The following is a 57671-nucleotide window of genomic DNA, read 5'->3' as shown; positions in this document are numbered from 1 at the left end:
ATTATGAAGGGAGGAAATCAAGAAGCTTTCAGAAAATCTGCTTACAAAACATTAACCAATTGGAGTTATCGAGATATGTGGTGGATTACTCATAATGAGCATAACGCTTTTGCAGCAAGAGGCGTTCATGGACAAACAATCTATATTGATCCAAAAGCAGAAATGGTATTAGTTAGATTCTCATCTCATCCTGAAGCCAAAAATGCAAAAATAGACCCTACTTCTCTACCCGCTTATCATGCTGTAGCTAAATATTTGTTAGAAAAATGAAAAACTCATTAGGTAGATATAAACATATTTCTAATTTAGTCTGTAGCTTTATTCTATTTATAACAATATCGACCACGTCGCAAGAAAAATCTGATCTACTATTCTATAGTAAAAATGGCATTACGATTGAAGGTCAGTTACAAGCTGGCGCAAATGTAGTAGGAGAAACCAATTTATTTTGGAATTTAGCAGATGTCCCTGAATTAGACTTTGATTCAGATACAGAATGGTTAGAACTTTATGTAAAACCAGGATTAAATTTTTATCATAATTTTAAATCCAATTCCCGTATCTATGCCAAAATATCGGGTGTTGGATCTTACACTTGGGGTGTAGACGCTTTTGATGCAAAAAATACTGGGCGGATAACCTTAGAAGATGCTTATATAGGGTATCGTTTCAGAATAAAAGACAGTGTTTTAGTAGAGCTATCTATAGGATCTCAACCACTCAAATTAGGCACAGGAATGTTAATCTCTAACGGAGCTTCTAGTGGGTTTGAGCGTGGTGCACTGAAATTTGGACCTAGAAAAGCTTGGCAAAAAACTATATTAGGAAAAGTAAGTAAAAATAAATTCAATAGTACATTCTTTTATTTAGCACCAAATGAGTTACCTTCTAATGATACTGATAATGAATTAGCTGGTCTAGACATCAATTATCTTATTTCCAAAGAAAGATATCTAGGATTATCATACATACGAGTAATAAATTCTAATGCTCCTTATCCTCAGGCTGCACCAAATGGAGAAGGTCCTCCAACTATTACTGAAGGAGATAGGAAAAATCTAAATGCTCTAAATCTATATTCAAAAATAAATCTCTTTGGTAAAAGTTTACATAAGTTATCCTTAGGAATGGATGTTGCGTATCAATTCAATCCTACGATAGATCTTTCTTCATTAGGAGGTCGATTGCAACTGGTCTATCTATTTCCAAAGGTATCCTGGAAACCAACATTAATGTATTCTTATCAATTCTTTTCTGGAGATAATCCAGACACTAATAATCAAGAACGATTTGATCCACTATACTTTGAAGGCTCTCCAAGTTCATGGTCCACAGGATCCAAATCCTCAATGGTATTTATTAATTCTAATGTACAGTCACAAGGCCTAACGTTTCAGGTAAGACCTTCGTCTAATGATATTATTACGCTGAGATATGCTCATATTGCTGCTCAACAATTACGAAGTCCTATACAATTTGGACAAGCTGCGCGAGTGGAGTTTTCTAATGAAATTCCTACCGTGATTGCTGGAGTAACCAATTCTCATTTAGCAGATGATGTATTTATAGAGTATAATAAAATTATTGGCAAACATTTATTCTTCAATGCAGGATTTAGTATTTCTTTTCCTGGTAAAGGAATTCGAAATATAACGAATTCAACGTCTAATTGGACAGGAGGATTTCTTAATTTTGTAGTAAACTATTAATTCGATTAAGTGAATTTTTTTAGAAACATATTTAAAAAGCGAACTAAAAAAATCATTCCTACGCTTCTTTTTTCTGGAATTGGAGCGTCTGAAATTAATGAGAAAGATATTTGGGTTTACAATTATCCTTTCGAACCTTCCTTTGCATACCCCGAAAAAAGAATTAACGCTAAGGATATTGTCTCTATCTGTACTGCTTTTGGTACTGCAAGAGTTATTCTAAAAGAAGATATCATTTTTATTGCTGCAGAAAAGAAAGAGGATTTAAAAACATTTGCATATAAAAATAATATCCCTTTATCAGCATATAGTTGGAACTGGGATTGGATTCTAGAACCTTATCTAGATACCGAACTAACCGAAGAGTATCAACAACAAGTACAAGTTTTACTTTTAGAAAATGGTTTTAGTATCAATGAAGTACAAATGATCAGAAAAGAAGTCGGAAAACAGATGTATCGGTATAACTTCAGTACCATGTTATGGGAATGGTGTAGCCTATCATTGCCAGATGTTCTATCTGCTATGAACGCTTTATATACTAAAGAAAAGTTTAGAGAATTTTATAAAAAAGCTCTTGAAATAGAAAAGAGAAATAAAACATTATGATTATTTCTCTTTTAATGATATAAATTCTGAATCTTCTGAGTCCCGATTTACATTAATTTTCATTGCATATACCTGTAAAATAGACTCATTCTCTACTCTTACCCAAAATATCTCGAATGATCTTTAGATGATGCTTGGTATGGATTTTTAAAAAATATTTCGCCTGACCTTTATTTAATTGACCAAAAACAGGATGCATAAAATTCGCATTTTCATCTAATTCTTCGAATTTAGAAATGTGTATTCTTGCCTCTTCGAGTTGTGATAAAATGTTCTCTGTCTTAATATCACTTGGAGGCAAAACCGATGCCGGAGATTTTCCTTTTCCTCTTGGTATAAACCTAAATAAAAAAGAAATACTACGCCATACATTAAAACGCTTCTCGTATACTGTGGGATCCGAATTTTGAAGAATCGTATGAATCTTATTTATTACTTTGAGGGTGTGATCCAAATGCCAAGCCACAGCGACCTTAGAAACCTGACTATTATATCGATCTCTAAACTGAATCAAATAAGCAATATCTTGTAACTGGTTTTCCATATAACCCATTTAACGTCCAAACTGCTAACTCGCCATATCCCCAAAAACCAAGTTACAGATATCCCCAAACGTAAATAATGGTTATCTCATTGTGTTCCATATCAATTATTTATGTTAAAATTCAAATCGATATCCAAAATCAGGGAAAAATCCTATCTGATTTACCTCATCTACATTATTGGTTAATCGATTATATCGTCTGGCAAACAAATTCTCATTGGCAGTTACATTCTGAAGATCTACATAAAACTGATGCGAAGTTTTCTTTTTCTTACTATTTATTTTGTAGCCAAACTTTACATCCCAACGAAAATATCCATCATTCTGTTCGCTAAATGCCAGATCTTCTTGTAGCACTTCAAAACCTGCAGCTTGAGAAGCAGCTAAATCAACAGGTGTAAAATAGCGCCCGCCAGAAAAAGTCACTCTTGTATCAAAAAACAATACATCTTTTTTTGTCTTACCCATAGCAAATTCTTTTCCTGCCAGTAAATTCAATACATATCCATTATTGAATGGCGTATTTCGTTCGATACCATCACTTCCTTTATATTTACTTTCAAATAAGGACGTAGTTAATAAACCGTAATATCCATTCTCAAAAAATCGTTCTACGGTCAGTTCAATTCCCTGATTAAATCCGGTTCCCTCATTTACCAGAGAAACTCTATCATTATCAAATCCAAAATCTGCTCCTTCGGTTAATGAAGAATAACTAGACGAAAATGGCTCTACTGCAGCATTATCAATATCCTGATAATACACTTCTAATTTAGCACGCCAACTGCTTCCTAATTTCACATCATATCCTAGTACATAATGATTACTTCTCACAAAATCCAAATCTTTATTAGACTGCACTATGGTTCCGTTTATTTCTTCGTTTAAGAATAATAGCGGTAATGATACGGGTTGATGATGTAATCCATAACCAAAACTCAAACGATGATTTTGTGATACTTTATAATTAAGTCCTGCTCTTGGTTCTAAGACAAATTGCTCATTAAGAGAACTATATTGCCCATGCAATCCGGTATTTAATGTAAGCTTTTCGGTAAGTCGAAACTGTCCTTGGATAAAAGGTTGAAATATGGTTAGGTTTTCATCGATATCACGAAATGTAAATATATCAGGATCACCATCATTATTAAGATCTGGTTGCTCTGTTCTATCTCGAAGTAAGGATGTTACTCCTATATTCTCTGCCAAAACTCCTGTTCGTATCGTGCTTCTACTACTAAGCTTTGAATTAAACAATGTAGAGAAGGTAAATCTATTTTCGGTATTATCCGCTTCTGTAAAAAGAATTGTTCTTTCTTGTGGAGTATTTTTATCAATAAAACGATCAGCTACGAAATCATTTCCTGTAAAAGATCCGGAAAGAATTGTTTTTAGGTACGATTTATCAGTAATATTAATTTGATGTTTTACACCTAAAACTCCGAAACCAGATTCTACAAAGGTATTTTCATCTTCTGCTGCAAACAAATCATCTTCATCAATGTCATCACCCAAAAAGTCAATATTAGAAAAACCTATTATTCCAAATAGAGAGAAATTACCCAACTTACTTTTTCCAAAATCAAGATTAAAAGACACATCACTATAATTAGGTGCTGCAGAGGTTCCTCCTGCTCCTACTCCTAATAATCCTACTAAGGAATATCTTCCTGCTACTAAAAACGAACCGTTATTTTTACCTAACGGTCCTTCTGCCATTGCCTCGATTCCAGTAAAAATTCCAACTTGAGCGGTGTATTCATAATCATCTTTATTTCCTTTTCTAAAACCAAGATCAAATACACCTCCAATAGCATTTCCATATTCGGAAGGAAAAGCAGAGGTAATAAAATCAGAATTCTTTAGCATATTTGGGTTTAATGCTGAAACGGGTCCACCCGTAGTACCTAAAGTACTGTAGTGATTAGGACTAGGAATTGGCACTCCTTCTAATCTCCAAAGCAATCCTGTAGGCGAGTTACCTCTAATAACTACATCATTTCTACTATCATCAGGAGCCGATACACCTGCAAAATTGGCTGCTAGTCTACCTACATCACTCCTACCACCAGAAAAACGCGTTACCTCTTCCAAACTAAATTGCCGAGCAGATACCGAAGTAAGCTTATTGATTGCTCTGGATTTATTAGTATCTGAGGTAATAATCACCTCATCTAACCGATCAAAAGCCTCTGTAAGCGAAACATTCACCACAGCATCTTTTCCAGAAGTTACTACTATATTTGGTAAGGTTATCGATTCAAAACCAATATAACTTACTCTAATTATTTGTCTACCTAATGGTACATTTTCAAGGGTAAAATATCCATCCAAATCTGTAATCACGCCATTGATTTCATCTGTATTTAACAATTCTACGGTAGCACCTACTAAAGGAGTTTCTGATTGTTTATCAATGACCAATCCTTTTATAGTGCCAGTTTGCGCTTTCATAAAGGAAATACATAGTAATGTACATAATAGCATTATTTTTTTCATCTCTTTTATTTTTAGTCAGACAGAGTTTCTCATTAATCATCTTTATAGGTACTTGTAAAATGATTATTGTTTATTTCTTATCTTTTTGATTTTACTCAAATCTGCTAACTACTTCAGGATGAACAAAATTAAATTAGTAGAGTCGTCATTTTTACTTTTGAAGTGTATGAAACGTTCTTTGAAGCTGTTTTAAGGGCATGATCTTAGTCCATTTGCAGATAAAATGACTTTTACTACAATTCAGATCGTTTTTTGACAATTCGCTGAAAACGAATCTTCAATTTGATCCATTCTTACGTATCTTTAACTGTACTATTACATGCAATATGTTCAAAAAGACTACTTTAAAAAAATTAGGAATACGATTTATCATCATTAATGTGGTATACTTTTTAATAAAGCTTACCATAGTACATGATGAGAAAGATTCCATTTTTGATGCACCTGGTGTATTTTATTATAGTAGTGCTTTTTTCTTATTTATGCTTGCTTGGGAAAGCAATGATTGGTTGGTAAGAAGACAACAATCCAAAAATGGTGGTGGTCTTGATATAAAACAAGGCATACAGATATTACTAATTAATCTAGCAATATGTCTTCCGGTTTCTGCATTGATATATTATTTGGCCATTTTTCAATTTGATCAGATCTGTCAAATAGATGCTGCTGATCCTTGGCTACGATTTAGAATTGATTTCTTCAGAGCTGCGATTCTCGGATTTGCCCTCATTATTTTCAATTTGTTTTATCATTCTTTACAACAGAAAAAAGAAATGGAGAATAAGATGAATGATATGCAAAAAGAAATAATGACCTCTAAATATAAATCTTTGAAAAATCAGATCAGTCCTCATTTTTTATTTAATAGTTTAAACACCTTAACATCTTTAATGTATGAAGACAGAGATCTCGCTTCTGATTTTGTTTCCAGATTAGCAACCTGTTACCGATATATTTTAGATAATCGAGAAGAAGATCTGGTAAGTTTAGAAAAGGAACTTAATTTTTTAGATTCTTTTATCTTCATGATGAATGTAAGACACGAAGGCGCTCTTAGCATTACTACACATATATCAGTAAATCCCAAAGATTTTGTTATTCCGACGCTTTCTCTTCAAATGCTGGTAGAAAATGCTTTAAAACATAATTATTATTCTAAAGAAAAACCTCTTGAGATCACTATCATTTCTGTTGAAAACACCAGCTTAGTAGTACAAAACAATTTGCATGTTAGAAAAAGAAAAGAAGAATCCACTAAGTTAGGATTAAAAAACATTGAAAAGAGATATTCTTTTTATACAAACGAAAACATAAAAATAGAAACGGAGAATGGATATTTCAAAGTAACCATTCCTTTACTGCCAAAAAACATGAAAGATGTTTCTATTGTAAAAGTATCCTAAGATGAAAGCAGTAATTGTAGAAGATGAAAACTTTGCCTCTAAAAGATTAGCTTCTTTAATAGAAGAATTGGCTCCTGAAATTAACATCATAGGGCAAATCACATCTGTAGAAAATGGGAGGCAATGGTTCGAAGATAACCCAAAACCTGATTTGATATTTTTGGACATTCAGTTAAATGATGGATATGGTTTTGACATTTTAGATATGCTAGAAGATCATCCTCCTGTTATCTTCACAACTGCGTATAACGAATATGCTATAAGAGGTTTTAAGTATAATGGACTCGATTATTTGCTTAAACCTATTGATAAAAATGACCTAAACAACGCCTTAAATAAATATCGAAAATCTAAGTCTAACAACAATGGGATTTTTGATGAACAAAAACTAGCAAGCATCAAAAAACTATTCAATAAAGAATATAAAAAACGATTTATGATCAAGGTTGGTAATCAGTTTAACACGTTTAGTGTGGATGATATTGCCTATTTTAAATCAAACGAAGGGTTAATTTTTCTACACTCTCACACAGGACAACAATACCCTATCGAGTATTCTATTGATCAACTAGAAGAAATTCTTGATCCTGTTCATTTTTTTAGAATCAACAGAAAATTTATGATCTCTGTAAAGTCTGTTATCGAAATCCATAGTTACTTCAATAGCAGATTACTACTAAAATTAAAACCTCAGGAAGACGAACAAATTATTGTTTCTAGAGAAAGAACCTCAAATTTTAAAAAGTGGTTAGATCTCTGATATCATTAAAAATTATCAAAACATGGACACCAAAAAAGTATTATTAACAGGAGTAACTGGTTTTTTAGGATCACACACTGCAATCCAACTATTAAATAAAGGCTATAAAGTAATTGGTACACTTAGGAATTTAGATCGCGTTTCAGAGATTAAAGAGGTTATAGCCCAAAACACCGAATATATTGATAATTTAGAATTCGCTGAGGCTGATTTATTAGATGAAGAAGTATGGTGTGATCTCGTTAGCGAAGTTCAGGATATTATTCATATCGCTTCTCCTTTTCCTAGAGAACTCCCCAAAAACGAGGATGATCTTATTATACCTGCAAAAAACGGTACATTACATATTTTAAAAGCAGCTTCAAAACATGGATTAAGAAGAGTTGTTCTTACCTCATCATCTGGAGCTATTATCTATGGGAAAGATAAAGACAACAGGAAAAGTACATTCGATGAAAACAACTGGACAGATATTCATAACAGGTTAGATTCCACACCATATTTTAGAAGTAAAACAATTGCAGAAAAAGCTGCTTGGGAATTTATTAAACAGGACACAAGTGGATTAGAATTAACTACTGTATGTCCAGGCGCTATTTTAGGACCGATACTAGAGAAAGATTTTGGGACTTCTGCCAATATTGTGATTAAAGCTTTAGATGGTAGCTCTCCAGCAATTCCAAGAATTGGTTTTGATATGGTGGATGTTAGATCTGTAGCGGATTTACACATAAAAGCTTTGGAAGCTCCAGAAGCTGCAGGAGAACGATTTGTATGCTCAGCAGGATATATGACTTTTAAAGAAGTGGCTAATATTCTAAGAGAAAACTACCCAAACAAAAAGGTTCCTAAATTTACCTTACCAGATTTTGCTGTTCGTCTATTTTCTAATATCGATAAAACTATCAAACCTATTTTAATAGACTTAGGTACTGAACGAAAGGTGAGCAACAATAAAGCTATTAAACTGTTAGATTGGAAACCAATACCTGTAAAAGAAGCTATTTTAGCATGTGCAGAAAGCGCTATAAAACTCAGTTTAGCGTAATATGAAAAAAGGTATTAGAATTCTATTTGTACTATGCTGTATTCTCATTGGTCTATATCCTTCTTCTTATTTTATACTACATCGAGAGTTTGGTCTACTCAGTACTAAAGACCCAAAACTGCTTTTAGATCTCGCTTGGAATATTTCTTTTTATTTTCATATTATACTTGGCGGAATTGCTCTATTAACGGGTTGGATACAGTTCAGTGAAAAAATTCGTATAAGTAAAATCAAATTACATCGCTTTTGTGGAAGAGTCTATGTCATATCTGCATTACTTAGTGGTTTAGCAGGAATCTATATAGGTTTTTTTGCAACAGGTGGTATAATAGCTTCGTTAGGTTTTATTAGTCTTGGAGTACTATGGATCCTATTCACTTTTATTGGATTTAGCCATATTCGACAAGGGTTAATGGACACCCATAAAAAATATATGTATTATAGCTTTGCATGCTGTTTTGCTGCAGTTACTTTAAGAATATGGTTACCTCTACTTACGCTATCATTTGGTGATTTTATAGTTGCGTATAAAATTGTTTCCTGGTTATGTTGGGTTCCTAACTTAGTAATTTCTCACTTCCTAATACGTAATAATGATCTTAGAAATAGTACGATTCGCAAATCTATACACTTATGATCTTCAAATGTTTATAGGATTTTTCCTTCATAATCTTACGGGAAAATCTCACAAAATTATACACATACAAGGCATACAACTTTATAATTAATTTAGTAATTTAGTGATTCACAAATTAAGATGAGTTGTTCATACTCATTTATCTCTCACTCAAACATTTATATAATTACATTTTAGGGCTTAGCATAATAAATTGCTGAATATAAATTAGTATTAATATAAAACGTCCCCTATGAAACTAATTTTACTATCCCTATTTACCAGTGTTTTTGCCATTGGTGAACCTAAAACCAAATTAGTTGCCAATGTAGAAGGAATATTTATTACTTCTACGGATCCTATTTCTGGAAGAACTTTAATGATAGAAGAAGATGAATATTCTGTTTGGGTATACTTACTAAACAAAGATAAACAAGGAATTGATTTTGATGGTTTTCTTTGTTCTGTAGTAGATCCCGAATCTATAACTATAAGTCCGCAAGAGGCTACCAAAAATGGAAATGCTCCGCCATTAACTACAAACTACGCTAATAAATATAGCTATATTAAAAATTTAAAATCAAAGGATATCAAAATCTATTGGAAGCAAAATAGAGTTGAAATCAAATTGAAAAAAGAAATTTATCTTATCATGGATTTACAAGACAAGATAAGTTACTCGAAAGCATTATCCCAGGACTGTTACTACGGAAACAGCTTATAAATACCAAAAACGCCCTCTAGTTTAGAGGGCGTTTTACGTAACATTAACTAACTAACTTAAGTCTCACAACTTATGAAATTTCTATAAAGCGCTTTGGCTGTACTTTTGCTTCTTCTTTTTTAGGAAGTTTTACCGATAATATTCCACTATCATAAGAAGCTATAATCTCCGTAACATTAACAGTATCCGGTAAATTAAATGATCTCTTAAATGTGCTGTAACTAAATTCTTTTCTAGTGTAAGAATCTTTTTCTTCTTTTACTTCATTTTTCTTTTCAGAAGAAATCGTTAACACTTCGTTGTCTAATTCGATATTAAAATCTTCTTTTACTAATCCTGGCGCTGCTAACTCGATAACAAATTCGTTATCATTTTCCTGCACATTAACAGCTGGTGTATTGAATCCTATTTTGTGTTCGTTAACACTGCCTCCAAACCAATCAGTATTAAAAATATCATCGAAAATAAATGGTAATCTGTCTGTTCTTTTTATTAAACTCATTGTATTTTATTTTTTAAGTTATTCTAGATTTAAATTCGATATGTATATAGCAAAATGGATTCCATTACATTTTTTATGTCATTTTGTCATTTATACAATATACAAAACTGACTTTTTGTCAATTTTATATTGTTTTCTGTGACAAAACCGCATAAAAAAACCTTCAGATGATCACTGAAGGTTAGCTATAAGAAGTTTATTTTTCCTCTCTAGTTATAGAATCTCGAAAAAATAGCAATCAATTCATTCGGAGGAATCACCTTATTTGGATACTTATGCATTTCTTTTAAAACGGTATCAATAGCTTCTGCCCTTAATCCCATATGCAATCCCATTTCTCTTATTTTATCTATTTCTGCAGGATTGGTTTCCTGATCAACATTCATTAACAACACCAACCTATGAAACTGAAGTATTCTCTGGGATTCTGGCTGCAAGTTCTTTTTCTCTGCATTGTTTCTTACCAAATACCCTATTTCCTCTTCGGTAACATCCAATTGCGAAGCTACAGCCAATATAAAATTATACTCCTCATCTTTAATTTCTTTATCCGCTTTTGCAAACTCAATCATCTCTGATAACAAACTCAATTTCTCCTCCTTGGTATACATATATTTTCTAAAATTTAAAGAGTACAAATATCTTATAAACATATTTGTTATGAAACATAGAAGGATATCTTTTTTGAAGTCAATTAAAAAAGTACCTTTGTCCTATGGGTTTAACAAACAATGATATTTTTAAGAAATTACGAGTAGCTCACAAACTACGTGATGATGAAATCGTAAAAATTTGTGCTTTGGTTGATTTTAAAGTTTCCAAAAGCGAATTGGGTGCTATTTTTAGAAATGAGAACCACCCAAAATATATGGAATGTGGAGATCAAATTCTACGTAATTTTCTCAATGGACTTATTATTCATTTACGAGGTCCTATGCCCGAAAAAAAACCAAAGCCTCCTTCTTCTCAATAATACAAAGTAATAGCAACTTATGAAATAAATGCTTAATTTGTGTATCTCAATGCTATCAATAAACTCAAACATACACCAATTAAGTATCTATGCTAACAAAACAGGAAAAGCAAACATTCCGAGAAGAATTATTTAGACATTTAGACGGAATAACTATCGCTCCAGTAGCGTATTCTCTTCTAAAAAATGGTCTTACAGATTACATTCTTGATCATTCTAAATTATCAGTAGTAGAAATCTCAGAACATTTTAAAGGCAATTCGGGATATATTAATGTAGCCCTTAGAATGTTATCTTCACAAGGATGGTTAGACTATACTATCATAGATACTATTCCCTTTATTTCTGTAAACGAAAATACCAAAATAGCCTTTGAACATTTCAAATTATACGAAGGTGTTGTCGATCTCCTGGCATATTCAGGAAAGTTTCATCATCGAAAATTCGAATTAGAACCTTTCCGTAAACTCGAGAATCTATTTCAGGAATTTAAAAACTCCTTTAACATTCGACTTTCCGAAGATGAGACTACCAAAACTATACAAAAACAAATCCTAAAACACATCGAAGGAATTCTAGTTGGTCCTACTATTGTTCATTTAGGTATGGGAGGTATGTTTCATAAATACTTTATGGAAGCTTCCTTCAGTGCAGATGAGTACCATAAGTTTCCAGAAAGCTTTGATACGATCCTTACATTTTTAGCGAATTTAGGATGGTTTAGTAAAAATAATGACAATTACACTTTTACCAATAAAGGTTTATTTTTTGCTAAAAGAGCAACTGCCTATGGAGTAACGGTTTCTTATATCCCAATGTTTCGACAAATGGATCAACTGCTATTGGGAGATCCAACTATTTTATGGAATACTGAAAAAGATACCGATGAAACTCATGTAGATCGAGAAATGAACGTCTGGGGAAGCGGCGGTGCCCATTCTACTTATTTTAAAAAGATCGACGAAATTATTATTCGTTTATTTAATAAACCTCTAGATGAACAGCCTAAAGGGATTCTAGATATGGGCTGTGGTAATGGCGCTTTTTTAATTCATCTTTTTGACATTATTGCTACCAAAACCTTAAGAGGGAAACATCTCGATGATCATCCTTTATTTTTAGTAGGTGCAGATTATAATAAAGCCGCGTTAAAAGTCACACGAGCAAACCTCATCCAGGCGGATATCTGGGCCAAGGTAATCTGGGGTGATATTAGTGATCCTGATCTATTAGAAAAAGATCTAAACGAAAATTATAAAATTGCCCTCAAAGACTTACTTTCTGTAAGAACCTTTTTGGATCATAATCGAATTTGGAGCGAACCTCTCGCTCAGTTAGATAATCCAAGTCTATCAACTGGAGCATTTGCTTATAGAGGAAAATTATTATCTAATAACGATGTGGAAAGAAATCTAAAAGATCATTTCAAAAAATGGGAACCTCATATTGCGAAATTTGGGCTTATTGTTATAGAGCTTCATACAATTCCGCCAGAAATAACCTCGAAAAACATAGGACGAACTGCCGCTACTGCTTATGATGCAACTCATGGTTTTTCTGATCAATATATTTTAGAAATAAGTTCTTTTCTAAAAATTATAAATGAAGTTGGTTTGCATAGTCATCAGGATTATTTTTCTAAATTTCCGGATTCAGACCTTGCTACGGTAAGTATTCATTATATTACTGGAAAATAAAAAATCCCGGGTGATGAATCCGGGATTTTAACTTTATACTATTTACTATCTAAGAAGCAACTACTCTCACTGGCATTGTATAGAATTTAACACCCGTTGCAGGTTTAGCTTCTAACTTCTGATAGTTTAATCTGCTCTTAATAAAACCTTCTACAATATTGCTATCAGAATCTACAGATAACACTACAATTTCACCTTTGTTGTTTAAGGTAAAGGTAACGCTAGCTTCGATTTCATCTTCCACCTTGAAAGATGGATTTTCTAACAATTCTTTAATTTCGCTTGTGAAATTAGTTTCTGATTTTGTTGGTTTTGTACTCGCGCTTGCAACACTACTGATTGCGAAAGCCACTGCTAACAGCATAACATTTAATTTTTTCATTCTATTCGTTTTTATTGATTTATGTTTATAAGACGACCAGAAATCAAAGATTGTTACACTACTAAAACATCTTTAACAGCAGATTAACAAACTAACGAATAACAGTTTGCGGAATTTTCAACCTAATAAAGACACATCCTTTACCGATCATAAAGGGTCTGCAATAAAAACCTATGAAACTATTATTTTGCAGCAATTACATTATAAAATAATTGCAAACTTGATTATTTTAAATTTTGATTAACAAAAACAACAAATTGTAAAAAGTATATAAACAAGGAAAGTCGTTTTAAACTCACTTTTTTATAAAATTTACTTTAGAAAAAAATGCATGACTTACATTGAGTGAATAAAATAAACAATTAAGCTGCCTGCTCAAAAGCGATATAATTGATCAATCTACCTTTCTTATCACGTACTGGATATCCTTTAATATGACATAAATAGGTAGATCTATCTTTCTTGTAATTTACAATAGACACCTCGAAAGGTTCTTCATTGTCAATCGCTTGTCTAATAGTTTTAGAAATGGTGTGGTCAGTTTGCTCACCCTGAAACATTTTAGGAGAATTTCCAATCACTTCCTCTGGAGTATAACCACTCATTTTTTCAATATTACGAGTAGCATACACGATTTTAAGTTCTGGATTTGTAATTACAATAACAGATTTATTATGAACTAATTCATTATGGTATACGTTTTCGAAATCCCATTTCTTGGTAATCTTGTTTAGGTTGTCAAGATCGTTTTTAAAGTTTTGTAAAAACCAATTGTGTTCACTATAAAATTCCCAACTCGTAAGTGGCAAAATAAAAGACGGGACAGCATTATAATACTCTGCCATCATATTGTCGTATCCTTCGAACTCCTTCATAATGTTGGTTTTGAGCAAATGTATTGATTTAATTAGGATTAATTAATTGAACAAAAGTTAATTATACAAGTAAACAAACGTTAAATACTATATAAATTACCACTTAAACTGCAAAGTAGCATACCAAGTTAAAGGCTCTGAAGGAATAATTCCTGGTCCTGGATATCCAGTAGCTCTTTGTGTAAAATAACTTTCATCTAACAGATTATTAATACCTGTTTCTAGTTTAAACATTTTATAGGTATATGATAATGAAAGGTCTAAAATTGAATATGCTGGTATTGTTCCTATAATACCATTTCTACTGTCTCCATCTAAGGCTGCAGAAGCATTAGAAACATCTGTAAACTGCTCGGAAACATAAGTATACTGAAGACTAGAAAGAAAATTCTTGTAACCGAATTTCAATCCTGTTTTAAGATTCACCTCTGGTATAAACTCTACTTTATTACCTTCTACACCAGCAAGATCCGATGCAGTATACTCGGATGTGGTTAATGAAGTATTAGCAAACAAACTCAATCTGTAATTCTCATTATCAGCAGAGAACGTATTCCAAATATTCCAATCCACAAAACTCTCCAGTCCATAAATAAAAGCATCTCCAATATTTCCTCTTACGCGCTCTGCTCTATCATTAAACACAATACCAATTCTATCATCATACACTAACCCAAAAACACTTATATCATAAGATAGCATATTGTTTAATCTACCTCTAAACCCAACGTCCGCCGTAAACCCTTCTTCATCTCCAATATTAGGATCTACCCTAAAAGTAGGACTCACCACTCTAATATCACTAAATGTAATAGATCTATAATTCTGTGATACATTTGCATATATTTCTAAAGAGTTATTTAATTTATAACTAGATCCTATTCCAAAAAGAAAAAAAGATCTTTCCAAATCTCTATTATCGGTTTCTTCTGTATTAGAAATTGGATTTCCAGCATTATCAAATATTACGTTATTAAAACTTCCTTCACTTTCTGTTTTAATATATTCAAATCTAAATCCTGGCGTAAGAGACAACTTATCTGAAAATTTAAATATGTTCTCTCCAAAAACCGATGCATTTAAATTTGGAAAATCAAAAGAAGATTGATTTGGGTAATCTGGAAAAGTTTCATCTTGGAAATTAAAATCTGGTCCTGACCCAAGTCCTCCAGATCCTTGTCTGGAATCATTCAAAGCCTGATAATATTTTGATCCTATTAAGAATACAGACTCTGTATCCAATAAACTATACCTAGTTAACAATCTAGCCTCTGCACCCCAATTTTTAAAATTGTCTACGATAAGATCTCTGGAGTTTACAAAATTACCCTCTCCATCTACTTCATCTACGTCTGTAATAGGATTTGTATTTAAACTCCCTGGAATTCCTCTAAAACCAACAGCAGATCTAGACGCATCTAATCCAAATAGATTAATGCTAAAATCCGTCTTATCCGAAAATTGATGCTCTAACTTTAAGGAAAATAACTTCCAATTAACATCAAACCAATTTCTAGTTCTATTACTAAACGTAGGATCTATATTAAACTGGGTATCCGTTAAACCGCCAGGTTGCTGCGCTAAATAATCTAAATACGTAAACTCACCAATTAATTTAGTTCTATCAGAAAATTGATATCCCAAATGCGCATAAACATTTTTAGAATCAAACTCGGAATTAGGTCTAAAACCATCTCCTCTTTTGTAATTAAAATAAGTGTAGTAACTAAACTTACCAACGGTGCCACCTAAACTATTAAAACTAGTAAACAAATTATAAGAGCCTAATGTTTGTCGAGAAATCAATTCGATCTTTTTATTCTGATTTGGTTTCTTCATTTTAAAATTCAACAAACCACCAAACTGCGTACCATATTGAAGCGAAGCAGCCCCACGAACAACCTGTATTTCCTCAATAGCCTCTGCAGGGGGTGTGTAGTAACTTTCTGGATAGCCTAATACATCTGCACTAATATCATATCCATTTTGTCGTGTATTAAAATTAGAAGTACGATTAGGATCCAATCCTCTACCACCAATATTTAGCTGTAATCCACCAACACTATTTTCATAGATATTCAATCCTGCTACTTGTGCATAAATCTGTCTAGTATTATTGGATGCTAAATTACCTTGTACATTACTTAATAAAACTACCTCACTTTTTTTACCTGCGTAAATAGCCGTACCTTCTACTGGTTTTAATTGTTTGAGTCCAAAAACTTTTTCTCTACGTTGCGTAATTACCACTTCTGACAATTCTTCTCCTAATGGTTGTAAAACCAGACTAATTTCAACATTATCAGAAACGGTAATTTGTCTTTCTAAAATTTCATAATCAAAGCTAAAAACAGATAGGTAACAAACCCCTTGTTCTACATCATTAAGTTCAAAACTACCATCGCTTCTAGTAACTGTTTGATCACCGTTGGATCTATTATAAACCTCAGCTCCCTGAACAGGTTGGTTATTTTGATTTTTTACAACCCCTTTAATACTATACTGCCCCGACACAATAGTTGTTATAAGTAAAAAAAAGACAACTACTTTACAATCCTTTAATTTCATCCTTAAATGGAATAATCCATGTTTTATGTTTAAATGACTCTTTTTGTTTTCCCAGATCCACATTAGGATCGATATATTGAGTACTTAACCGACCGTTAAGCGCTACGTAACTTTCTACAAATATTTGCACATTTTGGTGCCCTTGTTTTTCGAAATGTGCTTTTAGATAATGCGCATACTCCAAAATAAAATCAGGCTGGGTTGCCATTTGTTTTTGCTGAAATGCGGTTAAAAAATCATCATTATCCACATAAAATCGTTTGCCTGTTTCAGCATTCACAATTTTAAAATTAGCATATCCTGCTTTTTCCATAAGCATTACTCTCCAAGAAAAACGATACCCTTCTTCGGTCCAAAATAGTTCTCCTGGATATAGTAAAAATCGAAACGGCAAAAGTAATTGAATCACAAAAAACAACCCTAGTATAGTGGTAATTATTTTAGTCTTATTTTGAGTAAAAACCAGAGATATATTACTATCAAAATAGTCTTTATTTATCTTCATTATTTTAGATATCCAACCTAATATTCTATGGTGTACTTGTGCCCCAAAAAAAATGGTAGCTCCAACAATCATAATATAGGGGAACATACCTATCGGAAAAAGTACTCTGGTTAAAACATGAAAAATAACAACTAGACCAAATGCCACAACTCTAGTTTTTCTAAATAGTAAAAGAAATGGAATAGTAAGATCATAGATCGCACCAGAATAACTAAATACATAATGCATCCATTCTTGCTGCATTAAATCTCCAATTAAAGGAATGTCATACTTAGAAGGAAGCCAAATTTTAAGAGGCATCGCACGTACTAACCAGTCCGAATTGAGTTTTGCCAAACCTGCATAGAAATACACAATTCCTATCAGTAATTTTAAGGCATCTATAGTCCAAACGGGTACTTTCTGAAAAGACTTTCCTTTTATTTTAGCATCAAGTGAATAGTATGCATTTGCCGGTAAAAAAATTAGTAAGAAACTAAGAATGCTTATAAAATAGTAGTGATTTAGATAGGTGGTCTTATCCATCAACTCTATATAAGTAAAACTTAAAAAAAAGGTAATAATTGCTACTCTATATTGATATCCTAGCATTACACAAATACTAGCTATAGCACAAACACCAAAAATAAGATATGTATAATTACCGATTGGCTTTATAAAATCCAATCCATAGTATGAAAAGAAAAAAGTAGGCTTGATATACAATTTATCTATCCACCCATAACTCCAAAAACGAATAATACTGATCAACATCATTAACCCAAAAAAAATACGAAAGACTGCAAGTGGTGCAGCCTCTGTATATTTTTTTAAATATTCGTTTCGTCGATATATCATACAATACTGAAGATAAATTTAATCTCCATCGGCATCTACAAAATCAACATTAACCGATATTGCCTGAAGCATATCTACTTTGATCAATACAACGTTCTTTTGTAATTCATCATAAGTATTAAGCATCAAACTATTATTTGTCCTTACTTGTTCAGAGAAATCATTATTTAAATTAGTAGCTGTCGTTCTTGCAACGTTAAACTGATTATTGATCAAAGTACTTAGATCTTCTCCATCTTTAATGGAATTAAGAAAATCTAAATACGTTTTAAGACTTTGTCCTGTTGTACTACTTGTAAAATGCTCTCCGTTAAAAAAGTCCTGAAGGGCATCCAGATTAGCATTGAATAGCATTTTCGAAATATCTCCCTTATAAAACCCTTCTACTCTATCTTCCAGCGGAGATCCAGAAAATACTCCTGCAGGAATACCTACTTTCCCAGCCCTTAGATGCTTTTCATAATGAAAAATAAAATCGTTTACAATTCTATCAACCGAACTAGTAGCAGAAGATCCGCTATTATTCACAAAAGTATCTCTATAATTGGCAGTCCAATCAGTAACCACCTGAGATGTTAATGCATCCATTCTATTTACTAAATTGGTAAGATATTCTTTATAATCAGCACCTGCAGTAGCATCGGTAAAAACTCCAACGATATTAGTATCCGAATCAGAAACACCATTTATTAAATAATCTAAAGCACCAAATCCTTGTTCATCCTGCTGGCTAATAGAAGAAAGATCATAAGAACCAGAGGAGATATTACTTTCTATATTAGCTGTATTTACTGGGTACACATTCATGAAATTTCTGAAAGATATAGCTTCAGCCATTCCAATTTCATACATGCTTACCGATTGCCATGAAGTGTATGCTGTTAACCAAGCTTCTCTTAAAGATACCAGATTAGCTTCATCTGTGGTAGTTACAAAATCTGATGTAGCAGTTTTTAGCGCTGTCATATCAGAGGAAAAATTTTGATATGCAGGAACTATAATATTATCTGCTATATTTTCTAACATCGCTTCTCTATCAAAATTATCAACAGTTCCTCCTTCATCATCACTAGACGAACAGGCAACTACAAAAAGAGCTAACACGAACGCTGACAAAAACAAATACTTCCTCATCTTATTTTTATTTATTCTTAATAAATCTGTGCAAATGTAAAAAAAGAGGTCGAAATGTTATTCACCTTTCGCCTCTTTTTTTCATAATTTATGAATTGTTTAGTTCGTACTACCTGCTTGAGCAACTGTAAAACTAAATTTAGCAGCGATAGTATCTGACAATGAATCCAATGTTGTTGGAGTTACATCCCATAAACCATTAGTCGCTCCCATTAATTGGTTCAACAATACTTCAACCTCTGTTTTACTAAAATAAGGTTGATTAGTAGCAGGATTTTGGGTAAACTGAAGACTATAGATAAAACCAAATCCTTCAGATAAATCGTGGAAAACACTTGCGTAATCAACTGTTCCAGCTTCTAGACCATTTTTACCTTGCTGTAAATAGTATACTGCTCTGATTCCGATAATCTCAGAAACTTTTTCTTTTACAATAGCTGCTTGTGCATCTCTAACTGTATAATTCTTAGCTACGATAGCTGCTCTACCTAATTTAAGTGCATCATAAATCTCTGCTGCGATTCCTGCAAAATCGGGATCCCCTTCTACTCTACCTATATATTTATTAAGGAAACTATCCGCATCCCCAATAGTTGGGTTTGGATTTGCTGGATCTGCAGACGCACCGTATAGATACCCATATGCTTCATCCCATTTATGTTCCATAGTAGTATATACTTGACCATCAGCTACTACTCCATTATCATTATTAGCAATATTATCTGCTTCATCCAAAACAGCAGTACCTAAATAATTATTTAATGCCTGATCTGTCATTAAAGCTCCTATCAAACTTTTTGTAAAAGCTTGATCGTATTCTAAACCTTTCGCATTTACATAACGCTCAGATCCTCCACCAGCTTCTTGCAAAACACCAGCATTTCCAGCAGTTGCTGTTACTGCCCAATTAGGAAACACCTCATCAATCTGTCCTTTGATCCAGGCATCAAAATCCGCTTTAATTTCTGCTGCATCTGTAGCATTAGAAGAAAAATAGTCTCTAGAAGCAGCTGTTTTATTTCTTACGCTCTTATCAGACGCATTTAGCGCAGCATCCTCGAAATCATCCGCATTTTCCTGATGATCAAACATCGCATCCACAATAGCTTCTGTAGTAGTTGTATTTTTAAACTGACCTATAATAGCTTCTGCCATTGCTATTCTGGTAGTTTGTCCGCTAAAGCTTACTGTACTTTGTCCATCACGTTCAAAAACATAGGTTGCAGGCGCTTCTACCTGAACAACAGGGGTATTGTCATCATCGGAAGAACAAGAAGCAAAAACTATCGCTCCTGTTACACATATAACTTTAGTTAGATTTTTAATTTTCATTGCTTTTTATTTAGACTTAATTCAAATAGTTAATGAGGTGCAAATATATCCATACAGAAATATTCTACAAACTTTATTTGTAATAAATCTAAATAAATTTAAAGTTTTAACAATTTCGTAAAACTAGGCAGGAATTTTAATAGTATTTTAAAAGCTAATACTAATCTGTACTATATTTCTTTCGCAGTGCTGTAACCCAATTGATTAGCAACTCTTTTTCTTGATCTTCTAAATTTCCATGAGTCCAAGTATAAGATGGTAAAGGCATTTCACCTTCCTCTACTTCTTCGATCAACTCTTCTAATTTATGATCCTTCTTTTTATCTGAATACGTTTCCCACTCTGAAACATTGAAATGTTCCTTTCCTTCATCTACATGATTCGCTAACCAATATGATACAGGAGCAATGTTAGCATACCAAGGATAAATAGTTTGGTTACTATGACAATCGTAACAATTACTCTTTAAAATCTCTTGTATCTCTGAAGTGGGTTTGGTTTCAATTTCAAAATAAGCAACAGATTCATAGCCAGACTCATTTCTATCAGGGCGAATAAATTGAATAATTACTAATATAACAATTAAAGCTAGCCCTAGTTTTTTTAAGATGTTTTTCATTTCTGTGTGTTAGTTAATGGTATTTAGTAAATATCTTGGTTGCTTCATTATGAGAAGCTTCAAAACTCATTGTTTTTATATTCGTATCAGCTTTGGCTGTTGTAAAATAAGACAACATTCTTTCGGTTGGCATATTTCCTGTTAACTCATCTTTTGCCATTGGACATCCTCCAAATCCTTGAATTGCTCCGTCAAATCTTCGACAACCAGATTTATAAGCCGCATCTACTTTTTCGAACCATGTTGTTGGAGTTGTATGTAAATGAGCCCCAAACTCGATATCCGGATACTTAGGAATTAGATTAGAATACAGATACTCAATAGTCTCTGGATTAGAGGTTCCTACGGTATCAGAAAGCGATAAAATTTTTACCCCCATATGACTTAACTTCTCTGTCCACTCTCCTACTATTTCGACACTCCAGGGATCTCCATAAGGATTTCCAAATCCCATAGACAAATACGCTACTACTTTTTTATTAGCCTGATCCGCAAGATTAAGAATTTCTTGTAATGTTTCTACTGACTGCGCTATTGTTTTATGCGTGTTACGCATTTGAAAATTTTCAGATATAGAAAAAGGATATCCTAGATAATTTATTTCTTTATGCTGCACTGCATCTTTTGCGCCTCGCACATTAGCTATAATAGCCAACAATTTACTTTCAGTTGTTGAAAGATCTAATTTAGAAAGTACTTCTGCAGTATCTACCATCTGGGGGATCGCCTTTGGAGAAACAAAACTTCCAAAATCTATCGTATCAAATCCACATCGTAATAAAGATTGGATGTATTGCACCTTTTTATCTGTTGGAATAAAATCCTTAATGCCTTGCATGGCATCCCTTGGACATTCAATAATTTTTACTTTTTCAGTCATTTAAGAGCTTCTGTCTAAAAGAAATTCAATTAAGAGTATAAAAATATGATTATTTTTCAGAAAACATGATAAAAATTCCAATTCCAACAAAGACTACAATCTGCATCCATTTTAAAAACACTCCAATTTTAGAACTCCCTTTTATATTATTGGAAATATAACCTGCCATAACTGCAATTCCTCCGAAAACAATAAATGACACTAGAATAAACAGAAACCCTAATACATAAAACTGTATTACATTACTTAATTCATCACTGAATAAAAAACCTGGAAAGAAAGCTAAAAAGAAAATTGAAACTTTAGGGTTTAATACGTTCATGATAAATCCCTGTTTAAATAATTGACCTAAACTTTTCTTTTCTATGTTGCTTGAAGAGAATTGCAATGAAGCGTTACTTCTCCAAACTTTATACGCCAAAAAAAACAGATACAATGCTCCCGCCAGTTTAATCACAAAAAATAAGACTTCGCTTTGTTTAATAATCACAGAAACCCCAAAAGCAACTAATGTTGTATGGACTAAACATCCTGTCATTAAACCCATCACAGTTGCAATTCCATATTTTTTGCCATTTACAATACTTTGCATTAATACATAAATATTATCTGGTCCAGGAGAAATAGATAACGCGAATGTCGCTATGATAAATGCATATAAAATTTCAAAATTCATCGAATACTCTGTAAGTTTTTGATTCAAAAAACGACATCTCAAAAATATACATAATCGGTAAAACAAATTAGGGTTATTCTTAATTCAACTGTTTAGCATATATAACACAATCATTTTAACCAATAACCACACAAATGAAAAAGCTTATACTCCAACCTATTTTCTTATTATTTTGTTTTTATTCTTTTGGTCAGACTACAACAGCTACCTATGATATTATTTTTACCAGTAATTGGGAAGCACATGGAACGCTTCCTGGTAGTGCTCACTTTACAGAATTGGTAGGAGCCACCCATAACACCAGTATTACTTTTCTAGAAATGGGAGGTTTGGCTACTCCGGGAATTGAACAAGTCGCAGAAACAGGAGGTTTCAGTATTTTTGAATCTGAAGTTAATGCTGCTATCAATGCAAATAATGCAGATCAATTTATAGAAGGTCCGGATTTATTTTTTAATGGACCAGAAAGAACGATTACAATAAGCGATGTTACAGTAAGTTCTGATTATCCATTAGTAAGTTTAGCATCTATGTTAGCTCCAAGTCCTGATTGGATGATTGCAGTAAATAGTGTTTCTCTAATTGATAATGGAGGACAATGGATTCCTGAAATTACCATGGATTTATTTACTTATGATGCAGGAACAGAAGAAGGAAATGGTTACAGTTTAAATAATAATCCTACCAATCCACACGAACCTATTTCTTTGGTGAATCACACGAATACCCCTTTAATTAACGAAAGAATTGGAACCATTGTTTTTACTCAAAAACAACTCAACGTTCAAGACTTCAATAATCAAAAAGAAGAAATAAAAATCTCTCCTAATCCAAGTGACGGTAATATATCTATACTAACTGGAAAGGTATCTAACATTAAAGAAATTGAGATATACAACGTACTTGGGAAACAAGTGAGGCGTTACGATTTCAAAAACAGCAACAATACTATCAACCTTGATTTAACTAATCTAAACTCTGGAATATATCTTGTACGTTTATTTACTGAAGCTGGACGAATAGAAACCCAGAAAATTATTCTTAAGTAATATTTTATAATCCTTTTGCTATTACAGCTTTATTGATATCTCTTATCAATTTAGGTCCTTCATAAATAAAACCAGTATAGATCTGTACCAAGCTTGCACCTGCTTCCATTTTTTCTATGGCATCGTTAGCGTTATGGATTCCTCCTACTCCAATAATCGGAAATGATCTATTACTTTTATCTGATAAATATTTGATTACAGCAGTACTTTTATCTTTAATAGGTTGTCCACTTAAACCTCCGTTCCCTATTTCCTCCAGTCTTGTTTGAGAAACTTTTAATCCTTCTCTAGAAACAGAAGTATTACTTGCAATAACACCATCTAGTTTTGTTTCTTGTACCAGTTCCACAATTTCATCTAACTGATTTGTGTTTAGATCTGGTGCGATCTTTAATACAATAGGTTTCTGCGAATCAAAAGTTTTATTTTTCTTTTGAACCGCTTCAATCAATTCTACTAAATAGTCCTTATCGTTTAGTTTGGCATGACTGCTTACATTAGGACAACTTACATTTAGAACAAAATAATCTACATAAGGATGTAAAGCTTCAAAACATTGTAAATAGTCTTTCGTATAATCTTCTGGAGCGGTATCAGTATTCTTACCAATATTTCCTCCAATAATAAGCTTCCCTTTGTTTTTCTTTAATTGAGTGATAGCAGCTTCAAGTCCTTCATTATTAAATCCCATTCGATTGATGATACCTTTATCTTCCTTCAATCTAAACAATCTCTTTTTAGGATTTCCAACTTGTCCTCTTGGAGTAACTGTGCCTATCTCGATAAAACCAAAACCAAAATTAGCTAATTCATTATACAACACAGCATTTTTATCGAACCCAGCCGCTAATCCTACTGGATTCTTAAATGTTAATCCAAAAATCTCTCTATGTAATCCAATGCCCTTTACAAAATATCTAGAACGAATTAAGGAAGAAACGAAAGGAAGTCGAGAAATGAATTTTATCAAACTAAACGTAAAGTAGTGTACTTTTTCTGGATCGAATTGAAATAGAATTGGACGAATTAGTGTTTTATACATTCCAATATGGTTTTGGCTGCAAAAATACGGGTTACAAAAATTCTAGCATACAAAAATTGAAGTTTTGTGATGATATTAGATCTATATGAAGTATTCAGCTTAAAAAAACACCAATATGAATTTAATAACAATCCACCAACAATCTTTGATCATCTATAAGGTCATCCAGTGTTACCTCCGAATGTTTTTCCAAGATAGTTTCCAATAGTTCGAATACTCCCTTTTGCATATTTAGAGATCCACAAATCATAATAACTCCTTCATTTTTAATAACATCAATTAGGACATCTCTTTTTTCATGTATCAAATCTTGCACATACTGTTGTTCATTCTCCTTAGAATATGCAATATGAGTCGAATCCGATTGTGCTATATTTGCCCCTACAAAACAGTTATACATATTCAGTGATTCCTTTGTTCTCACTCCCCAAAAAAGATCTGTTCTAAGGTTTCTATTTCGAATCACCCCTAAAAATGGTGCTACACCTGTACCATTAGCTATTAAAATGACCTTTTTACTTCTTTCGGGTAAATGAAACTTCGTATTAATTTGAACTCTAGCTTTCAGAGTATCACCTATGTTAAGTGTACTCAGATATGTTGAACAAACACCTCGTTCATGCTTTTTTACACTTAATATAATATCAGAATCCAATTTTCCTATGGAATAAAGTCTCTCCATGACACTTTCATTAGGAATAACTGCTAACAAATCCCCTGATTTATAAGTAATCGAAGGGTCAGTAGCTCGTAGTTTTAATAAAAAAGTGTTGTCTTTGTTAATTTCCGTTTTATCAACAATCTTGAAAGAATCATATTTCGGTATATTATACTCTTCATAATTTTTTGAATCAAACAAGATTCCTTCTTTATTGCTCCACTTTTTCATCCACTCTTTAAAATCCTGAGTAGACTTATTATTTATTTTTTGTAATGGAAGTTCAGTAGTAAATTTAGGGTGCAAAGTAAGCATATCGTAGATGTCTTCAGCATATTTGCAAAAATCTTTATATGCTAAAGATCCCATACCCACAACAGAAAACTTGAGTTGTTGCAAAGGCTCTATTTCTTTAAATAAACAACTAAACTTTCTTGCATTCGTTGGAGCTTCTCCTTCTCCATAGGTAGCCGTAATAGCAATAACATGTTTTGCACGTTTGTAAGTGGCATAAGCGTTTAATTCTGAAACAAATACCGTCTTTCCCAGAACAGTCAATGCATTTCTCAACAAGTCTGCAAAAATATAAGTAGAACCATTTTCGGATCCCACTAAAATTATATATTCACTTGAGTCTTTACTTGTATCATTCTGAATTAGTTTTCTTGTTTGTCTACGTTGAATAGTCATATAAAAACCTGAGTACATAAAAAACAGGAGTACAATGCTAGTAGCAAGCAGCACGATAGACCATAAAACATTTCCTTTTCCTGTATGCAATATTAGACTGTAATACGAGACCAATTTTACAAAAGGATACTGTTGATCAACTAGTACATGACCGTTAAACTGATTAACGATAAGTTCCTTATGCATCAGTTCTAATGTAAAATAATCTTCAATATCATCTGAAAAAGGGAATTGTATATTTCTTACTTCGTCAAGTTTTATATTCTTAAAAATTTCAAAATCAGCAATAGAAATAGCCGAATCTCCTGTATGCTCTAGAATAGGAACTTGATTAGATGAAGAATGTTTAGGTAATAAAGAAAATTTTTCTAGTGATAAATATACTCCTGTGACAGCTATAATAAGTATTGGGATTAAAAACCATCTCCCGAGAACTACATGATAGAATTGATTAGAATACTCTTTATGTACTTTCGAAAAAAAACGTGTAAACCCACCTTGTCTCTTACAAATAAGAAGGACTCCTGTAATTGCTATAATTACCAATAATAAAGAAACTAACCCAACAAAAAACCGACCAATACTTTTCAAAAACAGAGATCGATGCAAATTTGTTGCAAATTTGAATATTGCTGCTTTATTTTCTGGAACTCCTAATTTTTCTCCTGTTCTTGGGTCTATGTAGATTCTTTCATTTTTCCCATTTTTGGTAACTACGGAAGCTATTACAAAATTGGCTTCTTCTACAACAATATCAATTACTTCTTCATATTCTTTTTGAAGTACTTCAACCATTTCTGCAATCGATATAGTATCTATATTTTCGATAGCATAAGGTTGAGCAGCATTGGAAATAGGCTCTAAAGCCAGAATAATTCCAGTAATAGCAGCTATTGATAAAAAAACAGCAGAAGATATAGCCAAAATTAAATGGCTATATCTCCATATCGAAATCGTCATATTTCCTTTATATTATTGAGGCATCATCCTCACATATCTAATAAAACCGTTTCCTTTTACTTTAGATTTTAAAGTTGCTGTAGTTAATTCGAATTCCACGTCATCTTTGTAATACTCTTGATCTTCTACTGCGGTTTCAAAACGGATTTTATAACCAGCATTGATTTTATCCTTGGGAATTTTAATAACACTCACTGTTCTCTCTCCACCACCAATTGTTGCTCCTGAAATCGCATCGATATCAGGCCTTCTTTTTCCATAAAACTTCCACCACTCTGTAATATCGCTATACCATTCACTGTCCTTTCCTTGTACATATAAGGTTTGATCATATGACCCATCTGGTTTCATAAGGGAAATTACAACATATGCTCCTTCTCCAGTATAATTGACCATCTGAATCATACATTTTAAGTTTGTCGTATTAGGTTCTTTTGTAAAAGAAAATAAAGCCAATATTGTAAAAACTGCTATTGGAAATATCTTAAAAATCTTTTCCATATTATCTGTTAATCTCTATTATTTTAATTGAAATATTCTTTTGATCTAATCTTGTAAGAAGTTCAACTGAATATTTTGTTTTTGTAATAATTCGTTTTCTGATGCCAGATCAAAAACAGTTTCATCAAAACTGGTTTGGATATTCTTATCGGCACCATTTTCTAATAGGAACTTCAATACATCTGTATTCTTAGCTTTCATAGCTGCTAAATGGAGTGCTGTATTTCCATCTGAATTCTTTGTATTCAAAGGCACATCTAATTGTGCGATCTTTTTAAGCAAGCTTAGATCGTTCTTCTTTACAGCCAGATGCCATAGTGTTTCTCCATCTGCTTGCTGTTCTGTAAAATTCACTCCTTTTTCTTTAAGCAATGAAATCTTCTTGTCAAATTCTTCTGGCTTTTTAGCATTGTATGACTGTACAACGTAATATGCTAATGAATTTCCTTCTATATCTTTCAAAATTGGATCTGCTCCATTTTTTAGCAATAGATCTACCACTTCTAATGAATTTCTTTGAGCAGCTTTCATCAATGGAGTTACTCCGCTTTTATTTGCATGATTTATGTTACTAACACTTTTGATCAAATGCGAAATACTATTGAAATCATTTCGAGAAACTGCATTAGCAAAAGGAGTATCACCTTTACTATCTGCCTGATTAACATCCACTCCTTTTTCGATAAAATAGTTGAAGATATTAAGGTCTTTATTTTTAAAAGCTAAAGCATGTAATGGATTTACTCCATCTTTTGTTACTACATTAGGTTGAATTCCCAATGCCTCTAAATATTTATAGACATCAAGACTATTTTCAGTTCCTCTGGTACCTTGACTTGCAAATATGAAAGCGTTGCCACCATTGTCATTTAATTCTTTATAGGTTACTCCTTTCTGAATGAGTAGATCCAACAGTTTCTTATTTCCTTTTTTGGCAGCATAATTAAAGATTCCATTCCCTTTATCATCTTTACTGTGCAGATCAATACCTTTATCAAGAAAGTAAGTGATCATCGTGTCATCTTCTAAAAATGGAGCCACTAATAACATTGGATTAGCTCCGTCATTACTTTTCTCTTTTAAAGGATCTGCTCCGTTAGCTATGCAAAAATCATACAGCTTAGTATTTGTTTGCCCAGTAACAGCTCCAAAGTTTAGTACCGAATATCCATGACTATCGATGAAATCAGTTCTTGCTCCTTTATCCAAAAGATGTTGCATCATCTCAAGATTATCTCGATAAATCGCCCAAAAAATATACGTACGACCGTCATGCGTCTTCTTATTTACATCATTTCCTTTTTTGGTCAATAGGTATTTAATAGTTGCATTATCTACTTTTTCAATAAGTGCCCAGGAAACTGCATCAAAAGCAAATCGATTTAATTCCGTGGGATCATTTCCATTTGCAATGTCCTTATCTATTTGTTCTATAGTAGGATTAGCTTTCCAATAAACCCTATCTAAAAAAACATTTTGCTGAGCCGTCATTTTTGTCAAGACAAGAACAAAAACAAGGATGAGGCTCTTACGATACTTGTAATTCATATTACGGCTTTTTTACAAAGGATTCTATAATAAAATTGATATCAGCTTCTGCGGTATAATCATCGGTAAACAAATGCTTATACAGTGCCTTGTTTTCTACCTTTTGCTCTAGTGATAAATCCTTATTTCTGGCAAACACTTCATCCCATTTACCACGAACTAATGCCCATTTACTGTGATGCTCTTTCCACCAATTAGCAGCTGCTGCACAACGTTTATCATCTACCCGCTTGTAAACATTATATCCTTTTTCTTTAGCAAGTACAATATCATCCTTACCAATTTCTCTAATCACTTTAGTGTTATCTTGATCATGAATCCATCCAGTTTCAGTGATTTCATGACGATTTCCTCTGATCGTAACATTATAGTCACTTCTTGTAGTATATTCTCTTCTTGGTAGTGGTGCTGGAGTTGTATTTTCCCAAAAGCTTTTACCATCAACATGTATCCAACTTGCAGAACCTTCATAACGAGGGCTATCATCTACTTGAAAGACTTTTTGAGACCACTGCCCAGTTACATCTTCTTGAGGCTTTTGAACATATTTCCAATTGTTATCCCCATCGTATAGATAAAAATCTTGATTTTCATATTCCCAATCTTGTCTCCAATGCTTCACAATATGAGGCTCTGCTGGATTACCGACTTGTAAGATGTGCTGGATAGATATTTTATCTTCTTCATCGACTACAAGCTGTGCCCATTCTAAACCTCCTGTTACTTTTACTTTAGAAGGTTTATATAAAGAATCACTACTGTAACTAAAGGTTTCTGCAAAATTAAAAGACACTTCATAGCACCCGCACATAGACTTTATTGCGGTAAGATCATTTTCTTTTTTACTTGTTTGACTTACTACCACACCAGACATAAATAGTGACAAGATAGCTGCTAACCGACTGATTTTCATTTTGATTAATAATTAAAAAGGTTAAAAACAAAAAATTAATTACTCTTATTTAGACTCAATTAAAATAAGATTATATATTTGCAAAGCTAATTATTATTTTTAATTAATCTAAATAAATGAAGAAATTCATTACCTTCATATTACTTTTATCTTTTAATTCATACGGTCAGGAAAATCCTCTATCTAGAGAAAATGACTCCTTAAAAACTGAAAAGCTAGAAGAAGTTGTTCTGACTGCTACGCGGACAGAACGTCAATTATCTTCTATTCCACTACCTGTAATTTTAGTTTCGGATAGGATTATTAAACAATCTGGAAGTGTTCGCTTAAATGATATTCTAGCAGAACAAACTGGACTTGTTCTTGCTAATGATGAAAGTGGTTTTGAAGGCATTCAAATACAAGGAATAGATTCTGATTACACACTCATATTATTAGATGGTGTCCCACTTGTGGGTAGAAGCTCAGGTAATTTTGATCTAAGTAGATTAACCGTTGGTAATATTAAACAGATAGAAGTGGTCAAAGGACCGACCAGTAGCTTATACGGATCCGAAGCTTTAGCAGGAGTAATTAATATTATTACAGAAAAACCTAAAAATGAAAAACTGAAAGGACAAGCATCTTATCGAATTGGATCTTTTACTGCTCAGGACATGAATCTATCATTCCAACAAAAAAAAGGTAAAATACGATATGCTTTGTTTGGAAACCGTTTTTCTAGAGGAAGATACACTCTTAATCCTGATAATGATGAAAACTCTTTAACGGTAAATCCAATTGAGAATTACACTTTTAATGGTCGATTTTATTATGAGATTAATGACAACCTAAAATTAAGTGCTTCTGGGCGATACTTTGATCAATTACAAGATTCTGGTTTTTCAATTAGCGATACAGATGCAGATGGACAAGAAGTTATAGTAAATGCCGAAGGTGAAGCAATAGAAAGAGATATAAACGCCCTTATCAAATTAGATCAAAACTGGTCTAAAAAGTTTGATGCTACTTATGAGTTATACTATACCAATTATATCGCGGAAGATATCAGTAGAAATTCTGAAACTAATGATATAGTTTTCAGCAATTTATTTGATCAAAAACTATTTAGAGGTGAAATACGTGCGAATAATAAAATTGGAAATATTGGTACGATAACCACTGGTGCTGGTTATCAATATGACTTTCTAGACAGAAGTCTTTTTGAAAATGAAGTTAGCTTCAATTCTCAATATATCTATAGCCAGTTCGACATGAATCCATTAGAAAACTTAAATATCATCATCGGAGCTCGTTTTGACAATCACTCAGAATATAGTAATCAGGTAAGTCCAAAGTTTGCCTTTAACTATAAAATAACTGACAAACTTTCTATCAAAGGTTCTACAGGTTATGGATTCAAAGCCCCAGATTTTAGACAACTGTACTTAAACTTTACCAATCCATCTGTCGGATATTCAGTTTTAGGCTACAAAACAGTACCACAAGAACTACAGACTCTTTTTGATCAAGGACAACTAGCATTTGGAACTAATCTAACATCTGCACAAGGACAAGCAAGAGTTGATAAATTAATAGCCCCTTTTGGAAATGATCTAGAAGCTGAAAGTTCTATTGGTTATAACATTGGACTTAACTATCGACAATCTAATAAACTCATATTAGATCTCAACTTCTTTAGGAATGATTTTAGAAATCTGATTGACACTTTTGTGCTTGCTAGAAAAACGAACGGACAAAATGTATTTAGCTATCAGAATTTTGATGAAATCTATACAGAAGGAATAGAATTTAGTGCTACTTATCATTTACATAAAAATATAGAAATCAGTGGTGGCTACCAGCTATTATACGCATTTAATAAAGACATTAAAAGACAAGTAAAAAACGGAGAACTATTTGTCCGAGACGAAAACCTAACATCCGTGGCACTCTCCGAAGATGATCATTACGGCTTTTTTAATCGATCAAGACATAATGGAAATCTCAAAGTCTTTTGGGAAATACCAAAATGGACTTTAAACCTTAATGCACGTGCCATCTACAGAAGTAAGTATGGACTAGGAGACACTAATGGTAATGGAACATTTGATGCTTTCGATAGTGAAGCGGTTGTCGTTGATGGTTTTGCAACACTGAACATAGCAGCCAGCAAAAGGCTATTTAAAAAATTTGAAATACAAGCAGGTGCGGATAACGTACTCAACTACCAAAATATTAATATCCCAGGAAATCCTGGAATAAGAGGATATGTAAGAGTTAATTACCAATTTTAATATGTATAAAAATGAAAAGAGGATTTTATTTATTACTAATTTTTAGTTTCATTGTTGCTTCTTGTAGCAGTGATGACGACTCATCATGTGCAGAGACTGTTTTTTTTGAAGATGCTGATGGCGATGGACTAGGAAATGCTGCTTCATCACAACTTGCATGTACAGCTCCAGATGGATTTGTTGCTAATTCAGATGACAATGATGACAGCCAAGCATTAGCAGACCTTGTTTCTGCAACTGCAAACAATATCCACGCCCCTCAAGAAGGCGGACAAGGACAACCAATATCTGGAGAGTTTACCTTATATGATTTGGATGCAGGACAAATCACTACAAATGCAGATGACTGGGATATTGCTTTTAGAGGAACGACGATTATAATAAACGGAGGAGTTTCTCAAGGAACTACTGATGAACCAGACAGAACTTCAAATGCTGCTGCTTATATTGCTACTGGAACCATGACGGATATCGCCTCTGTAGACACTAATCTTTTTACACAAGATGCAGCAGACGTTCTTGCTATTCCATCAGGAAGTGATAACGGATGGTATAATTATTCTGGATCTCCGTTATTTTTGATTACTCCATTACCGGGGAAAATCTTAGTCATTAGAACATCTGAAAATAAATATGCTAAAGTAGAAATTCTCAGCTATTATAAAGATGCACCTACCAATCCAGATGCCTTTACTGATGAAGGTAGATATTTCACATTTAATTATGTCTACCAGCCAAACAACAATGTGACTAGCTTCTAATTTTATGATTTGTTAATACCCCTTTTGTTAAGTTATAATTGTTTGGCTTATATAAAGAAAACCTTGTTCACAAGGTTTTCTTTTTTTTGAAACAACTTTTTAGTAGAATACCGTATTTTTGAAATCTTCAAGTAAAAACACACCTCGCTATGATTCCAAAAAAACATATTATTGATAGATTTATAAGTTACGTTACTATAGATACGGAAAGTGATCCTAACAGTGATACTACTCCAAGCTCTGAGAAACAATGGGATCTTGCGCATAAATTAGTAGAAGAATTAAAATCTATTGGTTTGGAAGATGTTACTATCGATGAAAATGCATATATCATGGCTACAGTACCTTCAAATGTAGATCATGAAGTACCTACTATTGGTTTTATTTCTCATTTCGATACTACACCTGATTTTACAGGAGCGAATGTTAATCCACAGATCATAGAAAATTACGATGGAAAAGACATTATACTGAATAAGGAGGAAGAAATTATTTTATCGCCTGATTATTTTGAAGATTTAAAACTATACAAAGGACAAACGTTAATTACCACTGATGGTACTACGCTTTTAGGTGCTGATGATAAAGCTGGTATTGCAGAAATAGTATCTGCGATGGAATACTTAATCCAACATCCTGAAATCAAACATGGTAAGATCCGTATTGGATTTACTCCTGATGAAGAAATTGGAAGAGGAGCTCATAAATTTGATGTACAAAAGTTTGGTGCAGAATGGGCTTATACAATGGATGGTAGTCAAATTGGTGAATTAGAATACGAGAATTTTAATGCCGCAGGTGCCGTAGTTACGATCAAAGGAAAAATAGTACATCCTGGGTATGCTAAAGGCAAAATGATTAATAGTATGTATATCGCGCAAGATTTTATTAACTCTTTACCTCGATTGGAAACTCCAGAACATACCAGTGGTCGTGAGGGATTCTTTCATCTTCATACCATGAATGGTGAAGTAGAAGAAACCAAATTACATTACATTATTAGAGATCATGATAAGGAGCATTTTGAAGCTCGCAAAGAAATGATGTCCAAACTAGGTGATGAGCTTAATAAGCAATATGGAAAAGATGTTATCCATGTAGAGATAAAAGATCAATACTATAATATGAAGGAAAAGGTGGAACCTGTAATGCATATTGTAGATATTGCCGAAGAAGCTATGAAGGCATTGGGAATTAAACCACTTATAAAACCAATCCGCGGGGGAACCGATGGATCGCAATTGAGCTATATGGGATTACCTTGCCCTAATATATTTGCTGGTGGTCATAATTTCCATGGAAGATATGAATATGTTCCGGTAGAAAGTATGATCAAAGCTGTAGAAGTAATCGTAAAGATTGCACAACTTACTGCAGAACGTAAATAGTACTTCGTCGATATTTTAATTATTTGGACGATTTTACTCTTTTTTCTCATTTCGAAATAAAAAGCAAATACCTCATATAGTAGTAGATTTATGTGATAACTATTTAATCACTTTAAAACATAAATCATGCAAACTACAGAAAAAGTAGTGGATACAGCAGTATCTGCTACAACTGAGACCGGAGGTGCCATTATGGATTCTTTAGGAGGATTTTTTAACTCTATACAAGAAGGTGTAGGTCAATATGGATTAAAAATTGTTGGAGGAATTGTAGCCCTAATTATTGGTCTCTGGATTGTAAAGATGATCATGAAGGCCATCAAAAAAGCGTTTGACAAAAGTAATGTAGATCACACACTAAAACCTTTCTTAGTTACTTTAGTTAATTTCTTACTAAAGGTACTGTTATTTATTTCTATTGCAGGAATCGTTGGGATTCCAACAGCGACTTTTGCAGCTTTACTAGCAGCTGTTGGTTTAGCTATAGGCGGCGCCTTTAATGGTTCATTAGGACATATGGCTGCAGGAGTAATGTTATTAGTTTTCCGACCGTTTAAGGTAGGAGATCTTATCGAAACTGGAGGGAAATTAGGTTTTGTAAAGGAAATTTCGGTTTTCGTTACCATCTTAGAAACGTTCCAAAACAAAACAGAAATCATTCCTAACGGTTCTATTACTTCAGGAACAATCACCAACCTTACTACAATTGGTAACTTAAGAGTAGATATGCCTTTTGGTATCCAATATGGAACCGATATCGAAAAGGCAAAACAAATCGTGCTAGAGGTAATGAAAAATGATCCAAAAGTAATGAATGATCCTGCGCCAAGAGTTGCTGTTAATAATTTGGGAGCGAATGGAGTTGAGCTATTAGCACTACCTTATTCTACTTGCGATGATTATTGGGATGTATATTGGGATACACGTCAAAAAATTGTTGAGGCATTAGGTAATGCTAACTATGCAGCACCATTACCACAACGTATTGTAACTATGAAATCATAGTACATATTACTCATAAAAAAAGCGTCGTACATTTTGTGTACGACGCTTTTTTTTAACGATAGCCTTTATTATTTTTTCTTTTCTGCAGGTGGAGCATTTAATTTCTGACTCATTTCTAGTGAAATGGCAGATTTATCAAATGTTAGCTTTCCTGATCCAGTTTCAATAATAACGGCATTATTTTTTTCACTGAAGTCAAAAACTTTTCCATGAAGACCGCTTTTTGTAACAACACGATCTCCTTTCTTTAGTTCTTCAGCAAATTTCTTCTCCTTTTTAGCCTTTTGCATTTGTGGACGTATCATAAAAAAATACATCACTACAAATATCAGAAGTATAAAAGGTAACTGTCCTCCAAATCCTTCCATAAATATTACTCACTTACAGGAGTTCCGCTAACTGGCTTAGCTTTAGGAGTTACCATTGCCTTAATCTTAAGGATTTCTTTTCCTGCTTCAGTGTTTGCAGTAATAGTAACTTGTTTGTTCTGAGCATTAGGCTTTCCGTTAGAGTTAAACTTTACTAACATAGATCCTGTTGCTCCTGGTGCTACTGGTTCTTTAGTCCACTCAGGAACTGTACAACCACAACTACCTTTTGCGTTTACAATTACTAAAGGAGCTTTACCTGTGTTTGTAAATGTAAATGTATGCTCTACAACATCACCTTCGTTGATAGTTCCAAAATCGTGCTCTGTTTCAGAGAAAGTCATTACAGGAAAATCTGTGTTTTTTGCATCACGATCTGCAGCATCTGCTACATTTTCTTCTTTAACTTTTTCTGCTGCATTATCTTTACAAGACATAAATGTCAAAGCAAAAACACCAGCCAAAATTAAGATTCCTTTTTTCATTACTTGGGTTTTTAATTAATTGAGGGTTAAAAATACTATTTTTTTTGAACTACATAAGTCCACGGCCAACTTTATTTAATTTACCGTTTTCTTGATACTCTTTTGATATTTTATCAAGAATTCCATTGATAAATATACTACTCTTTGGAGTACTATATTCCTTTGCAATCTCTAAATATTCGTTAATTGTTACTTTTACAGGTATTGACGGAAACTTTTGAAACTCACAAATTGCCATTTTAATCACTGCTTTATCCAATTCTGCAATTCGGTCTTTGTCCCAATTTGGTGTCTTTCCTTCTATCTCTTTTGCAAACTCTACTCCTTTTAAAGCAGTTTTTCTAAAAATATCTTTTGCAAATTTTTTGTCGTCGATATCTTTATAAAGACTCGGTAATGACATATGCTCATCATGTGTCTTCTTGATTTTTCTGAGCATTTTAATAATTCCAGTATTTATAAGCGGTAGATCATCAATCCAGGTAAGTTTTTGATCCTCTATATATTCGTAGAGCTTTTCATTAGGAGCTATAATCTCTTTGAATACATCAAGAATAAAATCTTTATCCTCTTTAAAAGAGCTCATTTTTGTACTCATGTAATCTGAGTATAGCTCACTCTTTTTAATTTCTTTCCAAAGTATTTTTACATACTCGTCATCTAGATCCCAACAATTTAATTTCTTGCGATCCATAGCTTCCTTTAATTCTAGATTCTTTTCTAGCAATAAAAGAACTTCATTATTAATAAACTTTAAATTTGGGTTTTTCTCTTCTGAAGTAGCTAAATGTTTTTTCTGACTTTTTTCTACAAAATCAGCTGCATGTTTTCTTATTTCTACCAAAAGTTGCAGGTTAATAAGAAATAAATCATACATCTGATCGATACTAAAAAGTAAAAACTTTTCTTCTTTATCTAAATTATCACTTTGCGTCTGCTCCATTGCGTAGAGTGACTGCATTACTTTAACTCGAATATGTCTTCTGGTTAACATAAGAAATTACAAAGAACATTAATAAAAAGGGGGCGAAAGTGGTTCTCACTTTCGCCCTGCAAAAATACTATTATTTTTATTCTACAAGTTCTAAAACTTACATTATTATATTGTAAATTTTAGATTACTATTATTTGCTATTTTTTTTAGAAGCAATTCTTTCTTCAGCAATGCTCATTGCTGCAGCATTCGTAGTCATCCCTGTAGCTTTTGCTTTATTCAAAATATCTAATGTAGTATTGTAAATATTTTCGGTTTTAGATTTAATCTGCTCTCTACCGTACCCTTCTATTTCTGCGTATACATTAATAATACCTCCTGCATTAATTAAGAAATCAGGAGCATAAACAATACCTCTTTCTTGCAATAAAGGTCCATGGATATTCTCGGTAGCTAATTGATTATTCGCCGCTCCAGCGATCACTTTTACTTTTAACTTATCTATAGTATCGTTATTTATAGTAGCTCCTAAAGCACACGGCGCATAGATATCCGCTTCTTCTGCATATAAATCTTGTCCTCTGTATATATCAACTCCGTACGCAGCACTTACTTGCTCTAAACGTTCTTGATTGATATCTGCAATAATTACGTTAGCACCTTCTTCTGCAGTTAAACGAACTAACTCCTCTCCTACATGACCTATTCCTTGCACCAATATCTTTTTGCCTTCTAGATTATCTGTTCCATAAGCGAACTTAGCAGATGCTTTCATTCCCATATACACTCCATAAGCAGTTACTGGTGATGGATTACCAGCTCCTCCTTTTTCTTCAGAAATACCTGTTACATAAGGAGTAACTTCTCTAACAGTATCCATATCAGAAGTTTCCATTCCAACATCTTCTGCTGTGTAGTATTTTCCTCCTAAGGTATGTACAAACTCTCCAAAACGTCTCATCAATGCAGGTGTTTTGACCGTCTTAGGATCTCCGATGATTACTGCTTTACCACCACCAAGATTTAAACCAGTGATTGCAGCTTTGTAGGTCATACCTCTAGACAAACGTAATACATCATTTAATGCATCCCATTCTGTTTGATAATTATACATTCTAGTACCTCCCAAAGCAGGTCCTAAAATTGTGTTATGCACACCAATTATTGCCTTTAATCCTGTATCTTTGTCTTGACAAAAAACAACTTGTTCGTGATCATTAAAAGACAATTGTCCAAATACTGGAGCTTCTTTTTTTAATTGATTTGCAGTAAGCACTTCAGTTATCATTTTCAGAAATTTTAAAATGTTATTATTAAATAATAGTCAAAATTGGAGTGCTAAAATAATGTATTTTTACGAATTTAAAATTTTTTGTTGTTAAATTTTAAGAATTTGTTAATAATTGAGTTTCTAAAAATCAATACTTTATGCGTGCATTACAGCATCTGAACAAGTACTTCCTGAAATATAAATATCGACTCCTCATCGGTTTATTCATTACCATTATTGCCAGAATCTTTGCAGTTGCTGTTCCTAAATTTGTAGGAGACTCTGTAGAAATAGTAGAGCAATATATCAACCATACTATTACGGATATCAACGAAGTAAAATCGGGATTGATTACTAACATTTTATTAATTCTTGGTTCGGTTCTTATTGCAGCTTTCTTTACATTTTTAATGAGGCAGACTTTTATCGTTGTGTCTCGATTTATAGAATTCGATTTAAAAAATGAAGTATTCGAACATTATCAAATTTTGTCTCTGAATTTTTACAAAAAAAATCGAACAGGGGATTTGATGAATCGTATTAGTGAAGATGTTTCCAAAGTGAGAATGTATGTAGGTCCCGCGATTATGTATAGCGTAAACACAATAACATTATTTGTAGTAGTAATTGGCTATATGATTACAATTGCTCCACAATTAACATTGTATACCGTAGCGCCATTACCTATTTTATCTATTTCTATTTATAAACTTAGTGTAGCTATTCATAAGCGAAGTACTATCGTACAACAGTATTTATCAAAACTAACCACATTTACGCAAGAATCTTTTAGCGGTATTTCGGTCATTAAAGCGTATGGAATAGAAACTCAAACGTTGACCAACTTCACAGAGTTATCTAATACTAGTAAAGAAAAAAATATAGATCTGGTTAAAGTTCAGGCGCTATTTTTCCCATTAATGGTACTTCTTATCGGAGTAAGTAATCTTTTAGTCATCTATATTGGAGGTCAACAGTATATTAATGGTACTATAAAAGATCTGGGGATCATTGTGGAGTTTATCATTTTTGTAAATATGCTCACTTGGCCAGTTGCCACGGTTGGTTGGGTTACCTCAATTATTCAACAAGCAGAAGCATCGCAGGTAAGAATTAATGAGTTCTTAAGCCAAGAACCAGAAATTACAAATACGGTAACTACCGAGACACCAATTACTGGTAATATCGTATTTGATGACGTTTCATTTACTTATGATGACACAAATATTACAGCTTTAAAAAATATTAGCTTTTCTATCAATTCTGGCCAAACCATTGCAATTATTGGAAAAACAGGATCTGGAAAATCAACTATTTTGGATTTATTAGGAAGGTTATATGATGTAAGCCATGGAGAAATAAAAGTAGACAATACTCCTATTCAAAAATTAAACCTCATCGACTTAAGATCCTCGATTGGATATGTACCACAAGATGCATTTTTATTCAGCGACTCTATTAGAAACAATATTAAGTTTGGAAAAACAGACGCTTCAGATGATGATGTGATCCAAGCTGCAAAAAACTCAGCGGTTCATAAAAACATTGTAGAATTCAGTAAAGGATATGATACGGTATTAGGTGAACGTGGAATAACTTTATCCGGCGGACAAAAACAGCGTGTATCTATTGCCAGAGCAATTATTAAAGATCCATCGATATTGCTTTTTGATGATTGTTTGTCTGCGGTAGACACAGAAACAGAAGAAGAAATTCTGAATAATCTTCATAGAATTTCTAAAAATAAGACTACTTTTATCGTAAGTCATCGTGTTTCTACAGCTAGAAATGCGGATAAAATAATCGTGCTAGACGAAGGAAAAATTATCCAAAAAGGTACTCATAATCAACTATTAGAGGTCGATGGATACTACAAAGAACTGTATTTAAAACAGCTTAGCGAAAAAGAAATTTGATATTTTGTTGTACGATTAACAATTTTTTTGGATTTTTGATTCCATCGTAACAGACTAATTAATTAAGAAATAAGGATTATGAGCGATAATGAAATGTTGGATAAAGAGGAAATTTTCTCAAAAGTTTTAAGAGCAGGTAGAAGAACCTATTTCTTTGATGTAAGATCGACAAAAGCAGGGGATTATTATCTTACTATTACAGAAAGTAAAAAATTCACTAACGATGACGGATCTTTTCATTACAAAAAGCACAAGATCTATTTATACAAAGAAGATTTTGCTGGATTCACTGAGATATTAAATGAAATGACCGATTTTATCGTTAATGAAAAAGGTGAAGAAGTAATCAGTGAGAGACATCAAAGAGATTATCAGAAGTCTTATGACCACAGTGCGGTATCCGCTTCGGTTAATGAAGAAGTTACTGCTTCTACTGAAAGTTTTACAGATGTAAGCTTTGACGATATATAAGAATAATAAGTTATGTTAAACTTATGCAAACCGCTTCAATCTCTGAAGCGGTTTTTTTTATTTTCGACAGCATTAAACTCAACAATCGCAGATATCATTCCTATGAAGTACTTCTTATCTATCATTTTTTCAATTTTATCACTTTCTTCTTTTGCTCAAAAAAATCTTTCGTTAGACTATTATTTACCAAAAGATGTATCTTATAACCCTAACATTCCTACTCCACAGAGTGTTTTAGGTTTCGTTCCCGGTAAATGGCATGTTACACATGATAAGTTGGTGGAGTACATGAAAAGTTTAGCAAAAGCTTCATCTAGAATTACTATTGAAGATCGCGGAAAAACTTTTGAAGACAGACCTCTTATTCTTCTAACCATTACTTCAGAGAAAAACCATCAGAACCTAGAAAAAATTAGAAAAGAACATCTAGAACTTACAACAAGTACTTCTAACACAAAAGATATCTCATCGATGCCCGCTATTGTATACCAAGGACTTTCTATTCATGGTAATGAACCAAGTGGATCTAACGCAGGTTTAGTAGCGGCGTATTATCTTGCCGCTGCCCAAGGACCAAAAATTGATGAGCTCTTAGAAAATGTTGTTATTTTATTCGACCCATCTCTTAACCCTGATGGCTTGCAGCGATTTTCTTATTGGGCGAATACCAACAAAAGTAAAAACATTAATCCTGATCCACAGGATAGAGAATATAGCGAAGTATGGCCAGGAGGAAGAACGAATCACTACTGGTTTGATATGAATCGTGATTGGTTGCCTGTACAATTACCAGAATCAAGAGCTAGAATAGCCACTTTTCATAAGTGGTATCCTAACGTCTTAACGGATCATCATGAGATGGGAACAAATAGCACGTTTTTCTTTCAACCAGGAATACAATCAAGAACCCATCCATTAACACCAAAATTAAATCAGGAACTCACAAAGAAAATTGGCAACTACCATGCAGATGCTTTTAATAAAATTGGGTCTTTATACTATACCGAAGAAAATTTTGATGACTTCTACTACGGAAAAGGATCTACATTTCCTGATATCAATGGAGGAATAGGTATTTTATTCGAACAAGGGAGTTCTCGTGGTCATGCTCAGGAAAGTGACAACGGAATACTAACATTTCCTTTTACCATTAGAAATCAGTTTACCGCGATGTTATCGACCTTAGAAGCTGCCAAATCTATTCGTACTGAGTTATTGCAATATCAAAAAAACTTCTACTCTAACGCGCGCAGAGAAGCAGAAAATGGCGCTTATCTTTTCGGAAACGAAAAAGATGCAGCCTCTGCATATCACCTAGCCGAAATCCTAAAAAGACATCAGGTTTCATTTTATGAATTAAAAAATGATATCTCTTCTAATGGTAAAAAATTCAAAAAAGGATATAGTTATGTAGTACCAAAAAATCAAAAGCAAAGTCGCTTGATCAAAGCTATGTTCGAGAAACGCACTAAGTTCCAAGACAGTCTATTTTATGATGTATCAGCTTGGACATTCCCACTAGCTTTTAATTTGGATTATAGCGAAAGAGCTTCTACTACAGAATTAGGTAATGAAGTCACAAATTTAGAGTTTAGAAAACCTACAGCAATTGCAAAAAGCAACTATGCATATCTTATGGAGTGGCATGAATACTATACTCCAGCGGTTTTATATAAAATTCTTCGTAAAGGATTAAGAGCTAAGGTAGGAATGACACCTTTTTCTGTAGAAAACAAGAACTACGACTATGGAACTATAATGATTCCTATTCAGAATCAAAGACTGAGTGCAGACGAACTACATACATTTTTACAACAGCTAGCCGCAGAAAATCATGTGGATATCACTGGAGTTTCAACTGGCTTGACAACTGGAATAGATTTAGGAAGTAGTCAGTTTAGAGCATTAAGTTTACCAAAAATTGCATTGTTAACAGGAAACGGAATTACACCATATGACGCAGGAGAAATATGGCATGTAATGGACCAACGTTATAACATCCCGCTTACAAAACTAAATACAGAATCTTTAGAAAGAAGAGGGTTAGCCAGATATACGCATATCATTCTCCCAAACAGCTGGAATCAAAGCATGAGTAAGAATGTCATCGACAAAATAAAAACTTGGATCAGAAATGGAGGAACTCTCATTGGATATAGAAATGCCGCACAGTTTTTTAAGAACAATGAGCTCATGAAAATTGAGTTTTCTAAACCTGAAAATGATGCTAAAAATATCTCTTTCGAACAACAAAGAGATTTCTTCGGAGCGCAAGTAATTGGTGGTGCTATTTTTGAAGCAAAAACGGACAGATCTCATCCTATCAACTTTGGTTACAAGAATAATAAAATTTCCCTTTTCAGGAATACTACATTATTCATCAAACCAGATAAGCAGAGCTACAATAATCCTATTCAGTATACCAAATCTCCTTTATTAAGCGGATATATTAGTAAGAAGAATTTAGACTCATTAGCAAGCACAGTTCCTTTTAGACATCAAAGTTTAGGTAGAGGAAATACTATTTTATTTACAGACAATACTAATTTCAGAGCATTTTGGTATGGCACCAATAAATTACTAATGAATGCTATATTCTTTAGTGATGAAATGTGATAACGTTTATATTTTACATCTAACAAATACTATTAGACAGAGCAGTTTTTAAGTGCCGTTTGGCAGATGAAGTCTTTTAGACTTGGATAACCTTAATACTACTATACATATTTCGATAGTAAAAATGGGTGCTTTTATTTTACGAAGTGTTACGGTAAGCTATTTCTAAACTCCAAATAATGATGCAACACTTCATTAGGAGCTTCTGTTTGAGGATAGTGGCCAATAGTTTCTAAAATTACCACATCAGCATCAGCAATATTTTCCTTGTAGAACGTTGCCATATGCTTCCCGGAAATCGGATCTACACCTCCATTAATTAGTCTTTTCGGAATATCTGTATATTGTAAAGCTTCTCGCCAACGGATTTTATAAACCTTTCGTTCCTTTAAATACTTAATAAGCTTCGGAATTACATTTTTACCAGAATTATAGGCTATCGTTTCCCAAAAGTCATCAATTTCTTGTTCACTAGCCTGAGTTTTCTTTCCAAATATTTTTTTAAAATTTTTAGCCAAAGTATGGCGTCCCATAAAATGCTTTAACAAACCTCCTAGTGGTGTTAGTAATAATTTCTGCGTAAGTGTAGGAAAATTAGTTTCGGGAAACATACCCCCGTTTAAAAAACAAACAGAATTAATATTCAAAGGATACGCATCCTTCTCTCTTGTTCTGGCCAACATTTCCTGAACCACCGTATCTCCATAGTCATGAGCCAAAATATGGAATGAAGAAATCCCTTCAGAAAGTAAAAACGCTTCCCAAATATCTACCTGAGCACCTATTGTATAAACAAAGTCTTCAGGTTTAGATGAAAAACCAAAGCCTAACATATCTATTGCATAAACCTGGTAACTATCAACTAAACGATCCCAGATTTTATACCAATCCCAGGAAGAGGTCGGAAAACCATGAACTAGAATTAAAGGATATCCTTTACCTTCTTTTTTGTAGAAAATTTCATGATTTTTATAAGTAAAATATAATCCTGAATTCTTCCAATCCTGTAAATTCATATTATTTTTTCCCGAACATTTTTTGGATAACCCATCCTGGACCGATCAGTAAAAATTGAAGATCCTTAAGAAAAGAAGGCTTTTTTCCTTCTAATTTATGTCCGTAAAACTGACCTAACCATGCCGCTACAAAAATTCCTAAAGAAACCATCCATAAGGGAGCATATTGACCTATATAATAATTAGCAATGATACAGAGTGCGGAAAAAATCAAAATTTGCAATGCCATTTTTACTGATAATCTTACATAAAAGAACAGTACAAATAGTAATACTACAAATGCCCAGTTTTCTATAAACTGGTTATTCCCTGGGATTATAGAAGCTAAAAATCCATTAGGAATACTCATTAAAAGTCCTACGATCGAAAAATAAATAGCTGGAACACAAATAAAATGTATAAGGATATTTGTTTTATTTTGATGACTTACAGCATACTCCGCAAACCAAGTTTCTAAAGTTCTCATAATTTTATATTTTGAAATGTAACTAAGATAATAATTTTTAGACTTATAAAGTATAATATTGTAATTTCGAAACTTCATAAAAACAAAGATTATGGCACGTACACCTTCTAATATGCTTCCATTAGGCACGATAGCTCCTGATTTTACCCTTGTTGATGCTGTTACTAATAATGCAACCTCTCTAGATGATATTAAAGGTGAAAGAGGTACTGTAATCATGTTTATTTGCAATCATTGTCCTTTTGTGATACACGTAAACGAAGAAATTGTAAGAATTGCCAACGATTATCGGGTACAGGGTTTTGGTTTTGTTGCTATTAGTAGTAATGATATCGAAAACTACCCCCAAGATGCTCCGCAATTTATGTGGAAAACTGCACAGAAAAACAATTATTCGTTTCCATACTTATACGATGAAACTCAGGAAGTAGCAAAAGCTTATGATGCTGCTTGCACACCCGATTTTTACCTTTTTGATTCAGAATTAAAATTGATCTATCGTGGTCAGCTAGACGATTCTAGACCTGGAAATGGAATTCCTGTAAACGGTCGTGATCTTAGACAGGCTTTAGATGCCGTATTGCGCAATGCAACCGTTTCCGAAGTTCAAAAACCTAGTATAGGCTGTAATATAAAATGGAAGCAGCAATAACAACCTTTTACATTTCAATTCCCGCAACAATCTGAAGATGTGCCAAGTGATGATTACCATGCCATGCATAGATTCCAATATCTTCAGCTAGCGAGATAACAACATCTCCTTCGGGATGAATAAATGATTTCTCTAAATCTTCTGAAGACAATCCTTTTAAAAAATACACCCATTTCGCATGCAATGCTTTAATCATATCTAGCGAGAGATAAATTGGAGCAGATTTGGTATCGAACAATTCTGCCCATCGATCCTCATAATAAGCTTTTATTACAGGATTCTCCTCGGTTAGAGCCCATTTAAAACGGATATAGCCATTATGATGGCTATCGTGAATATGGTGAATTACCTGTCTTGCTGTCCAGCCCCCTGGTCTGTAAGGAGTTTCTAATTGTTGTTCGCTAAAATCAGCAACAAGCGTCTCTATTTTACTTGGTAAGTCTTCTATATCCTGTATCCAATTTGTAATATGTTCTGTTGTTATTTTGGACGGACACTCAAACTGCCCTATAGGGTATTGAAGATTCATAGCATTTATTCGATTTTTTTATAAAAAACTAAACTTGCAGATGCATCTTGCAAATCTTTTACTACCAATTCTACAGCGTTCAAAGATTCGATTTCATATCGATAAACATACTGATCTTTTGGAGAGGAACAATACATTACATCATCCTTTATTTTTACTTTTAATCGTTTCAGAAACTTTCCATCCCTAAAATTAAAACGTATAGTTTCTTCAAAAATCATATGCTCATCAGGAAACTGAACATTTACCCATTTCCCTTGTAACGCTTCATATGTATTTCTGTTTTTGAACTTATTATCCAATAAGGCTTTCATTCGCAAACTATAAGAAACGAAGGTTTCTTCTGGCTTTATATTTTTTACAGCATTTCCAGAAACTACTTTATAGATTTCGCTTCCTTTATCAAAAAAGTGTTTTGATTCAAATTTGGTAAACGCATTAGAATAATCCATGACTACAAGACCATCCGCATTTTTAGTTTCCATATACTGACGTTGTTTGTAGTTTACGTGTATCAGTTGATCATTCCAAAAATAGAACACAGTAATCACCATCGCATTAGGCATTCCTATCTTACGAATAATCTTCTTTAGGCGTTCGTGCTCATAATATCCATTAAGCTCTGCTCCATGATCTGCTATTTGATCTAAAAATTCCTCTGGATCCAGAGAAAAAACATCGGATTCCATATAGCTATCTATGATTTCTATCTGGTCTCTGATAGCTGCCATGGCTTCATTATTATCTTGTGTAAAAGAGTAATTTATACAACAAAATGTTAAAAAAACGATTAGTATCCACTTCATAACTATCCAAAATCGGGGTTTCTTTATTGGTTTATTATCCCAAAAAGGGTTGTAAATATCTAAATTATAGACGGGAAAGTTTACTCTTTTTGGAAAAACTTCCAAATTTTAGAAAGGAAATTAACATTTGACACTTCAAATCAAGTGTTAATTATGAGTTAAAGTGACTTTTTTATGTAGGGTAGTCAACTTTCTAGAAGAAAATAAAAAACCTCTGAATACATTTTCAGAGGTTTTTCTATAGTCAAACTATTAAAAATTATGCTATTTCACAGCCATCAATTCTACATCGAATATAAGTGTAGCATTTGGAGGAATAACACCACCTGCACCATGCTCTCCATATCCTAATGATGGTGGTATTACAAAACGAGCCTTATCCCCTACTTGTAATAATGAGATTCCTTCATCCCATCCAGGAATTACTTGTCCCATACCTAATGAAAAATCAATTGGCTGGTTGCGTTTGTAAGAAGAATCAAAAACAGTTCCGTCTGTCAAACTTCCTTTGTAGTGTACAGATACTGTTTTTCCTTTTTCTGCCTGAACACCATCTCCTTTTTGAATGATTTTATATCTCAAACCGCTCTCTGTTTTATCAAATCCAGCAGCAATCTCTTCTAGTAATTGCTCTGCAGCTTTTTTAGCAGCAGCTTCTCTTTCAGCTTTAGCACCGTTAAACTGTCTGAAAGTTTCTACAGCATTAAAATTTTCTGCTTCTGCTCCTACTCGCAAAATCTCTAAAGAATCAATAGTATCTCCCTGTGCAATGGTATCCACAACATCTTGTCCTTCTACTACTTTTCCAAAAACAGTATGCTTACCGTCCAACCAAGCAGTTTCTACATGTGTTATAAAAAACTGACTTCCATTAGTTCCTGGTCCTGCATTTGCCATAGATAATACTCCTGGTCCATCATGCTTTAAATCTGGATGGATTTCATCATCAAATTTATAACCAGGTCCACCAGCACCTGTTCCCTGTGGATCTCCTCCTTGAATCATAAAATCAGGAATTACTCTATGAAATTTTAATCCATTGTAATAAGGCTTTCCTTGTGGAATAGCTTGGTTATCCATGTTTCCTTCGGCCAAACCAACAAAGTTTCCAACCGTTCCTGGAGTTTTTTTATACTCTAGATTCACAAGGATACTTCCTTTTGTAGTATTAAATTTTGCGTATAATCCGTCTTGCATAACTGCGTATTTTTAAGCTTGTTAAAATTTGAGCTGCAAAGATAGGTAATTAGGTAGTTTTTATCCTATAAAACAGTCGATTGTTTAGCAACATAATCCTATGGAATTCATACGCTTTTAAAGCATTCTCATATAACAAAATATTGGCTAATCAATCATATCCAATAATTCTTGTGCTTCTTTATATTTATAATTGCTATTATTATCTAAGATAGTTTGCAATGTCTGTTTAAGTTTTGTCCTATTTTTTTGTTTTAAAAAGACTAAAGCGCGATACCATTTTGCCTTTTTAGCCTGCAAAGTATTTGAATCTTCCAACCTCTTAAACTGTACTAAAGCACGGTCAAATTCACCCAGTTCTATGTAAGCAATACCATTATAAATATAACTTAATGGGTTTATTGTAGCTTCTTTTTGATGGTATTCTGAAAAAGATTGAGTGGCCTCCTCATATTTTTGAGCTTCGAATAACAATTGAGCTTCTTCCAATAATTTGTGGGCATCCTCTCCTCTGGTTACAAGAGAAGGTATTTCATCTAAATGTATGTACGAAGCATATAATTCTTCGTAATTCCTATCCTTAAAAACAAATAAAGAAACTGTAAGTAATACCGCAATAGATGCTGCAATACCAATAAACCAAAATCTTCTAGAATTTACACTGGTTCGGTTTTCCGTGATCACTTCATTGATGGTAGCTTTTATATCTGAAGCTTCATCACTCTTAAAAAAAGACTGTAATTGTTTTGCCTGATCTGTCTTTAATATGTCTTCATCCCCTTCTGCCCAACTTTCATTTCCATACATTGCAAACATCTCTTTTTGCAATTTAAATTCTTGAGCAAGTGCTGCATCTGTGCGAAGTCTTTCCTCGAACGCTTGTTGTTCTGATATTGACATATTACCACTTAGGTAATCATCAATTTCTATCGGATAATCCTTCATAATTCTTTGATTTGGTTAAATCTACTATCTTTTTTAATCAATTTTGTCAACTGTGACTTACAATTAAAAATACGTTGTCTTACCACATTATCACTGTTGTAACCAAGTTTTTCTACAATTTCTTTATAGGGTACTTTGTTAAAAAACATTTGTAACAATTGCTTACAATTATCGGATAACTCGGCTAGTTTTTCCTGAAACAATTCCCATTTTTCCTGTTCCAATGTTCCCATGGTCAAGTCTTCTGCTTCTTTATCACGTTCAACAATCTCATTATTTGTTACTATCCGTTTTTGTTTATTTAGGTCTCTACGCCATAAATTTCTACAGGCTACATAAAGATAACCAGTGAATGAACCTTCTACAGAGAACTCTTTAACCCGATATCTGGCAATTAATTGCATCAAAGCTTTCTGAAAAACATCTTCTGCATCACTAACACTTCCATTATTATTTAATACAAAACTTCTTATTTTGGGGAATTGATTTACATACAAATCTTGTATAACCTTTTTATCACCCGCTACGAGAAGTTTTAGTTGATCTTTTTCATTTATAGACATTAAGAGATCTTTAACGTTAAATTTTTTTTACTTTCGCGTAGTAACATTTATTAGGTTCGGGAAATATACTAATGAATAATGAAAACAAAAAACATTTAAAAATGAAAAAAATCACGTTACTATTAGTAGCGGCAGTCTTTGCAATTGGAATACAAAGCTGTTCTACGGAAGAAGAAGTATTATTAGAAGAGAAGGTAAACCCTAAGGAACAACAAAAATCTTTAATAGGATTACCGAAACTTAGCCAAAATTACATGTATGTCTTTTTCTCTGAATCTATTTCTGAAGACAAACGTTTGGAATTAAAAAATTTATTAAGAAAAAGAGTTTACAGCACACTTTTAACATATTTAGATAAATCATGTTCCGAGATGGAAACTTGGGATGTTGGCGATTATGATCCAGTGCTATTTGCTCAATCAGGTTTTGCAGCATTACCGGGTGGCACTATCACTGCAGAAATTGATGAAGATGAAGAAGGTACTGATGTAGAATATAGTTTGAATAATAATTCAAGTATTTTTTCTATTGAATATATTGGTGGTTACAGGATAGTTCATTATAGGACTGATATAATACCAGAACCTTGCCCAAGTAATGACCCTTTATTACTAAATTAATTAAGCGAAATAATTTTGAACTTTTTAAAAAATAAAAAACAGCTATTCATAAAAAATATTACGGTAGCTGTTTTTTTTATATTTCATTATCATCCTATTACCGCACAAAAAATTTCAAAAAGATTAGATTCCATACACAAATTAGAGGTTAATAAATCAGAAAAAATTAAACTCTACGACGCACTCATTAGTAGATATGAAAAGTTAAACAACTATACCCAATTAGGATCTGATGCGCATCAGATTGCTGAATGGCTTCATATAAATACAAATACAAAACAAAAGGCGATAGAAATGGTACAAACTGCCATTGATGCTAGAATAAAAGCCATACCTTTTAATCCTGATCTGCTCAAAAGAAGTTATAATAATTTAGGACTTTATTATTTTAAAGGAAAACAATATCAAGCATCTATAAAGGTTTATAAAACTCTTATAAAAGTAACAGCTACTGATTTTCTAATTGGTCGAGGTTACTACATGATGGGAAGAAATTTTAACAAATTAGAAGATCCCTATCAAGCTATCACATATTTCCAAAAAGCTCAATATTACTTCAAAAATGACAAAAAATACCTAAGTAAAAATCATTATCAACTTAGTAAGGCTTATAGAATAATAAGGAGTCGCAAAAACTCCGAAAAAGTACTCTATCATCTAAAAACATCTGAAAAACTTTTACTAGAAAATAATAAAATAGATTATAGAAGATTATTTAATATTAATAATGAAATTGGCAGATGGTATTTTGAGCAACTTCAGGACACACTTAATGGCGAAAAATATTTTAAAAAAGCAGACAAAATTACCCAAAACATTAATGATATTAGATATCAGGCTGTGATATCTTATAATCTAGGTCTTACCTATATTGATAGAGATAATTTAGCAGCTAAACAATATATTGATATTTCATATAAAAAATTCTTAGAAGCCAAAATGGAACTCAAGCTTCCATATTTTGGGATGGGATTATTAGCCAACTCTAATAAAAATTACATTCAGGCAGAAGAATATTATTATAAATGTTTATCTGAATTTTTTGAGAGCACTATTTCCTATGATACCATTGATAATTTTTTAACAAAAGAAAAACTGACCGATATTAAAGACAGAATGTTCTTGTTAGAAATCTTAAAATACGCTATCGATAATTATATTGATTGGGGTATAAAGGCAAATAACAGTTCGTATCATCAAAAAGCTATTAGATTGGTAAAAGTATCTGACAGGTTAATTAATCTCATGCTCGAAAGCACCAATTCTGACAATTCTAAGTTATTATGGCGTAGTATTGCTTCTGGAACTTATGCATCAGGAATCCAAGCCAGTTTGGAAGCAGATGATATTGATTATGGATTTTTTCTTTCAGAAAAAAACAAAGCTTTACTACTACAACAAGAAATTCTAAAAGAGAATAGTTCGATTCCATCTGATTTTATAGAATATGAACGCTCTTTACAAAGAGAGTTGATAAGTTTACAAAAGGAACAAGAACGTTCTAACTCTGTTAATGATTCTCTTTTTATGAGTTTATTATTCGACAAGCAAGAAGAACTCTATCACTTAAGAGATTCTATCAAAACACTATATCCAGATTATATAAAAGAAAGGCAATCTTCTGCATTACTTACTCCTCTATCCGATATTGTAATTAAAGATAATGAAATCGTTATGCAATATATGATGACCGAAAGGATTGCAGGTATATTCCCAAACACCTATTGTTTAGTATTATCTAAAGATGCTAAAAAATTATTTAAACTAGAGAATACAAAAGACCTGCATGATAAAATATTTACCTTACGAGCACTTTTAAACAAACCTTTTAGAAATCAAGAAGATATCCTGAATTATAAAAAAAGAGCAACTACATTATATCATTCTCTTTTTCCAGAAGAAATAAGACCGTTACTAAAAAACAAAAAAATTACTATCGTACCGGATCATTTACTATCTAACCTTCCGTTTGAAGCTCTGATTACAGATACTGGTAATTATCTATTAGAGGAAAATGAAATTAGCTATACCTATTCGTTATCCTTTCAAAAACAAAACACCGAAAGAAAAAGAAATTCCAATGAGGAGTTTTTGGGTATAGCTCCAAAAGATTTCAAAAATGATCTTACTAGCTTACCCAACAGTATCCAAGAAATTAAATCTGGCATCAAACAATATTCTGGTAAACTTTTGCAAAATGAAGAAGCAACGAAAGATAATTTCATTAAAGAAATAAAAGACTATAAAATCGTTCATCTAGCAACTCATGCTTTTGCTAGTGATTCGATTACTCCATGGATCTCTTTTAAAAACGAAAAAATTACCAATGCAGAAATTGATCTTTTAAGAAATAATGCAGATATGGTCGTATTGAGTGCTTGTAACACCTCCTTGGGAGAAGTACATAGCGGAGAAGGTGTTTTGAGCCTAGCTAGAAGTTTTTTTAAATCTGGCGCAAATACCGTGATTCCGTCTTTATGGAGTACCAATGATAAAGCTACGGCTACGATCACTGCTGATTTTTATAAAAACTTAAGCGAAGGACAAACCAAATCAGCAGCCTTAAGAACGGCAAAACTAAATTATCTACAAAGCAATACCGATGCAGAAGCATCACCACACTATTGGGCATCGATGATCCTTATCGGAGATACAGGAACATTGTTGCCACAATCCAATAATTTGTGGATTTTTTTGTTAGGATTTGGGATTATCGCAGCGATTGCATTAAGCTTGTATGTTTACAAAAGAGTAACCCGAGTATGATAAGAAGTCTTACACTTTATTTTTTCTTATGGTTGACTACATTAGTTTGTCATGCACAACAAATTTCTTCTGCTTTAGACTCTATTCATCAATTGAATCCGGAAGATGATTACGGTAATATTCATTTATATGATTCTTTACTTACGCATTATAAAAAAACTAAAAACTATACGCAGCTAGGATCTGATGCACATCAATTAGCAAAATGGCTAGTTCGTGAAAATCAATTAGAGAAAACTATAGAAGTTCTAAAAACGGGTATAGCAGCAAGAAAAAAAGCAGTCCCATTTAACCCTGATTTATTAAAAAGAAGCTATCTTAATTTAGGTAACTATTTTAAATTAAAAGAAGACTACAATAATTGCATACAAGCTTACTTAGATATGATTTCGGTTAAAGAATCTACAGATTTAAACGAAATATCATACGCTCGATTAGGACATATATACAAAAGAACCGAAGCCCACTACAAATCAGTTGATGCGTTTAATAAGGCTTTTAAATTTTATGATCCTGAAAAAGATAGGAAAAAAATCATCAAAAACCATATAGACATAGTTGGCGCTTATAAGGACTTACGAAGTTATGGGTATCAAGAAAAAGATACCATAACTGATAAATTGCTCTACCACTTACTAACCGCTGATTCTATATTAAAAACACAACAGAAACCATCTTTAAATGATCATTTTCTTGTGAATTTAGAAATTGGACTTTTTTATGATAACAAGAAAAAATTCCCTAAAAAAGAAAAAACAATATTCTATTTTGAAAAGGCATTTGAACTTGCAGAAAAGCTAGACAATAGCAATTATCTAGCCGGAGTACACGTGAATTTAGGGCAGACCTATTTATCCCTTGAGAATTTTGAACAATCTAAAAATCATTTTTCAAAGGCTTTACAATATTCAAAAAACAATAGATATAATACATTTGTATCTCTTCTTGGTGTAGCTAGTATAGCATCCGAAAAAGAAAATTATGAAGACGCCCATAAATATTATAAGAAATCACTAGCGCTTCTTTTGAATAAAACGGAATATGATCAAAATTGGCCTCCTTTATTTAAAAACATACAACACTCTGATTATAAAGAAGAAATTCTAGATATATTCCGATACAGCATAATTGATTATTTGAAAGAAGCGAAGCAATCCAAAAACAAAGACTTATTCGATAGGGTTGTACAATTGGTTAAATCCTGTGATTCCATTATAGACTATACTACGAACAAAAACTTTTCTCAACTCGAAAAGTTAAGAAATAAAGATATAAGCTCTGAATTTTATAATATGGGATTAGAAGCGTCTTTATACACCAATAATCTAGATGATGCTTTTTATTTGATGGAAAAAAGCAAAGCGATGTTATTAATGACTGATATTTATCAAAAAAACCGATCATTACCTACCGATATAGCATCTAAAAAAACAAATTACGAGCGTAGGATCCAAAAACTACAAAATCAACTTTTCCTGGCAGTAGATAGTGAAAAAGATTCATTAACTACAACAATTAAAAAGATAAAAAAACGATATACTCGCTTTATAGATTCTATTGAAGTAATATATCCCACCTATAGCAATCCTATTGAAGCACCAAAGATTTTACCACTTTCTGAGGTTTCAGTTAAAGAAAATGAAGTCATCATACAATATTCCATGGCGGAAAGAAATGCCGGAGCATTACCACATGCCTATGTAATGACACTTACTAAGGATACACAAAAAATGCTTGAGATACCTGAGGTCGATATATTAATTGAAGACATCAAAACCCTTAGAAAACTGCTAGATCAACCTTTTACAACTACAGAAGATATTACTACCTATAGAAAAACATCCAATGATATCTACAAATCTTTATTTCCAGAAGAAATAAGAGCAGTGCTCAAAGGTAAAAAAGTAACTATCATACCTGATCACATGCTTGGTCTGATTCCTTTTGAAGCCCTAGTTACTGATCCAGATAATACTAAGTACCTAATCGAAGACTGCGAAATTGATTATGCTTTTTCACTTACCTTCCAACAGCAAAATGCTAAAATATCCCGAAAAGCAGCGCAGGATTTCTTGGGTATTGCTCCAGTAAATTTTTCACAAGGTTTAACCGCACTACAAAACAGCAACAAAGAGATCACAGCTGCGAATGCATTCTATAGTGGGGATTTATTAGTAGACCAAGAAGCTACCAAAGAAAACTTTATTAAAAAGATCAAGAATTATAAAATCTTACATCTTGCTACACATGCAGATGCATCAGACTCTATTGCACCATGGATTGCATTTAGAAATTCGAAACTCACGGATTTAGAACTTAATTCATTACAAAGTCAGGCAGAATTGGTAGTATTAAGTGCATGCAATACATCTTTAGGGAAAATAAGCCGTGGCGAAGGTATTCTGAGTCTTGCCAGAGGTTTTTTTAAATCGGGTGCTAATACGGTCATTCCATCTTTATGGAGTACCAATGATAAAGCGACTGCTACGATCACTGCTGATTTTTATAAAAACCTAAGCGAAGGGCAAACCAAATCAGCAGCTTTACGACAAGCAAAACTTAATTATCTGCATAACAACACAGATGCTGAAGCATCACCCCATTATTGGGCATCAATGATCCTTATTGGAGATACAGGAACATTGTTGCCACAATCTAATGATTTATGGATGTTTTTGTTAGGATTTGGGATTATCGCAGCGATTGCATTAAGCTTGTACGTTTACAAAAGAATAACCCGAGTATGATAAGAAATCTTATACTTTATTTTTTCTTATGGTTGACTACATTAATTTGTAATGCACAACAAATTTCTTCTGCTTTAGACTCTATTCATCAATTGAATCCGGAAGATGATTACGGTAATATTCATTTATATGATTCTTTACTTACGCATTATAAAAAAACTAAAAACTATACGCAGTTAGGATCAGATGCACATCAATTAGCAAAATGGCTAGTTCGTGAAAATCAATTAGAGAAAACTATAGAAGTAATAGAAACAGGAGTTGCAGCAAGAAAAAAAGCGGTTCCTTTTAATCCAGAATTACTTAAAAGAAGCTATGTAAATCTTGGAAATTATTATACGCTTCAAAAAAATTATACTAAAGCAATACAAGCCTATGAAAATATGCTTGACATAAAGGAAAGTACTATTTTTAATGGACTATCGTATACAAGACTTGGTACTATTTATAATAAATTAGAAGATCCTCATAGAGCTGTTGAACATTTTTCTAAAGCCTTTGAATTATACCATCCAGAAAAGGATAAAAAGAGAATCATAACAAATCATATCAAAATATCATCAGCATACTTAAAACAAGGAAGCGATATATCTACCAACAGGACCTTACATCACCTATTAACTGTAGATTCTTTAATAAAAACTCAAAAAAAAGCAAAATTAACAGATTTATATAGTATCAATCTTAATCTGGGTGCTGTTTACAGTACTGAATTTTTCCTTGATCATAAAAAAGCCGTGTTCTATTTCGAAAAAGCTCTTAAATATGCAGTAGACTTAAATAATAATAAATATATCGGAGCGATTTACTCTAATATAGGATTTGCCAACTTAGAGCTAAACAACCTTGAGATTTCTGAACAATATTTCAGAAAATCCCTAGATTACTTGGATAAAAATGAGTTTTTAAGGGCTTCTTACTTTTTGGGTATGGCATCCATAGCTTCTAAACGAGAAAATTATTCACTTGCACAAGAGTTCTATCAGAAATATTTTATCCATATCCTTAATAATCAAAAAGCAGGAGAATCCTGGACGCCCGTAGCAGAAGATTTAAAAACTTCGAACAGAAAAGAAAAGATTTTAAAATTATTTAATTATAGAACTGAAGATTATCTAAAACAAGTAAAGCTTGAAAATAATGATGCTATTTACACAGAAATACTTAAAATTGTCAAATTAAATGATTCTTTAATTAACTATATGACGATTGAAGATTTTTCTTATGGCACTAAATTATTAGCCAGAGATCTAGAATCAGAAATAAACATTATGGGATTAGAAGCTTGTTATCAAACAAATGATTTAGAGACAGCTTTTTATTTAATGGAAAAAAGCAAGGTAGTTTTATTAATGTTTACGATGAATGATCAAAGCACATCGTTACCTCACAAAATATTATCCAATAAAGTTAACTATAAAAATGCAATAGAAGATTTACAAAGTAAAGTGCTAATTGCTATTGATAAAGACAAGGATTCTTTAATAAAACTTCTCAATAAAGAAAAAGAACAATATAGAATATTCAAAGACTCTTTAAGCGCCAAGTATCCTGATGATGTTTCTAATAGTAAAATACCCAAAATATTAGAACTATCAGAAGTAGAAGTTCCAGAAAATGA

At 32.8% G+C, this 57671-nt stretch carries 52 protein-coding genes (2 of these 52 cut by a window edge); 23 read left to right on the top strand and 29 right to left on the bottom strand.

The window, feature by feature from the left end; genetic code table 11:
• The 3 genes in view from ACWNT5_RS20115 to ACWNT5_RS20105 are tightly spaced (at most 9 nt apart) and all read left to right on the top strand, a layout consistent with a single transcriptional unit that may run on beyond the window.
• Nucleotides 1–270, top strand: partial view of a serine hydrolase domain-containing protein gene (locus ACWNT5_RS20115; protein WP_456518402.1) — the 3' portion only. Its footprint begins 1026 nt before the window's first position; only the last 270 of its 1296 coding nucleotides appear in the window; its start codon lies beyond the left edge, outside the window; it ends in the stop codon at nt 268–270.
• Nucleotides 267–1709, top strand: coding sequence for a hypothetical protein (locus ACWNT5_RS20110; RefSeq protein WP_456518401.1), 1443 nt, complete (start codon nt 267–269; stop codon nt 1707–1709). Before ACWNT5_RS20115 ends, ACWNT5_RS20110 begins: the two co-directional genes overlap by 4 nt.
• Before the next feature lie 9 nt (nt 1710–1718).
• Nucleotides 1719–2318, top strand: a complete 600-nt coding sequence (locus ACWNT5_RS20105; protein WP_456518400.1) for a DUF7079 family protein — start codon at nt 1719–1721, stop codon at nt 2316–2318.
• Between the two features lie 85 nt (nt 2319–2403).
• Here the strand turns inward: ACWNT5_RS20105 and ACWNT5_RS20100 are convergent, their stop codons facing one another.
• A complete protein-coding gene (locus tag ACWNT5_RS20100) occupies nt 2404–2862 on the bottom strand; it encodes a DUF1569 domain-containing protein (protein WP_456518399.1) in 459 nt (152 codons plus the stop codon).
• Nucleotides 2863–2976: 114 nt separating this feature from the next.
• The gene (locus tag ACWNT5_RS20095; protein ID WP_456518398.1) at nt 2977–5361 is read right to left on the bottom strand and encodes a TonB-dependent receptor; all 2385 of its coding nucleotides are present in this window, start codon (nt 5359–5361) and stop codon (nt 2977–2979) included.
• Between the two features lie 326 nt (nt 5362–5687).
• On the opposite strand from ACWNT5_RS20095, the gene ACWNT5_RS20090 reads away from it, so the two are divergent.
• From ACWNT5_RS20090 to ACWNT5_RS20070, 5 genes are all read left to right on the top strand, one after another.
• Entirely contained in the window at nt 5688–6764 is a 1077-nt protein-coding gene (locus ACWNT5_RS20090; RefSeq protein ID WP_299609445.1) for a sensor histidine kinase, read from the top strand.
• A gap of 1 nt (nt 6765) precedes the next feature.
• Nucleotides 6766–7524, top strand: coding sequence for a LytR/AlgR family response regulator transcription factor (locus ACWNT5_RS20085; RefSeq protein ID WP_299609443.1), 759 nt, complete (start codon nt 6766–6768; stop codon nt 7522–7524).
• A 22-nt stretch (nt 7525–7546) separates the two neighbouring features.
• A complete protein-coding gene (locus ACWNT5_RS20080) occupies nt 7547–8572 on the top strand; it encodes an SDR family oxidoreductase (RefSeq protein ID WP_456518397.1) in 1026 nt (341 codons plus the stop codon).
• A 1-nt stretch (nt 8573) separates the two neighbouring features.
• Entirely contained in the window at nt 8574–9209 is a 636-nt protein-coding gene (locus ACWNT5_RS20075; RefSeq protein ID WP_299609439.1) for a DUF2306 domain-containing protein, read from the top strand.
• 232 nt (nt 9210–9441) lie between these two features.
• On the top strand, nt 9442–9912 hold the full coding sequence (locus ACWNT5_RS20070) for a hypothetical protein (protein WP_299609437.1): 471 nt from the start codon (nt 9442–9444) through the stop codon (nt 9910–9912).
• Nucleotides 9913–9982: 70 nt separating this feature from the next.
• Here ACWNT5_RS20070 and ACWNT5_RS20065 read toward each other — a convergent pair whose 3' ends face one another.
• Entirely contained in the window at nt 9983–10414 is a 432-nt protein-coding gene (locus ACWNT5_RS20065) for an Hsp20/alpha crystallin family protein (RefSeq protein WP_299609434.1), read from the bottom strand.
• Between the two features lie 209 nt (nt 10415–10623).
• On the bottom strand, nt 10624–11025 hold the full coding sequence (locus ACWNT5_RS20060; protein ID WP_299899878.1) for a TerB family tellurite resistance protein: 402 nt from the start codon (nt 11023–11025) through the stop codon (nt 10624–10626).
• A gap of 104 nt (nt 11026–11129) precedes the next feature.
• Between ACWNT5_RS20060 and ACWNT5_RS20055 the strand changes: the two genes are divergently transcribed.
• Together ACWNT5_RS20055 and ACWNT5_RS20050 are read left to right on the top strand one after the other, a co-directional pair.
• The gene (locus ACWNT5_RS20055) at nt 11130–11387 is read left to right on the top strand and encodes a DUF1456 family protein (protein ID WP_299899880.1); all 258 of its coding nucleotides are present in this window, start codon (nt 11130–11132) and stop codon (nt 11385–11387) included.
• Nucleotides 11388–11476: 89 nt separating this feature from the next.
• Complete coding sequence (locus tag ACWNT5_RS20050) at nt 11477–13084, top strand: class I SAM-dependent methyltransferase (RefSeq protein ID WP_456518396.1); 1608 nt, start codon at nt 11477–11479, stop codon at nt 13082–13084.
• A gap of 49 nt (nt 13085–13133) precedes the next feature.
• On the opposite strand, the gene ACWNT5_RS20045 is transcribed toward ACWNT5_RS20050, so the two are convergent.
• From ACWNT5_RS20045 to ACWNT5_RS20005, 9 genes are all read right to left on the bottom strand, one after another.
• On the bottom strand, nt 13134–13466 hold the full coding sequence (locus ACWNT5_RS20045; protein WP_299609423.1) for a hypothetical protein: 333 nt from the start codon (nt 13464–13466) through the stop codon (nt 13134–13136).
• Nucleotides 13467–13828: 362 nt separating this feature from the next.
• Nucleotides 13829–14341, bottom strand: coding sequence for a PAS domain-containing protein (locus ACWNT5_RS20040; protein ID WP_456518395.1), 513 nt, complete (start codon nt 14339–14341; stop codon nt 13829–13831).
• Nucleotides 14342–14437: 96 nt separating this feature from the next.
• On the bottom strand, nt 14438–16855 hold the full coding sequence (locus tag ACWNT5_RS20035; protein ID WP_456518394.1) for a TonB-dependent receptor domain-containing protein: 2418 nt from the start codon (nt 16853–16855) through the stop codon (nt 14438–14440).
• Nucleotides 16856–16889: 34 nt separating this feature from the next.
• Complete coding sequence (locus ACWNT5_RS20030) at nt 16890–18251, bottom strand: HTTM domain-containing protein (RefSeq protein WP_299609411.1); 1362 nt, start codon at nt 18249–18251, stop codon at nt 16890–16892.
• An 18-nt stretch (nt 18252–18269) separates the two neighbouring features.
• Nucleotides 18270–19385 (bottom strand): imelysin family protein, encoded by a 1116-nt coding sequence (locus ACWNT5_RS20025; RefSeq protein WP_299609408.1) that lies wholly within the window; start codon nt 19383–19385, stop codon nt 18270–18272.
• Between the two features lie 99 nt (nt 19386–19484).
• A complete protein-coding gene (locus ACWNT5_RS20020) occupies nt 19485–20717 on the bottom strand; it encodes a DUF4856 domain-containing protein (RefSeq protein WP_456518393.1) in 1233 nt (410 codons plus the stop codon).
• Between the two features lie 160 nt (nt 20718–20877).
• Nucleotides 20878–21336: a heme-binding domain-containing protein gene (locus tag ACWNT5_RS20015; protein WP_456518392.1), complete on the bottom strand. Its 459-nt coding sequence runs from the start codon at nt 21334–21336 to the stop codon at nt 20878–20880.
• A gap of 13 nt (nt 21337–21349) precedes the next feature.
• Nucleotides 21350–22216 carry a hydroxymethylglutaryl-CoA lyase gene (locus ACWNT5_RS20010; RefSeq protein ID WP_456518391.1) on the bottom strand — a complete coding sequence of 289 codons (867 nt, stop codon included), beginning with the start codon at nt 22214–22216 and terminating at the stop codon, nt 21350–21352.
• A gap of 49 nt (nt 22217–22265) precedes the next feature.
• Nucleotides 22266–22892, bottom strand: coding sequence for a LysE family translocator (locus ACWNT5_RS20005; protein ID WP_456518390.1), 627 nt, complete (start codon nt 22890–22892; stop codon nt 22266–22268).
• 134 nt (nt 22893–23026) lie between these two features.
• Here ACWNT5_RS20005 and ACWNT5_RS20000 point away from each other — a divergent pair, with 134 nt between their 5' ends.
• A complete protein-coding gene (locus ACWNT5_RS20000) occupies nt 23027–23941 on the top strand; it encodes a T9SS type A sorting domain-containing protein (protein WP_299899898.1) in 915 nt (304 codons plus the stop codon).
• 4 nt (nt 23942–23945) lie between these two features.
• Here ACWNT5_RS20000 and ACWNT5_RS19995 read toward each other — a convergent pair whose 3' ends face one another.
• The 5 genes from ACWNT5_RS19995 to ACWNT5_RS19975 all read right to left on the bottom strand — a co-directional run bounded on the left by ACWNT5_RS19995 (nt 23946) and on the right by ACWNT5_RS19975 (nt 30253).
• Complete coding sequence (locus ACWNT5_RS19995; RefSeq protein ID WP_456518389.1) at nt 23946–24983, bottom strand: quinone-dependent dihydroorotate dehydrogenase; 1038 nt, start codon at nt 24981–24983, stop codon at nt 23946–23948.
• Between the two features lie 121 nt (nt 24984–25104).
• Nucleotides 25105–27291, bottom strand: a complete 2187-nt coding sequence (locus tag ACWNT5_RS19990) for a PepSY domain-containing protein (protein WP_456518388.1) — start codon at nt 27289–27291, stop codon at nt 25105–25107.
• 12 nt (nt 27292–27303) lie between these two features.
• Nucleotides 27304–27792, bottom strand: coding sequence for a DUF2271 domain-containing protein (locus ACWNT5_RS19985; RefSeq protein ID WP_299609387.1), 489 nt, complete (start codon nt 27790–27792; stop codon nt 27304–27306).
• Between the two features lie 45 nt (nt 27793–27837).
• Nucleotides 27838–29340 carry an ankyrin repeat domain-containing protein gene (locus tag ACWNT5_RS19980; RefSeq protein ID WP_456518387.1) on the bottom strand — a complete coding sequence of 501 codons (1503 nt, stop codon included), beginning with the start codon at nt 29338–29340 and terminating at the stop codon, nt 27838–27840.
• Nucleotide 29341: 1 nt separating this feature from the next.
• Nucleotides 29342–30253, bottom strand: a complete 912-nt coding sequence (locus tag ACWNT5_RS19975; RefSeq protein ID WP_456518386.1) for a DUF6607 family protein — start codon at nt 30251–30253, stop codon at nt 29342–29344.
• A gap of 116 nt (nt 30254–30369) precedes the next feature.
• Here ACWNT5_RS19975 and ACWNT5_RS19970 point away from each other — a divergent pair, with 116 nt between their 5' ends.
• From ACWNT5_RS19970 to ACWNT5_RS19955, 4 genes are all read left to right on the top strand, one after another.
• Entirely contained in the window at nt 30370–32529 is a 2160-nt protein-coding gene (locus tag ACWNT5_RS19970; protein WP_456518385.1) for a TonB-dependent receptor plug domain-containing protein, read from the top strand.
• Between the two features lie 11 nt (nt 32530–32540).
• Nucleotides 32541–33290 carry an HmuY family protein gene (locus ACWNT5_RS19965; RefSeq protein ID WP_299609377.1) on the top strand — a complete coding sequence of 250 codons (750 nt, stop codon included), beginning with the start codon at nt 32541–32543 and terminating at the stop codon, nt 33288–33290.
• A gap of 149 nt (nt 33291–33439) precedes the next feature.
• A complete protein-coding gene (pepT, locus tag ACWNT5_RS19960) occupies nt 33440–34678 on the top strand; it encodes a peptidase T (RefSeq protein WP_456518384.1) in 1239 nt (412 codons plus the stop codon).
• Nucleotides 34679–34804: 126 nt separating this feature from the next.
• Nucleotides 34805–35683 carry a mechanosensitive ion channel family protein gene (locus ACWNT5_RS19955; RefSeq protein WP_299609371.1) on the top strand — a complete coding sequence of 293 codons (879 nt, stop codon included), beginning with the start codon at nt 34805–34807 and terminating at the stop codon, nt 35681–35683.
• 68 nt (nt 35684–35751) lie between these two features.
• On the opposite strand, the gene yajC is transcribed toward ACWNT5_RS19955, so the two are convergent.
• The 4 genes from yajC to ACWNT5_RS19935 form a co-directional block, all read right to left on the bottom strand.
• Nucleotides 35752–36051 (bottom strand): preprotein translocase subunit YajC, encoded by a 300-nt coding sequence (gene yajC, locus ACWNT5_RS19950; protein ID WP_299609368.1) that lies wholly within the window; start codon nt 36049–36051, stop codon nt 35752–35754.
• A gap of 5 nt (nt 36052–36056) precedes the next feature.
• A complete protein-coding gene (locus tag ACWNT5_RS19945; protein ID WP_219009918.1) occupies nt 36057–36536 on the bottom strand; it encodes a DUF1573 domain-containing protein in 480 nt (159 codons plus the stop codon).
• A gap of 49 nt (nt 36537–36585) precedes the next feature.
• Nucleotides 36586–37497, bottom strand: coding sequence for a transcription antitermination factor NusB (gene nusB / locus ACWNT5_RS19940; protein WP_299899901.1), 912 nt, complete (start codon nt 37495–37497; stop codon nt 36586–36588).
• Between the two features lie 163 nt (nt 37498–37660).
• Nucleotides 37661–38758 carry a Glu/Leu/Phe/Val family dehydrogenase gene (locus ACWNT5_RS19935; RefSeq protein WP_299609359.1) on the bottom strand — a complete coding sequence of 366 codons (1098 nt, stop codon included), beginning with the start codon at nt 38756–38758 and terminating at the stop codon, nt 37661–37663.
• A gap of 140 nt (nt 38759–38898) precedes the next feature.
• On the opposite strand from ACWNT5_RS19935, the gene ACWNT5_RS19930 reads away from it, so the two are divergent.
• The 3 genes from ACWNT5_RS19930 (at nt 38899) to ACWNT5_RS19920 (ending at nt 43743) form a co-directional block, all read left to right on the top strand.
• Nucleotides 38899–40656 carry an ABC transporter ATP-binding protein gene (locus tag ACWNT5_RS19930; protein WP_456518383.1) on the top strand — a complete coding sequence of 586 codons (1758 nt, stop codon included), beginning with the start codon at nt 38899–38901 and terminating at the stop codon, nt 40654–40656.
• Nucleotides 40657–40734: 78 nt separating this feature from the next.
• Entirely contained in the window at nt 40735–41127 is a 393-nt protein-coding gene (locus ACWNT5_RS19925; RefSeq protein ID WP_299609354.1) for a PUR family DNA/RNA-binding protein, read from the top strand.
• 102 nt (nt 41128–41229) lie between these two features.
• Complete coding sequence (locus ACWNT5_RS19920; protein WP_456518382.1) at nt 41230–43743, top strand: M14 family metallopeptidase; 2514 nt, start codon at nt 41230–41232, stop codon at nt 43741–43743.
• Between the two features lie 149 nt (nt 43744–43892).
• Here ACWNT5_RS19920 and ACWNT5_RS19915 read toward each other — a convergent pair whose 3' ends face one another.
• On the bottom strand, nt 43893–44759 hold the full coding sequence (locus ACWNT5_RS19915) for an alpha/beta fold hydrolase (protein WP_456518381.1): 867 nt from the start codon (nt 44757–44759) through the stop codon (nt 43893–43895).
• Between the two features lies 1 nt (nt 44760).
• Complete coding sequence (locus ACWNT5_RS19910; RefSeq protein ID WP_299899907.1) at nt 44761–45225, bottom strand: Mpo1 family 2-hydroxy fatty acid dioxygenase; 465 nt, start codon at nt 45223–45225, stop codon at nt 44761–44763.
• Between the two features lie 91 nt (nt 45226–45316).
• On the opposite strand from ACWNT5_RS19910, the gene ACWNT5_RS19905 reads away from it, so the two are divergent.
• On the top strand, nt 45317–45877 hold the full coding sequence (locus tag ACWNT5_RS19905) for a thioredoxin family protein (RefSeq protein ID WP_456518380.1): 561 nt from the start codon (nt 45317–45319) through the stop codon (nt 45875–45877).
• Between the two features lie 7 nt (nt 45878–45884).
• Here ACWNT5_RS19905 and ACWNT5_RS19900 read toward each other — a convergent pair whose 3' ends face one another.
• From ACWNT5_RS19900 to ACWNT5_RS19880, 5 genes are all read right to left on the bottom strand, one after another.
• On the bottom strand, nt 45885–46406 hold the full coding sequence (locus ACWNT5_RS19900; RefSeq protein WP_299609343.1) for a YfiT family bacillithiol transferase: 522 nt from the start codon (nt 46404–46406) through the stop codon (nt 45885–45887).
• Nucleotides 46407–46411: 5 nt separating this feature from the next.
• Nucleotides 46412–47137: a hypothetical protein gene (locus ACWNT5_RS19895; RefSeq protein WP_299609341.1), complete on the bottom strand. Its 726-nt coding sequence runs from the start codon at nt 47135–47137 to the stop codon at nt 46412–46414.
• Nucleotides 47138–47476: 339 nt separating this feature from the next.
• Entirely contained in the window at nt 47477–48409 is a 933-nt protein-coding gene (locus tag ACWNT5_RS19890; protein WP_456518379.1) for a peptidylprolyl isomerase, read from the bottom strand.
• Nucleotides 48410–48556: 147 nt separating this feature from the next.
• Entirely contained in the window at nt 48557–49354 is a 798-nt protein-coding gene (locus tag ACWNT5_RS19885; RefSeq protein ID WP_456518378.1) for a tetratricopeptide repeat protein, read from the bottom strand.
• Nucleotides 49351–49917, bottom strand: a complete 567-nt coding sequence (locus ACWNT5_RS19880; protein WP_456518377.1) for an RNA polymerase sigma factor — start codon at nt 49915–49917, stop codon at nt 49351–49353. Before ACWNT5_RS19880 ends, ACWNT5_RS19885 begins: the two co-directional genes overlap by 4 nt.
• A 101-nt stretch (nt 49918–50018) precedes the next feature.
• On the opposite strand from ACWNT5_RS19880, the gene ACWNT5_RS19875 reads away from it, so the two are divergent.
• The 4 genes in view from ACWNT5_RS19875 to ACWNT5_RS19860 are tightly spaced (at most 15 nt apart) and all read left to right on the top strand, a layout consistent with a single transcriptional unit that may run on beyond the window.
• Nucleotides 50019–50537: a hypothetical protein gene (locus tag ACWNT5_RS19875; RefSeq protein ID WP_456518376.1), complete on the top strand. Its 519-nt coding sequence runs from the start codon at nt 50019–50021 to the stop codon at nt 50535–50537.
• Nucleotides 50538–50552: 15 nt separating this feature from the next.
• Complete coding sequence (locus ACWNT5_RS19870; protein WP_456518375.1) at nt 50553–53303, top strand: CHAT domain-containing protein; 2751 nt, start codon at nt 50553–50555, stop codon at nt 53301–53303.
• On the top strand, nt 53300–56050 hold the full coding sequence (locus tag ACWNT5_RS19865; protein ID WP_456518374.1) for a CHAT domain-containing protein: 2751 nt from the start codon (nt 53300–53302) through the stop codon (nt 56048–56050). The genes ACWNT5_RS19870 and ACWNT5_RS19865 overlap by 4 nt, the downstream gene beginning before the upstream one ends.
• Nucleotides 56047–57671, top strand: partial view of a CHAT domain-containing protein gene (locus ACWNT5_RS19860; RefSeq protein WP_456518373.1) — the 5' portion only. Its footprint extends 1099 nt past the window's final position; 1625 of the gene's 2724 nt are visible here — the first part of the coding sequence; its start codon is at nt 56047–56049; its stop codon lies beyond the right edge, outside the window. Before ACWNT5_RS19865 ends, ACWNT5_RS19860 begins: the two co-directional genes overlap by 4 nt.

This window comes from Aquimarina sp. 433 (assembly GCF_054054605.1).
This window is presented reverse-complemented; position numbering and strand designations above follow the sequence as displayed.

Coding starts and splice junctions, on each gene's coding strand:
- ACWNT5_RS20110 (WP_456518401.1), top strand. CDS start 267: ATGAAAAACTCATTAGGTAGATATAAACATATTTCTAATTTAGTCTGT.
- ACWNT5_RS20100 (WP_456518399.1), bottom strand. CDS start 2,862: ATGGAAAACCAGTTACAAGATATTGCTTATTTGATTCAGTTTAGAGAT.
- ACWNT5_RS20095 (WP_456518398.1), bottom strand. CDS start 5,361: ATGAAAAAAATAATGCTATTATGTACATTACTATGTATTTCCTTTATG.
- ACWNT5_RS20090 (WP_299609445.1), top strand. CDS start 5,688: ATGTTCAAAAAGACTACTTTAAAAAAATTAGGAATACGATTTATCATC.
- ACWNT5_RS20085 (WP_299609443.1), top strand. CDS start 6,766: ATGAAAGCAGTAATTGTAGAAGATGAAAACTTTGCCTCTAAAAGATTA.
- ACWNT5_RS20080 (WP_456518397.1), top strand. CDS start 7,547: ATGGACACCAAAAAAGTATTATTAACAGGAGTAACTGGTTTTTTAGGA.
- ACWNT5_RS20075 (WP_299609439.1), top strand. CDS start 8,574: ATGAAAAAAGGTATTAGAATTCTATTTGTACTATGCTGTATTCTCATT.
- ACWNT5_RS20070 (WP_299609437.1), top strand. CDS start 9,442: ATGAAACTAATTTTACTATCCCTATTTACCAGTGTTTTTGCCATTGGT.
- ACWNT5_RS20065 (WP_299609434.1), bottom strand. CDS start 10,414: ATGAGTTTAATAAAAAGAACAGACAGATTACCATTTATTTTCGATGAT.
- ACWNT5_RS20060 (WP_299899878.1), bottom strand. CDS start 11,025: ATGTATACCAAGGAGGAGAAATTGAGTTTGTTATCAGAGATGATTGAG.
- ACWNT5_RS20055 (WP_299899880.1), top strand. CDS start 11,130: ATGGGTTTAACAAACAATGATATTTTTAAGAAATTACGAGTAGCTCAC.
- ACWNT5_RS20050 (WP_456518396.1), top strand. CDS start 11,477: ATGCTAACAAAACAGGAAAAGCAAACATTCCGAGAAGAATTATTTAGA.
- ACWNT5_RS20045 (WP_299609423.1), bottom strand. CDS start 13,466: ATGAAAAAATTAAATGTTATGCTGTTAGCAGTGGCTTTCGCAATCAGT.
- ACWNT5_RS20040 (WP_456518395.1), bottom strand. CDS start 14,341: ATGAAGGAGTTCGAAGGATACGACAATATGATGGCAGAGTATTATAAT.
- ACWNT5_RS20030 (WP_299609411.1), bottom strand. CDS start 18,251: ATGATATATCGACGAAACGAATATTTAAAAAAATATACAGAGGCTGCA.
- ACWNT5_RS20025 (WP_299609408.1), bottom strand. CDS start 19,385: ATGAGGAAGTATTTGTTTTTGTCAGCGTTCGTGTTAGCTCTTTTTGTA.
- ACWNT5_RS20020 (WP_456518393.1), bottom strand. CDS start 20,717: ATGAAAATTAAAAATCTAACTAAAGTTATATGTGTAACAGGAGCGATA.
- ACWNT5_RS20015 (WP_456518392.1), bottom strand. CDS start 21,336: ATGAAAAACATCTTAAAAAAACTAGGGCTAGCTTTAATTGTTATATTA.
- ACWNT5_RS20010 (WP_456518391.1), bottom strand. CDS start 22,216: ATGACTGAAAAAGTAAAAATTATTGAATGTCCAAGGGATGCCATGCAA.
- ACWNT5_RS20005 (WP_456518390.1), bottom strand. CDS start 22,892: ATGAATTTTGAAATTTTATATGCATTTATCATAGCGACATTCGCGTTA.
- ACWNT5_RS20000 (WP_299899898.1), top strand. CDS start 23,027: ATGAAAAAGCTTATACTCCAACCTATTTTCTTATTATTTTGTTTTTAT.
- ACWNT5_RS19995 (WP_456518389.1), bottom strand. CDS start 24,983: ATGTATAAAACACTAATTCGTCCAATTCTATTTCAATTCGATCCAGAA.
- ACWNT5_RS19990 (WP_456518388.1), bottom strand. CDS start 27,291: ATGACGATTTCGATATGGAGATATAGCCATTTAATTTTGGCTATATCT.
- ACWNT5_RS19985 (WP_299609387.1), bottom strand. CDS start 27,792: ATGGAAAAGATTTTTAAGATATTTCCAATAGCAGTTTTTACAATATTG.
- ACWNT5_RS19980 (WP_456518387.1), bottom strand. CDS start 29,340: ATGAATTACAAGTATCGTAAGAGCCTCATCCTTGTTTTTGTTCTTGTC.
- ACWNT5_RS19975 (WP_456518386.1), bottom strand. CDS start 30,253: ATGAAAATCAGTCGGTTAGCAGCTATCTTGTCACTATTTATGTCTGGT.
- ACWNT5_RS19970 (WP_456518385.1), top strand. CDS start 30,370: ATGAAGAAATTCATTACCTTCATATTACTTTTATCTTTTAATTCATAC.
- ACWNT5_RS19965 (WP_299609377.1), top strand. CDS start 32,541: ATGAAAAGAGGATTTTATTTATTACTAATTTTTAGTTTCATTGTTGCT.
- pepT (WP_456518384.1), top strand. CDS start 33,440: ATGATTCCAAAAAAACATATTATTGATAGATTTATAAGTTACGTTACT.
- ACWNT5_RS19955 (WP_299609371.1), top strand. CDS start 34,805: ATGCAAACTACAGAAAAAGTAGTGGATACAGCAGTATCTGCTACAACT.
- yajC (WP_299609368.1), bottom strand. CDS start 36,051: ATGGAAGGATTTGGAGGACAGTTACCTTTTATACTTCTGATATTTGTA.
- ACWNT5_RS19945 (WP_219009918.1), bottom strand. CDS start 36,536: ATGAAAAAAGGAATCTTAATTTTGGCTGGTGTTTTTGCTTTGACATTT.
- nusB (WP_299899901.1), bottom strand. CDS start 37,497: ATGCAGTCACTCTACGCAATGGAGCAGACGCAAAGTGATAATTTAGAT.
- ACWNT5_RS19935 (WP_299609359.1), bottom strand. CDS start 38,758: ATGATAACTGAAGTGCTTACTGCAAATCAATTAAAAAAAGAAGCTCCA.
- ACWNT5_RS19930 (WP_456518383.1), top strand. CDS start 38,899: ATGCGTGCATTACAGCATCTGAACAAGTACTTCCTGAAATATAAATAT.
- ACWNT5_RS19925 (WP_299609354.1), top strand. CDS start 40,735: ATGAGCGATAATGAAATGTTGGATAAAGAGGAAATTTTCTCAAAAGTT.
- ACWNT5_RS19920 (WP_456518382.1), top strand. CDS start 41,230: ATGAAGTACTTCTTATCTATCATTTTTTCAATTTTATCACTTTCTTCT.
- ACWNT5_RS19915 (WP_456518381.1), bottom strand. CDS start 44,759: ATGAATTTACAGGATTGGAAGAATTCAGGATTATATTTTACTTATAAA.
- ACWNT5_RS19910 (WP_299899907.1), bottom strand. CDS start 45,225: ATGAGAACTTTAGAAACTTGGTTTGCGGAGTATGCTGTAAGTCATCAA.
- ACWNT5_RS19905 (WP_456518380.1), top strand. CDS start 45,317: ATGGCACGTACACCTTCTAATATGCTTCCATTAGGCACGATAGCTCCT.
- ACWNT5_RS19900 (WP_299609343.1), bottom strand. CDS start 46,406: ATGAATCTTCAATACCCTATAGGGCAGTTTGAGTGTCCGTCCAAAATA.
- ACWNT5_RS19895 (WP_299609341.1), bottom strand. CDS start 47,137: ATGGCAGCTATCAGAGACCAGATAGAAATCATAGATAGCTATATGGAA.
- ACWNT5_RS19890 (WP_456518379.1), bottom strand. CDS start 48,409: ATGCAAGACGGATTATACGCAAAATTTAATACTACAAAAGGAAGTATC.
- ACWNT5_RS19885 (WP_456518378.1), bottom strand. CDS start 49,354: ATGAAGGATTATCCGATAGAAATTGATGATTACCTAAGTGGTAATATG.
- ACWNT5_RS19880 (WP_456518377.1), bottom strand. CDS start 49,917: ATGTCTATAAATGAAAAAGATCAACTAAAACTTCTCGTAGCGGGTGAT.
- ACWNT5_RS19875 (WP_456518376.1), top strand. CDS start 50,019: ATGAAAAAAATCACGTTACTATTAGTAGCGGCAGTCTTTGCAATTGGA.
- ACWNT5_RS19865 (WP_456518374.1), top strand. CDS start 53,300: ATGATAAGAAGTCTTACACTTTATTTTTTCTTATGGTTGACTACATTA.